This is a genomic window from Amycolatopsis sp. NPDC114478, from assembly GCF_055633805.1.
The window spans coordinates 91794-149464 of the sequence record NZ_JBVKDO010000022.1; the positions used below are offsets into that span (position 1 = coordinate 91794).

At 73.9% G+C, this 57671-nt stretch carries 17 protein-coding genes (1 of these 17 only partly in view); 4 read left to right on the forward strand and 13 right to left on the reverse strand.

Features of this window, described 5'->3' with window-relative positions:
• The 3 genes from ACZ7OH_RS41745 to ACZ7OH_RS41755 form a co-directional block, all read right to left on the reverse strand.
• A partial coding sequence (locus ACZ7OH_RS41745; RefSeq protein WP_470285949.1) for an SDR family NAD(P)-dependent oxidoreductase occupies positions 1–12589 on the reverse strand: 12589 nt, incomplete at its 3' end.
• A gap of 26 nt (positions 12590–12615) precedes the next feature.
• The gene (locus tag ACZ7OH_RS41750) at positions 12616–39360 is read right to left on the reverse strand and encodes a type I polyketide synthase (RefSeq protein ID WP_470285950.1); all 26745 of its coding nucleotides are present in this window, start codon (positions 39358–39360) and stop codon (positions 12616–12618) included.
• 135 nt (positions 39361–39495) lie between these two features.
• Positions 39496–40527 (reverse strand): GDP-mannose 4,6-dehydratase, encoded by a 1032-nt coding sequence (locus tag ACZ7OH_RS41755; protein WP_470285951.1) that lies wholly within the window; start codon positions 40525–40527, stop codon positions 39496–39498.
• A gap of 195 nt (positions 40528–40722) precedes the next feature.
• Between ACZ7OH_RS41755 and ACZ7OH_RS41760 the strand changes: the two genes are divergently transcribed.
• A complete protein-coding gene (locus tag ACZ7OH_RS41760; RefSeq protein WP_470285952.1) occupies positions 40723–41778 on the forward strand; it encodes a DegT/DnrJ/EryC1/StrS family aminotransferase in 1056 nt (351 codons plus the stop codon).
• A 104-nt stretch (positions 41779–41882) separates the two neighbouring features.
• On the opposite strand, the gene ACZ7OH_RS41765 is transcribed toward ACZ7OH_RS41760, so the two are convergent.
• The 10 genes from ACZ7OH_RS41765 to ACZ7OH_RS41810 all read right to left on the reverse strand — a co-directional run bounded on the left by ACZ7OH_RS41765 (position 41883) and on the right by ACZ7OH_RS41810 (position 54923).
• The gene (locus ACZ7OH_RS41765) at positions 41883–42167 is read right to left on the reverse strand and encodes an HPr family phosphocarrier protein (protein WP_470285953.1); all 285 of its coding nucleotides are present in this window, start codon (positions 42165–42167) and stop codon (positions 41883–41885) included.
• Complete coding sequence (gene ptsP / locus ACZ7OH_RS41770) at positions 42167–43858, reverse strand: phosphoenolpyruvate--protein phosphotransferase (protein WP_470285954.1); 1692 nt, start codon at positions 43856–43858, stop codon at positions 42167–42169. The genes ACZ7OH_RS41765 and ptsP overlap by 1 nt, the downstream gene beginning before the upstream one ends.
• Positions 43859–43891: 33 nt before the next feature.
• Positions 43892–44947: a zinc-dependent dehydrogenase gene (locus ACZ7OH_RS41775; RefSeq protein ID WP_470285955.1), complete on the reverse strand. Its 1056-nt coding sequence runs from the start codon at positions 44945–44947 to the stop codon at positions 43892–43894.
• Positions 44944–45399 carry a PTS mannitol transporter subunit IIA gene (locus tag ACZ7OH_RS41780; RefSeq protein WP_470285956.1) on the reverse strand — a complete coding sequence of 152 codons (456 nt, stop codon included), beginning with the start codon at positions 45397–45399 and terminating at the stop codon, positions 44944–44946. The genes ACZ7OH_RS41775 and ACZ7OH_RS41780 overlap by 4 nt, the downstream gene beginning before the upstream one ends.
• Positions 45389–45697 carry a PTS lactose transporter subunit IIB gene (locus ACZ7OH_RS41785; protein WP_470285957.1) on the reverse strand — a complete coding sequence of 103 codons (309 nt, stop codon included), beginning with the start codon at positions 45695–45697 and terminating at the stop codon, positions 45389–45391. The genes ACZ7OH_RS41780 and ACZ7OH_RS41785 overlap by 11 nt, the downstream gene beginning before the upstream one ends.
• Before the next feature lie 34 nt (positions 45698–45731).
• Positions 45732–46844, reverse strand: coding sequence for a mannitol-specific PTS transporter subunit IIC (gene mtlA / locus ACZ7OH_RS41790; RefSeq protein ID WP_470285958.1), 1113 nt, complete (start codon positions 46842–46844; stop codon positions 45732–45734).
• 70 nt (positions 46845–46914) lie between these two features.
• Positions 46915–47850, reverse strand: coding sequence for a 1-phosphofructokinase (gene pfkB / locus ACZ7OH_RS41795; RefSeq protein WP_470285959.1), 936 nt, complete (start codon positions 47848–47850; stop codon positions 46915–46917).
• Positions 47851–48176: 326 nt separating this feature from the next.
• Positions 48177–48869 (reverse strand): helix-turn-helix transcriptional regulator, encoded by a 693-nt coding sequence (locus ACZ7OH_RS41800; RefSeq protein WP_470285960.1) that lies wholly within the window; start codon positions 48867–48869, stop codon positions 48177–48179.
• A 465-nt stretch (positions 48870–49334) separates the two neighbouring features.
• Complete coding sequence (locus ACZ7OH_RS41805) at positions 49335–52145, reverse strand: AAA family ATPase (protein WP_470285961.1); 2811 nt, start codon at positions 52143–52145, stop codon at positions 49335–49337.
• A gap of 6 nt (positions 52146–52151) precedes the next feature.
• Positions 52152–54923, reverse strand: a complete 2772-nt coding sequence (locus ACZ7OH_RS41810) for an AAA family ATPase (protein ID WP_470285962.1) — start codon at positions 54921–54923, stop codon at positions 52152–52154.
• Positions 54924–55298: 375 nt separating this feature from the next.
• Between ACZ7OH_RS41810 and ACZ7OH_RS41815 the strand changes: the two genes are divergently transcribed.
• From ACZ7OH_RS41815 to ACZ7OH_RS41825, 3 genes are all read left to right on the forward strand, one after another.
• Positions 55299–56315: a DUF742 domain-containing protein gene (locus tag ACZ7OH_RS41815; protein ID WP_470285963.1), complete on the forward strand. Its 1017-nt coding sequence runs from the start codon at positions 55299–55301 to the stop codon at positions 56313–56315.
• A gap of 119 nt (positions 56316–56434) precedes the next feature.
• A complete protein-coding gene (locus ACZ7OH_RS41820) occupies positions 56435–57424 on the forward strand; it encodes an IS481 family transposase (protein ID WP_470285977.1) in 990 nt (329 codons plus the stop codon).
• 89 nt (positions 57425–57513) lie between these two features.
• Positions 57514–57671: the beginning of an O-methyltransferase gene (locus ACZ7OH_RS41825; RefSeq protein ID WP_470285964.1), read on the forward strand. Its footprint extends 508 nt past the window's final position; only the first 158 of its 666 coding nucleotides appear in the window; the start codon lies at positions 57514–57516; its stop codon lies off the right edge, out of view.

Genomic DNA, 57671 nt, shown 5'->3' on the forward strand with positions numbered 1-57671 from the left:
GGCCGCGCGCGGACACCAGGGTGCACGCGTCGGCCAGGGACAGCACCCCGGCGACGTGGGCGGCGGCGATCTCGCCGACCGAGTGCCCGGCGACGAAGTCGGGGCGCACGTCCCACGACTCCAGCAGCCGGACCAGGGCGACCTCGAGCGCGAACAGCGCGGGCTGCGCGTGGCCGGTCTGGGCCAGGGCGTCGGCGTCCTCGCCCCGGACGACGTCGCGCAGTGCGGGGTCGAAGAACGCGAGCACCTCGTCGAGAGCCTCGGCGAAGACCGGGTAGGTCTCGGCCAGTTCGCGGCCCATGCCGAGCCGCTGCGCGCCCTGGCCGGTGAACAGGAACGCCTGCACCGGCGGGCGGCCGGTTTCGGTGGACGCGTTCAGCGCCCGCAGCTCGCGGATCGCCGTTTCCGGTTCGGTGGCGACGATCGCGGCCCGGTGGGCGAAGCTCACACGGGTCGTGGCGGCGGCGAAGGCGACGTCGAGGAGTTCGCCGGGCGTTGCGAGCCGGGCGGCCAGCAGGGCGGCCTGGTCGCGCAGCGCGTCGGCGGTGCGGCCGGAGACGACGAGCGGCACCGGCGTCGCGGCTACCTCCTCGCGCGGGGTTTCCGGTCGGGGTTCGGGAGCTTCGAGGATGACGTGGGCGTTGGTGCCGCTGATCCCGAACGACGACACGCCCGCGCGGCGGACGCGGTCCACCGCGGGCCACTCGACAGCTTCGGCGACGACCTCGACCGCGCCGGCTTCCCAGTCCACGTGGGACGACGGTTCGCCGACGTGCAGCGACTTCGGGACGACGCCGTGCCGCATCGCCTCGATGACCTTGATCATCCCGGCGACGCCCGCGGCGGCCTGCGTGTGCCCGATGTTGGACTTGATCGAGCCCAGCAGCAGGGGCCGGGTCCGGTCCTGGCCGTAAGTGGCCAGGAGGGCCTGGGCTTCGATCGGGTCGCCGAGCTTCGTGCCGGTGCCGTGCGCCTCGACGACGTCGACGTCCGAAGTGGACAGTCCGGCGTTCGCGAGCGCGGCCCGGATCACGCGCTGCTGCGAGGGGCCGTTCGGGGCGGTGAGGCCGTTCGACGCGCCGTCCTGGTTGACCGCGGAACCGCGCACCACGGCGAGGATCCGGTGCCCCTGGCGCAGGGCGTCGGACTGCCGCTCGACCACGAGGAGGCCAGCGCCTTCGGACCAGCCGGTGCCGTCGGCGTCGTCGGAGAACGCCTTGCAGCGGCCGTCGGGGGCGAGGCCGCTCTGGCCGCTGAAGCCGATGAACCCGCCCGGGGTGGACATCACGGTGACGCCGCCGGCGAGCGCGAGGTCGCACTCCCCCGCGCGCAGCGCCTGCGCGGCCAGGTGCAGGGCGACCAGGGACGACGAGCACGCCGTGTCGATGGTCATGGCCGGGCCTTCGAGGCCCAGCACGTAGGACAGGCGCCCGGAGGCGACGCTCGCGGCCAGGCCGGTGCCGGTCTGCCCGCGCAGGTCGGCGTCGGTGGTCATGAGCAGGTCGGAGTAGGTCTGGCCGTTGGTGCCGACGAACACGCCGGTGCGCGAACCGCGCAGGCCGGTCGCGTCCAGCCCCGCGCGTTCGAACGCCTCCCACGACACTTCGAGCAGGAGCCGCTGCTGCGGGTCCATCGCGACGGCTTCGCGCGGCGAGATCCCGAAGAACGCGGCGTCGAAGTCCGCGGCGTCGTAAAGGAACCCGCCCGCCTGGGTGTCGCTGGCGGCGAGCGCGGCGGTGTCCCAGCCGCGGTCGGTGGGGAAGCCCGAAACGGCGTCGCCGCCCGAGGCGACCAGGTCCCAGAGCCCGTCGGGGCCCGTGACGCCGCCCGGGAAGCGGCAGGCCATGCCGACCACCACGACCGGGTCGTCCGACACCGGGCCGGTCACGGCGACGGGGGAACCGGTGGCGCCGGAGCCGACCAGCTCGGCCCGCAGGAACTCGGCGACCGCGCCGGGGGTCGGGTAGTCGAACACCAGCGTCGAAGGCAGCCGCAGCCCGGTGACGGCGACGAGCCGGTTGCGGAACTCCACCGCGGTCAGCGAGTCGAAGCCCAGCTCGCGGAACTCCCGGGTGGTCTCGACGTCTTCGGGGGCGTGGCCGAGGACGGTGCCGACCTCGGTCGCGACCTGGCCGACGAGCAGGCGCAGCTGCTCGGCCTGGCGCATCCCGGCCAGCTGCTCGCGCAGCGATCCGCGCACGTGCTCGGCGTCGCCACCCGCACGGCGGCGACCGGGCCGGGCGACCGGGCGCAGCAGCCACGGCAGCTCGCCCTGGGCACGCATGGCCGTCATGTCCACGCGCATCGGCACGACCACGGCGCTCGGCGAGCGCGTCGCCCGGTCGAACAGGCGGATGCCCTGCTCGACGGTCAACGGCGGGACTCCGCCGCGCGCCATCCGCTCGCGGTCGGCGTCGGTGAGGGTGCCGACCATGCCGGTTTCCCAGCCGCCCCAGGCCAGGGACAGCGCGGCGCGGCCTTCGGCGTGGCGGCGCTGGGCGAAGGCGTCGAGGAACGCGTTGGCGGCGGCGTAGTTGCCCTGCCCGGCCGAGCCGACCGTGCCGGCGACCGAGGAGAAGACGATGAACGCCGACAGGTCGTGGTCGCGGGTCAGCTCGTCGAGGTGGACGACCGCGTCGGCCTTGGGCCGCAGCACGGCGTCCAGCCGCGCGGGATCGAGCGACGCGACGACGCCGTCGTCGAGGACGCCGGCGGTGTGCACGACGGCCCGCAGCGGGTGCGCGTCGGAGATCCGGGCGAGGACGCCGGCGAGCTGGTCGCGGTCGGCGGCGTCGCAGGCCTCGATGGTGACGTCGACGCCGAGTTCCTCCCGCAGCTCGGCGGCGCCGGGGGCGTCGGGGCCGCGGCGGCTGGTGAGCACGAGGTGGCGGACGCCGTAGGTGGTGACGAAATGCCGGGCCAGCTCGCGGCCGAGGCCGCCGGTGCCGCCGGTGATGAGCACGGTGCCGTCGGGCTCCCAGCGCGGCGGCAGGGTCAGCACGATCTTGCCGATGTGCTTGGCCCGGCTCATGTGCCGGAACGCGGCCGGCGCCTGGCGCAGGTCCCAGCTGCGGATCGGCAGCGGTGTCAGGACCCCGTCCGCGAACAGGGCCAGCAGTTCGCCGAGCAGTTCGGCGGTGCGGTCCGGGCCGGCCTCGCCGAGGTCGAACGCGCGGTAGCGGATCCGCGGCAGCGCGGCGGCGTCGCGGATGTCGGTCTTGCCCATCTCGAGGAAGTGGCCGCCGTCGGCGAGCAGGTTCAGCGACGCGTCGGCGAACTCGCCGGTCAGGGCGTTGAGCACGACGTCGACGCCCGCGCCGCCGGTGACGCGGCGGAAGTCGGCGGCGAACTCGAGCGAGCGGGAGGAGGCGATGTGGTCGTCGGCGACGCCGAGTTCGCGCAGGACGTGCTGCTTGCCCGCGCTGGCCGTGGCGAAGACCTCGGCGCCGAGGTGATGGGCGAGCTGGATGGCGGCCATGCCGACGCCGCCGGCGCCCGCGTGGATGAGGATCTTCTGACCGGGCTTGAGGTCGGCGAGGTCGACCAGCGCGTAGCAGGCGGTCAGGAACACGAGCGGGACGGACGCGGCGGTGCGCGCGGACCAGTCGGCGGGGACCGGGGCGAGGTAGCGCGCGTCGGAGACGCTGTGGGTGCCGAACGAGCCGGGCAGCATGCCGAACACTCGCTCGCCGACGCGGGCCGGGTCGATGCCCGGACCAGTCGCCTCGATGACGCCGGCGCCTTCCGCGCCGAGGTTCCCGAGCTTGCCCGGGTACATGCCGAGCACGGACAGGACGTCGCGGAAATTCAGCCCGGCCGCTTCGAGGCGGACGCGGACGTGGCCCGCGGGCGGCTCGTCGAGCACGCCGGGGCACGCCTCGGCCCCGAGGTCGTCGATCCCCGCGGGACCGGCGGTGAGCCGCCACGCCGGTACCGCGGGGGGCAGGAGGTCGCCGTTGCCGGCGAGACGGCCGAGCCGCGCGACGCGCACACTCTCGCCGCGGACGGCGAACTGCGGTTCGCCGGAGAGCAGGAACCCGGCGCCGGGCAATGTCGCGCCGCCTTCGAGGTCGACGAGGACGAAGCGGTCGGGCTGCTCGGACTGCGCGGAGCGGACGAGGCCCCAAGCCGCGGCGGCGGCCGGGTCGGCGATCCGCTCCCCCGGGTCGACGGCGACGGCCTCGCGGCTTACGAACACGACCCGGCGGAGCCGTTCGTCGGCGAGCGCCGTCTGCAGCACGCTCAAGACCCGGCCGGTCACCTCGCGGACCGCGGCGAGCAGCGGGCCCGGGCCGGCGCCGATCGGGACCAGCAGGACGTCCGGGGCCAGGGCGAGGGCTTCGTCGAGGTCCGCGCACGGGCGGGCGACGGACGCCAGGAGCGGGTCGTCGCCGAGCAGGGCCCAGGTGCCGGCGGGCGCGTCCTTGGCCAGCGCGGCCGGCACCCACGTGGTCTGGAACAGGCAGTCGTCGTCGGCGTCGCGCTGGGCGGCTTCGCGCAGCTGGAGCGACTGGACCGTGAGCACCGGCGCGCCCGTCTCGTCGGTGACGGCGATCGACACGGACTCGCGGTCGATCGGGGTGATCCGGGCGCGGATGCGGGTCGCACCCGAGGCGTGCAGCGACACCCCGGACCAGGCGAACGGCAGGCCGCCCGCGATCGCGTCGAGCCGGCGCAGCGCGTGCAGAGCCGCGTCGAACAACGCCGGGTGCAGGCCGTAGTCGCCATCGGCCTCGCCGGGCAGCCCGGCTTCGACGAGCAGTGCGTCGCCGTCCAGCCAGGCGCGGGTCAGGCCCCGGAACATGGGCCCGTAGACGAGCCCGGTCGTGGCCAGCTCGTCGTACACCGCGGACACGTCGGCTTCGGCCGCACCGGCCGGGGGCCAGTCGCCGATGCTCGCGGGAGGGTGCTCGTCGACCGCGACGAACCCGGCCGCGTGCTGCACCCACCCGGCGTGCGGGCCGGTGCGCGAGGAGATGGTGAGGTCGCGGCGCCCGGCGTCGTCGGGGCCGCCGACGGCGATCTGCAGCAGCACCGGCTCGTCCGGACGCAGCCACAGCGGCGTCGCGATGGAAAGGCTCCGCACGGCCGAGCAGCCGACCTGGTCCGCCGCGCGGACGGCGAGGTCGAGGAACCCGGTGCCGGGGAACAGCACGTGCCCGCCGACGACGTGGTCGGCCAGCCACGGCTGCGCGTCCGTCGACAGCAGCCCGGACAGCACGACGCCGCCGGAGTCGGCGAGGTCGACGGCGAAGTCCAGCAACGGGTGCCCGGCCGGGGTGAGCCCGAGGCGCTCGACGGCGCCGCGGCCGGGCGTGACCTTCGGCCAGTAGTGCTGCCGCTGGAAGGCGTAGGTGGGCAGGGTGATCCGCCGGGCGCCGGTGAACCACGGCGTCCAGTCGACGTCGGCGCCCGCGACGTGCAGCCGGGCCAGCCCGGTGAGGACGGCCTCGGTTTCCGGGCGGTCCTTGCGCAGCAACGGCGTCACGACCGCGTCGGGCTCGTCGACCAGCGTCGAGAGGACGCCGTCGGGGCCGATCTCGACGAACGCCGTGACCGCGAAGTCCGCGAGGACGTCGGCGAAGCGGACGGCGTCGCGGACGTGGCGGACCCAGTACTCCGGGTCGGTGACGTCGCCCGCGGCGACCACCGGGATCTCCGGTTCGGCGAACGTCAGCCCGGTGACGACGGCGCGGAAGTCGTCGAGCATCGGGTCCATCAGGTGCGAGTGGAACGCATGGCTGACGGAGAGCCGCTTGCTCTTCGCGAACTGCGACGCCACCGCGAGCACCGCGTCCTCGGTGCCGGACAGCACGACCGCGCGCGGCCCGTTGACCGCGGCGATGTCGACGCCGTCGACCAATGCGGCCCGAGCGTCCTCTTCGGACGCTTCGACGGCGACCATCGCGCCGCCGGTGGGCAGCGCCTGCAGCAGGCGGCCGCGCGCGGACACCAGGGTGCACGCGTCGGCCAGGGACAGCACCCCGGCGACGTGGGCGGCGGCGATCTCGCCGACCGAGTGCCCGGCGACGCGGGCGGGCCGGACGCCGTGCGCCTCGGCCATCCGGGCGAGCGCGACTTCGACGGCGAACAGCGCAGGCTGCGCCCAGCCGGTTTCGGCGAGCAGGCTCGCGTCGTCGCCCCACAGGACGTCGCGCACGCCGGGGTCGAGGTGGGCGAGGACGTCGTCGAGGGCGTCGGCGAACGGCTTCGACGTCGCGTACAGCTCGCGGCCCATGCCGAGACGCTGGGAACCCTGGCCGGTGAACAGGAAACCCACCGTGGGCGTGTCCGCGGTGCCGCGCGCGACCTCGCGGACGCCGTCCGGCGTGGCCAGGAGCACGGCGCGGTGCGGGAAGCTCGCGCGGGTGGCGACGAGGGAGTAGCCGGCGTCGACCGGGTCGGGCCCGGCCTCGGTGAGGCGGGCGATCTGGGCGGTGAGAGCGTCTTCGCTCTTGCCGGAGACGACCCACGGCACCACCGGGAGCTCCCGCCGGGGCGCGGCTTCGGCCGTGCGCGGTTCGGGGGCTTCGAGGATGACGTGGGCGTTGGTGCCGCTGATCCCGAACGACGAGACACCGGCCCGCCGGACCCGGTCCACGGCCGGCCACCCGACGGGCTCGGCGACGACGTCGACCGCACCCGCTTCCCAGTCCACGTGGGACGACGGTTCGCCGACGTGCAGCGACTTCGGGACGACGCCGTGCCGCATCGCCTCGATGACCTTGATCACCCCGGCCACGCCCGCGGCGGCCTGCGTGTGCCCGATGTTGGACTTCACCGATCCCAGCAGCAGCGGCGTTTCGCGGTCCTGCCCGTAGGTCGCCAGCAGCGCCTGGGCTTCGATCGGGTCGCCCAGCGTCGTGCCGGTGCCGTGCGCCTCGACGACGTCCACGTCCGAAGTGGACAGTCCGGCGTCGGCCAGCGCCGCGCGGATGACCCGCTGCTGCGAAGGTCCGTTCGGCGCGGTCAGTCCGTTGGAGGCGCCGTCCTGGTTGACCGCGGATCCCTTGAGCACCGCGAGGAACTCGTGCCCGGCGCGGATCGCCTCGGACCGGCGCGCCAGCACCAGGACGCCGACACCTTCGGACCAGCCGGTGCCGTCGGCGTCGTCGGAGAACGCCTTGCAGCGGCCGTCGGGGGCAAGCCCGTTCTGCCCGCTGAACCCGACGAACCCGCCCGGCGTCGCCATCACCGTGACGCCACCGGCCAGCGCGAGGTCGCACTCTCCCGCGCGCAGCGACTGCGCGGCCAGGTGCATCGCGACCAGCGACGACGAACAGGCGGTGTCGATGGTCATCGCCGGGCCTTCGAGGCCGAGCACGTACGACAGGCGGCCGGACACGACGCTGCCGGCGATGCCGGTCCCGGTCTGCCCGCGCAGCTCGACGTCCGCGGTCAGGAACAGGTCGGAGTAGGTCTGGCCGTTGGTGCCGACGAACACGCCGGTCCGCGAGCCACGCAGACCGGTGGCGTCCAGGCCGGCGCGTTCGAACGCCTCCCAGGACACCTCGAGCAGGAGCCGCTGCTGCGGGTCCATGGCGACGGCCTCGCGCGGCGAGATGCCGAAGAACCCGGCGTCGAACTCGGCGGCGTCGTAGAGGAAACCGCCCGCGCGTGTGTCCGACGCGGCGAGCGCGGCGGCGTCCCAGCCGCGGTCGGTGGGGAAGCTCGACACGCCGCTGCGGCCGTCGGCCACCAGGTCCCAGAGGTCTTCGGGGCTCTCGACCCCGCCGGGGAACCGGCAGGCCATGCCGACGACGACGATCGGGTCGTCGTCGCGCCGCCCGGCCGTCACGGCGGCGGGGGTGACGGCGTCGCCGAACAGCTCGGCCAGCACGAGCCGGGCGACCGCGACCGGCGTCGGGTGGTCGAACACCAGCGTCGAGGGCAGCCGCAGCCCGGTGAGCGCCGCGAGCCGGTTGCGCAGCTCGACCGCGGTCAGCGAGTCGAAACCCAGGTCGGAGAACGACTTCCCGGCGCCGACGGCGGCCGCGTCCGGGTGGCCGAGGATGGTCGCGGCGCGGCCGCGGACGAGGTCGGTGACCCGGGCGAGCCGCTCGGCGTCGTCGAGGGCGCGCAGCTGCCCGGCGAGATCGGCGGCGGCTCCGGACGTCGCGGCCGAGCGGCGGATCCCGCCGACGAGCCCGCGCAGGAACGGCGGCAGCTCTTCGCGCAGGCGCAGCGCGGCGAGGTCGACGGCGACCGGCATGACCAGCGCGTGCGGCAACGTGAGAGCGGTGTCGAAGAGCGCGAGGCCCTGGTCGAGTTCGAGCGGCGGCATGCCGGAGCGGGCCATCCGCGCGCGGTCGGCGTCGTCGAGGGAGCCTGCCATGCCGACCGTCCACGAACCCCAGGCCAGCGACAGCCCGGGCAGGCCTGCGGCGCGGCGGTGGGCGGCGAGTGCGTCGAGGAAGCTGTTGGCGGCGGCGTACCCGGCCTGGCCGGCGCCACCCATGACGCCGGCGACCGAGGAGAACAGCACGAAGGCGTCGAGGTCGTGGGTCAGCTCGTGCAGGTGCCACGCGGCGGCGGCCTTGGCCGCCAGCACCGGGGCGAGCCGCTCGGGGGTGAGCGCGGTGACGACGCCGTCGTCGAGCACGCCGGCGGCGTGGACGACCGCGGTCAGCGGGTGCTCGGCCGGGATCGCGGCGAGCGCGGCGGCGAGGTCGGCACGGTCGGCGACATCGCAGGCGCGGATCTCGACGTCGATGCCGAGCTCCTCGCGCAGCTCCCGGGCGCCGGCGCCGCGGCGGCTGAGCAGCAGCAGGTGCCGGACGCCGTGCTCGCGCACGAGGTGCCGGGCGAACTCGGCACCGAGCCCGCCGGTGCCCCCGGTGATCAGGACGGTCCCGTCGGGATTCCAGCCCGAGATTTCACGTGAAAGCTCGGGGTCGACGCGGGCGAGGCGGGCGGCGCGGGCAGTGCCGCCGCGCAGGAGCAGCTGGGGTTCGTCGAGGGCGAGGGCGCGCTCGATGGCGTCGTCGGTGGTCTCGGCGTCCGCGTCGACCAGGACGAAGCGGCCCGGGTTCTCGGTCTGCGCGGCGCGGACCAGTCCCCAGACGGCCGCGCCGGCGAGGTCGTCGGCTTCGGTCACGAAGACCAGACGGCCGGCGTGCTCGCCGGCGAGCCAGTCCTGCACCAGTTCGAGGGCGCGGGTGGTCAGCGTGGTGAGACCGTCGAGGGGGTCGCCGTCGTGGGTCAGCCGGACGAGCGTGGCGTCGGTGGCGCCTTCGGGGGGCAGCACGACCGGCACCCAGCGCGGCTCGAACAGCGAGTCCACATCGGAGAGTGTGTGCACGGTTTCCGCGCGCACCGAACCGATCGACGCCACCGGCTCGCCCGAGGTGTCGGTGAGCGAGATGCCGTCGCGGACCCGGACCCGGACGCGGACCCGGGCGGCGCCCGCCGCGTGCAGGGACACGCGGCTCCAGTGCGTCGGGTAGCCGGTCAGCCCGGCCGCGTGCAGCGCATCTTCCAGGAGCCGCGGGTGCAGTCCGAAGCGCGCCGTCTCGGCTTCGTCCTCTCCGAAGGCGACTTCGGTGTAGTCGTCGCCGTCGGCGAAGTCTTCGTGGTGTGCGCCGGTGGCGAGGACGCCCTCGGCGCGGCGGGTCCAGCTGCCGGCGCCGGCCCGGGTGTGGACCTCGAGGCGGCGCCGGCCGGTCACGTCCGGTTCGCTCACCGACAGCTGAAGGTCGACGGCCTCGTCGGCGGCCAGCTCCAGCGGCGCGCCGAGGGTGAGCTCTTCGACCAGGTCGCAGCCGAGGTCGAGGCCCGCGCGGAGGGCGAGTTCGACGAAGCCGGTGCCGGGGAACGCGCCGTCGGCGAGCCACGGGTGCGTGCGCGCGGAGATGCGCCCGGTCAGCAGGAGGCCGTCGGATCCGGCCGGGGCGAGTGACGCGCCGAGCAGCGGGTGCGAAACCGGGTCCAGGCCCAGCCCGGCGGCATCGGCGGTCAGGTCCGCGACGGACGGCCAGTACCGCTCGCTCTGGAACGGGTACGTCGGCAGGGAAACGGTGCGGGCGCCGGTGCCGGCGAAGAACGTGGTCCAGTCGACGCGCACGCCGGCGGTGTGCAGCTTGGCCAGTGCTTCGGTGAGCACCGCGGTTTCGTCGGAGTCCCGGCGTGCCAGCGGAATCGCGGTGAGGTCCCCGATCAGCGGCGTGAGCGCGGCGTCCGGGCCCAGCTCGGCGAGCACCGAAGCGCCGGACTCGGCGAGGCGTGCGACGGCATCGGCGAACCGGACCGGCTCGCGGACGTGGCGCACCCAGTACTCGGCCGAGGTGACGTCCCCGGAGGCGATGAACGGCAGCACCGGCTCGGCGAACGTCAGCCCGCTCGCCACCACGCGGAAGTCGTCGAGCATGGGGTCCATCAACGGCGAGTGGAACGCGTGCGACACCGAAAGCCGGCGCGGGCGGTTGAAGTGTGCCGCCGCGGCGAGGACGGCGTCGTCGGTTCCGGACAGCACGACCGACCGGGGGCCGTTGACCGCGGCGATGGCGACGTCATCACTCAGGTACGGCCGGACGTCCTCCTCGCTCGCGCGGACGGCGACCATCGCGCCACCGGCGGGCAGCGCCTGCATCAACCGGGCCCGCGCGCCGACGAGCACACAGGCGTCGTCCAGCGACAGCACCCCGGAGACGTGAGCGGCGGCGATCTCGCCGACGGAGTGCCCGGCGACGAAGTCGGGCCGGATCCCCCACGACTCCAGGAGCCGGAACAGCGCGACCTCGATCGCGAACAACGCGGGCTGCGCGTTCCCGGTCTGGTCGAGCGCGCCGGGGTCACTTCCGCGCAGCACTTCGCGCACGCCCGGGTCGAGCCTCTCCAGGGACGCGGCCAGTGCGTCGGCGAAGACGGGGAACCGCGCGGCCAAAGCGCGGCCCATGCCGAGCCACTGCGCGCCCTGGCCGGTGAAGACATACGCGAGCGCGGGCGGCCGCTCGACCGAACCCGTGACGACTCCGGGTGCGTCACCGTCTTCCAGCCAAGCCGACAGCGCCGCGCGAGGATCCGGCCCCGAGACGCTCAGCCGCTCCTCGAACGCCGACCGGGTGGTGGCCAGCGACCAGGCGACGTCCAGGGGAGGGGCGTCGACGCCGACGATCCGGGCGACCTGCGCGCGCAACGCGGCCGGCGTGCGTCCGGACAGCAGCCACGGCGCCGGAACGTCCGCGCGCTCGGTGTCGGCCACCGGCACGGCGGGCGCCTGCTCGATCAGGACGTGGGCGTTGGTGCCGCTGACGCCGAACGACGAGACGCCGGCGCGGCGCGCCCGCTCCACCGACGGCCACGGCTGTGTCTCGGTGGCGAGCCGGACCGCGCCCGCCGTCCAGTCCACATGCGACGACGGCGTGCCCGCGTGCAACGTCTGCGGCACGACGCCGTGCCGGATCGCCTCGACCATCTTGATGATCCCGGCGACGCCGGCCGCGGCCTGAGTGTGGCCGATGTTCGACTTGACCGACCCGAGCAGCAGCGGCGTCTCGCGGTCCTGGCCGTAGGTGGCCAGCAAGGCTTGCGCCTCGATCGGGTCGCCGAGCTTCGTGCCGGTGCCGTGCGCCTCGACGACGTCGACGTCCGAAGTGGACAGTCCGCAGGCGGCGAGCGCGGCGCGGATCACGCGCTGCTGCGAAGGGCCGTTGGGCGCGGTGAAGCCGTTGGACGCGCCGTCGGAGTTCACCGCGGTGCCGCGGACCACGGCAAGCACGTCGTGGCCATGGCGCTGCGCGTCCGACAGCTTCTCCAGCACCAGCACGCCGACGCCCTCGGACCAGCCGGTGCCGTCGGCGTCGTCGGAGAACGCCTTGCAGCGGCCGTCGGCCGAAAGGCCGCCCTGGCGGCTGAACTCCATGATCGACCCGGGCGTCGACATCACGTTCACGCCCGCGGCCAACGCGAGGGTGCACTCCCCCGCGCGCAGCGCCTGCGCGGCCAGGTGCACGGCGACCAGCGACGACGAGCACGCCGTGTCAACGGTGACGACCGGGCCTTCGAGCCCGAGCGTGTAGGCGAGCCGGCCCGACAGCGCACTGGCCGCGATGCCGGTGCCGACCGAGCCGTCCGCGTCGGCCAGCGAGCGAACGGTCAGGTAGGCGTAGTCCTGCCCGTTCGTCCCGGCGAAGACGCCGGTCCGGCTGCCGCGCAACCCCCGCGGGTCGAGCCCGGCCCGCTCGATCGCCTCCCAGGACACCTCCAGCAGCAGGCGCTGCTGTGGGTCCAGCGACACCGCCTCGCGCGGCGAGATCCCGAAGAAGCCCGCGTCGAAGTCCGTGACGCCGTCGAGGAACCCGCCGGCCTGGCTGACTTCCATGCCCCGCTCGTCGACCCCCGCGCCGGTGACCGCGGCGAGGTCCCAGCCGCGGTCGGCCGGGAACGGACCGATCGCGTCACCGCCGGCCTCGACCAGCCGCCACAGCGCTTCGGGGCCGCGGACGCCGCCGGGGAACCGGCAGCCCATGGCCACGATGGCGATCGGCTCCGTGGCGGCGGCCCGCAGCTCCTGGTTCTGCCGCTTCAGCCGCTCGGACTCCTTCATCGCGGCACGGAGTGCTTCGACGACCCGGTCGCTCGGGGTGGACATGTGTCAGCTCCGTAGGTTCATCGGGGTCAGGTGGCCTCGCCGTCGAGCGCCGCGCGGACCAGGTCGTCGACCGACATGCCGTCGAAGTCGGCGGCCTCGTCCCCGGCCGGGTCGGGCCCGGCCAGGCGGCGCAAGGTGTCCAGCACGCCGCTTTCACGCAGGCGCGCCGGGGAAACGGCCGCGAGCAGGGCCCGCAGCTCGGTGTCCAGGTCCGCGGAATCCGCCGCCGGAGCGAGCTGCCGCACCAGGTCGGCGGCGAGCACGGCAGGCGACGGCTGGTCGAACACGAGCGTCGCGGGCAGGTCGAGCCCGGTCGCCGCGGCGAGCTGGTTACGCAGCTCGATCGCGCTCAGGGAGTCGAAGCCGAGCCCGGAGAACGGCCGCTCCGGGTCGACCGCGTGCGGGCCGGCGAACCCGAGCACCGCGGCGACCTGCGTGCGGACGACGTCCAGCGCGGCCTTCTCGCGATCGACCGGGGGCAGCTTGGCCAGCCGCTCCCGCAGCGCCGCCCCGGCGTCAGCCGCGGCCGGCGCTTCGGCGGTGAGCCGGTGGTACTCCGGCAGGTCGGTCAGCAGCGGGGCCGGCCGGGCCGCGGCGAAGGTGCGCAGGAACGTCGCGTGGTCGATGTCGGCGACCACCGGCGCCGCGTCGGCCGCGAGCACGACCTGCGCGAACGCGGTGAGCGCGAGCTCGGGCGGCACCGGCCGGGTGCCGGTGCGCTGGGCGCGGGCCGCCGCGTCGGCGGTCTCGGCCATCCCGGCTCGCCAAGCACCCCAGGCGATCGAGGTACCCGGCAGGCCGGCCGCGCGCCGGCTCTCGGCGACGGCGTCGAGCACGGCGTTCGCCGCGGCGTAGTTGGCCTGGCCGGCGTTGCCGACCGAGCTGGACGCCGAGGAGAACAGCGCGAAGACGTCGAGGTTCAGGTCGCGGGACACGCGGTCGAGCACCAGCGCCGACTCGGCCTTCGCCGCGAACACGGCGTCGAACCGGTCCGGGCCGTAGCCTTCGAGCACGCCGTCGTCGAGGACGCCGGCCGCGTGGATCACGGCGGTGACGTCCGCGGTGAGGAGCTCGCGCACGGCGGCCGGGTCGGTCAGGTCGCAGGCGACGATCGAGGCCTTCGGGCCCAGCTCGGCCAGCAGTGCGACGGCGTCCGGGGCGTCCGGGCCGCGGCGGCCGGTGAGCACGACCCGCGCGGCGCCTTCGGCGAGGACCCAGCGGGCGACGTGCTTGCCGAGCGCGCCGGTGCCGCCGGTGACGACGACGGTGCCGCGCGGCTCCCACGCCCGCGCCGACGGACCGGCCGGGGCACGCACGAGCCGCCGGGCGAACGTGCCCGCCGCCCGCACCGCGACCTGGTCTTCGGTCCCGCCGAGCACCGCGCCCAGCCGGGCGAAAGCGTGCTCGTCAAGTTCGGCGGGCAGGTCGGCGAGGCCGCCCCAGCGCTGTGGCTGCTCCAGCGCGGCGACCCGGCCCAGGCCCCAGAGCGCGGCCTGCGTGATCGAGGTGACCTGGTCCGACGGCACCGCGGTGACCGCGCCGCGGGTCAGGCACCACAGCCGGGCCGCGCTACCGGTGCCCGCGAGGGCCTGCAGCAACGCGGTCGTGGCCGCCGCGCCCGCGGTCGGCGTCGATTCGTCCAGGCCCAGCAGGGAAACAACACCGGTCACGTCGCCGAGCGCCGCGGTCAAGGCCTCGGGGCCGGCGGCCTCCACCAGCTCGGCGCCGAGCGCCTTGACCACGCCGGCGACCCACGGGTCTTCGGCGAAGCCTGCGGGCACGACGACCAGCCACGTCCCGTGCGGCACCGCACCCGGCGCCCCGCCGAGCGGCCTCCAGCCGACCCGGTACCGCAGCTCGTCCACAGTGGACTGCCGGGCGCGTCGGTTCTGCAGGTCCAGCAGCGCGGGCAGCACCGCGTCGAGCGCGGCGGGGTCGACGTCGATCTCCTTGGCGAGCACATCGGCGTCCAGGCCGCTCAGGAAATCCGGGGCGACGGTGACGGCCGGGGTGTCCGGCCAGAACCGCTCGTGGTGGAAGCGGTAGGTGGGCAGGTCGACCGGGCGGGCCCCGTCGAGCAGCCCGGCCCAGTTCACGAGTGTGCCGGCGACGTCGAGCCGGGCGAGGGCCGAGACGAGCGTCGGCTCGTCGTCGCGACCGGCGCGCAGGGAGGCGACCACGGTGGCCGACTCGCCGGTGAGCGACCGGGTGAGCGCGGCAAGGGTGCTGTCCGGGCCCAGTTCCAGGTACTTCGTGACCCCGAGCTCGCCGAGTGCCGAGACCGCGCCGGCGAACAGCACGGGCCGGCGGACGTGGTCGGCCCAGTACGCCGCCGTCCCCAGCTCGTCGCCGATCGGGGACGCGGTGACGGTGGACACGACCGGCAGCGCCGGCGGGGCGAACTGCACCCCCGCGGCGATCCGCCCGAACTCGTCCCTCATCGCGTTCATATGCGACGAGTGAAACGCGTGGCTGACCCTTAAAAGTCTAGACTTTCGGCCCCGGCCCGAGATGGCCTCGGCCACCTCGGCGACGGTGTCGGTGTCGCCGGAGACGACCACCGCCTCCGGTCCGTTGACCGCGGCGATCGACAGTGGACGGCCGCTGATCAGCTCTTCCGCCTCGGCTTCGGTGACCTGCAACGCGGCCATCGCGCCGCCCGGGAGCTGCTGCATGAGCCGGCCGCGCGCCGCGACCAGCCGGGCGGCGTCCGCAAGGGACAGCACGCCTGCCGCGTGGGCGGCGGCGAACTCGCCGATCGAGTGCCCGGCCAAGTAGTCGGGCTGCACGCCCCACGACTCGACGAGCCGGTAGAGCGCGACCTCCACCGCGAACACCGCGGGCTGCGACCACCGGGTCTGCGCGAGCACGTCGGCGTCGTCGCCGAAGACGACGTGCCGCAGCGACCCGGGCAGCTCGAGGTCCAGGTGCGCGCACACCTCGTCGAACGCGGCGGCGAACGCCGGGAACCGCTCGTAGAGGTCGCGGCCCATGCCCGGGTACTGCGAACCCTGGCCGGAGAACAGGAACGCGAGCTTCCCGGCCGCGGGCTTGCCCGCGTGCACCAGCGGCGACGCCGTCCCGGAGGTAAGCGCGCCGAGCCCGGTCAGCAGTTCTCCCCGGTCCCCCGCCACGACGACGGCGCGCGACTCGAACCAGGCGCGGGTCGTCGCCGCCGAGAACGCGACGTCCGTCAGAGCCAGTTCGGGGTGCGCGAGCAGGTGGTCCCGCAGGGCCCGAGCCTGCGCCCGCACTCCCTCCTCGGTCCGCGCGGACAGCCGGACCGGCACGGTCGCCGGGGCGACCGTCGGGCGCGACTCGGCCGGCGGCGCCTGCTCCAGCACCAGGTGCGCGTTCGTGCCGCTGGCGCCGAACGCGGAGATCCCGGCGCGGCGCGGGTGCCCCGTCTCCGGCCACGGCGTGCTCTCGGTGAGCAGCGCGACGCTGCCCGCCGACCAGTCGACGTGCTCGGACGGCTTGTCCACGTGCAGGGTCTTCGGCAGCAGCCCGTGCCGCATGGCCAGCACCATCTTGATCACCGCTGCGGCGCCGGCCGCGGCCTGGGTGTGGCCCAGGTTGGACTTCACCGAACCGAGCAGCAGCGGCCGCTGGCGCTCACGGCCGTAGGTGGCGAGCAACGCCTGCGCCTCGATCGGGTCGCCGAGCTTCGTGCCGGTGCCGTGCGCCTCGACAGCGTCCACTTCGGACGGTCCGAGCCCGGACACGGCCAGCGCGCGCTTGATCACGCGCTGCTGGGCCGGGCCGCTGGGCGCGGTGAGGCCGTTGGACGCGCCGTCGGAGTTGACCGCCGAACCCCGCACCACCGCGAGGATCTGGTGGCCGTGGCGGCGTGCGTCGGACTCGCGCTCCAGCACGATCATGCCGACGCCCTCGGACCAGCCGGTGCCGTCGGCGGCGTCGGCGAAGGCCTTGCAGCGCCCGTCCGGGGACAGCGCGCCCATCTCGCCGAACTCGACGAACCCGGTCGGGCTCGACATGACCATCACCCCGCCCGCGACGGCGAGCGAGCACTCGCCCGACCGCAGCGCCTGCGCGGCGAGGTGCAGCGCGACCAGCGACGACGAACAGGCCGTGTCGACGCTGACCGACGGGCCCTCCAGCCCGAGGGCGTAGGAGACGCGGCCGGACAGCAGGCTGGCCGCCTGCGCCGTGGCTTGGTGGCCCGGGGTGTCGGTGGGCGGGACGTAGTCGCCCGAACCGCCGCCGATGTAGACGCCGGTGTCGCCGCCGCGCAGCCCGGTGGCGTCGATGCCGGCGCGTTCGAACGCCTCCCACGCCACCTCGAGCACGAGCCGCTGCTGCGGGTCCATCACGATCGCCTCGCGTGGCGCGATCCCGAAGAAGCCGGGGTCGAACTCCGCGGCGTCGTGCAGGAAGCCGCCTTCCTTGGCGGCACTGCTGCCGGGACCGTCGCCGGTCAGGGCGGCCAGGTCCCAGCCGCGGTCGGCCGGGAAGCCGCCGACGACGTCCCGCTCGTCGACGACCGCGCGCCAGAGGTCTTCCGGCGAGCCGATGCCGCCGGGGTAGCGGCAGCTCATGCCGACGATGACGACCGGGTCGTCGCCGAGCACCGCCGGAGCGGCCTCGATGACGGCTTCTTCCGCGCCGAACAGCTCGGCGAGCAGGAACGCGGTCAGCTCGCGCGGGGTCGGGTGGTCGAACACCAGGGTCGCCGGCAGCCGCAGCCCGGTCTCGGTGCTCAGGGCCGTGCGCAGGTCCATCGCGGTGAGGGAGTCGAAGCCCAGCGCGGAGAACGCGCGGTCGGGTTCGATCCGGTCGGTGCCGGTGTGGCGCAGCACGGTCGCGGCCGCCGTCCGAACGAGGTCCAGGAGGACGTCGGAGCGCTCACCCGCAGGCACGCTGCGCAGGCCGGGCCCGGTCGCCGGGGCCGGGGTGTACAGCGACGACAGCAGCGGGCTCGGCCGCGGCGCCGTGAACGCCGGGCCGAAGCGGTCCCACCGGACGTCGGCCACGACCGTGGTGACGTCCGCCGACCGCACGGCGGCGAGCAACGCGGCCGTGGCGGCGGCCGGGTCGAGCACGGGCAGCCCGCTGTCCCGCAGGTGCGCCTCGTCCTCACCGCTGCCCGCCCACGCCGAGAAGGCGACGACGGTCGCCGGTGCGCCGCGGTCCCGGCGTTGCCGCGCGAAGGCCTCCAGCTCGGCCGATTCCGCGGCTTCGTCGCCGCGGCCGCGCACGCCCCAGACCCCGGCGATCGAGGTGAGCAGCACGAACGCCTCGAGGGGCCACTCGTCGAAACGCTTGGCCTCTTCGAGACTTCCGCCGTGGATCACCGCTTGCGGCGGGGACGTCAGCGCGGCCGGGTCGCGGACGACGTCGACGCCGTCCAGTTCGGCCAGCCGGTCCGCGACCGGGCTGTCGCCGGTCACGAGCACGGTTCCGCGCGGCACCCAGCGATCCCCGCCCGCGGTGGCGCGGGCCAGCCGGCGACCGTAGACGCCGGCCGCGCGGACGGCGATCTGGTCCTCTTCGCCGCCGAGCACCGCTCGGAGCCGGGCCGTCGTGCGCGAGTCCAGGTCGGCCGGGACGTCGACGAGCCCGCCCCAGCGCACCGGGTCGTGCAGGGCGGCGACGCGGCCGAAGCCCCACAGCGCGGCCGGCCCGTCGATGCGTTCCGCCGGGGTGACCGCGACCGCGCGGCGGGTCAGGCACCAGACCGGGACGTCGACCTCGGCCAGGAGTTCTCGCGTGCCTGCCACGGTTTCCCGCAGCGACACGACCAGGTCGGCCCCGGCCAGGTCTCGGCCCGCCCCGAGGGCGTCGGCAACCCGATCGGCCCACTCGGCGTCCGTACCGGGGACGACCACGATGTTCGCGGCCTTCGGCTCGCCGACCGTGACCGGCTGCCAGGTGACGCGGTAGCGCAGGTCATCGGCCGCGGCCGCTTCGGCCTGCTTGCGGCGCCAGACGGCGAGTGCGGGCAGGACCGCGTCGACCGCCGCCGGGTCGACGGCGAGCTGGTCCGCCAGGCCGGCCGTGTCGGCGCGGTCGACCGCGGCCCAGAAGGCGTCATCGGCCGGACCGCTCGTGATCACCTCGGGCCAGTACCGGGCGTGCTCGAACGGGTAGGTCGGCAGCTCGGCGCGGCGCGCGCCGGTACCGGCGAACCACGCGGCCCAGTCCGGGTTCACCCCCGCGGTGAACAGCGCGGCCAGCGCCGCCACCGCGCTGTCCTCTTCGGACCTCCCGCGGCGCGCCAGCGGAACGATCACGCGGTCGTCGGCCGGTTCGACCAGGGGGGTCAGCGCGGCGTCCGGCCCGACCTCGACGAACAGCGACACCTCGGCCAACCGGTCGAGCGCGTCCCCGAACCGCACGGTCTCCCGGACGTGCCGCACCCAGTACTCGGCGTCGGTGACGTCGCCGTCGGTGACCAGCGGCAGTACCGGCGCCGCGAACCGCAGCCCGGACACCACGGTCCGGAACTCCGCCAGCATCGGATCCATCAGCGGCGAGTGGAAGGCGTGGCTGACGGTCAGCCGCCGCCCGCCGCCGAACGTCTCGGCCACCGCGAGCACGGCGTCTTCGACACCGGACAGCACCACGGACTCCGGGCCGTTGACCGCGGCGATCGCGACGCCCTCGGTCAACCGGGCGCGGACGTCGGCCTCCGACGCCCGCAGTGCGACCATCGCGCCGCCCTCGGGCAGCTCCTGCATCAACCGGGCGCGGGCCGCGACGAGCGTGCAAGCGTCCTCGAGGGAGAACACCCCGGCCACGTGCGCCGCGGCGACCTCGCCGATCGAGTGCCCGGCGACGAAGTCCGGGCGGATGCCCCACGACTCCAGCAGCCGGAACGCCGCGACCTCGAACGCGAACAACGCGGGCTGCGCCCAGCCGGTGCGGTCCAGTTCGGCCGCGTCCTCACCCCACGCGACGTCGCCCAGCGGCAACCCGACGTGGGCGCAGACCTCGTCCCACGCGTCGGCGAACACCGGGTACCGCACAGACAGCTCGCGGCCCATGCCCAGGCGCTGGGCACCCTGGCCGGAGAACAGGAACGCGGTGACGCGCTCGCGGGCCACACCCCGGCTGACGACCGCACCGGACACGAGCACGGCGCGGTGGTCGAGCGCGGCCCGGCCGGTGGCCAGAGTGAAACCGGTGTCGAGCGCCTCTCCGTCCACAGTGGACATAAGCTCGTCCAGAGCGGTGCCGGAACGCGCGGACATCGGCCACGGCACCACCGCGGGGGCGGTCCCGGCCACGATGTCCCGTGCGGGCGGGGCCTCCAGGATGACGTGCGCGTTCGTCCCGCTGACCCCGAACGACGACACCGCCGCCCGACGAGGACGGGTCGTTTCCGGCCACGCCGTCGCCTCGGCGACGAGGTCGACCGACCCGGCCGTCCAGTCCACGTGGGAGGACGGTTCGCCGGCGTGCAGCGTCTTCGGCACCACGGCGTGGCCGAGGGACAGGACCATCTTGATCACGCCGGCGGCGCCGGCGGCGGCCTGGGTGTGGCCGAGGTTCGACTTCACCGAACCCAACAGCACCGGCGTCTCGCGATCCTGGCCGTAGGTGGCCAGCAGGGCCTGCGCCTCGATCGGGTCACCCAAAGTCGTACCGGTACCGTGCGCTTCGACGACATCGACGTCCGAAGTGGACAGACCGGCGTCGGCCAACGCGGCGCGAATGACCCGCTGCTGCGAAGGCCCGTTGGGCGCGGTGAGACCGTTCGACGCGCCGTCCTGGTTGATCGCCGAACCCCGCACCACGGCGAGGATCTCGTGGCCGTGGCGCAGCGCGTCGGACTGCCGCTCCACGACCAGCACCCCCGCGCCCTCCGACCACGCCGTGCCGTCGGCGTCGTCGGAGAACGCCTTGCACCGGCCGTCGGCGGCGAGGCCGCCCTGGGCGTCGAACTCGGTGAACGAGAACGGGCTCGTCATCACGGTGACCCCGCCGACCAGCGCCAGTGAGCACTCGCCGTCGGCCAGCGCGCGGGCCGCCCAGTGCAGGGCGACCAGCGACGACGAGCACGCCGTGTCGACCGTGACCGCCGGGCCTTCCAGCCCGAGCGTGTAGGACAACCGTCCGGAAAGGACGCTCGCCGTCGTGCCGGTCGCCATGTGCCCGGCGACGTCGGCGTCGGAGTTGAGCAGTAGCCCGGTGTAGTCCTGGCCATTGGTGCCGACGAACACGCCGGTGTCGGTGCCGCGCAGGCTCACCGGGTCGATCCCGGCGTGTTCCAGGGACTCCCACGACGTCTCCAGCAGCAGCCGCTGCTGCGGGTCCATCGCCAGCGCCTCACGCGGCGAGATGCCGAAGAACCCGGCGTCGAACCCGGCCGCGTCCGGCAGGAACCCGCCGTGGCCGTCGCCGAGCTTCGCCAGGTCCCAGCCGCGGTCGGCCGGGAACGGCCCGATCGCGTCACCACCGTCTTCGAGGAGCTGCCAGAACGTGCGCGGCGACGTGATGCCGCCGGGGAAGCGGCAGCCGATGCCGACGATCACGACCGGGTCGTCCGCGACGGCGCGGGAGGTGACCCGCACCGGCGCCGGGGCGTCGGAGCCGAGCAGCTCGCCGAGCAGGAACGTCGTCAGCGCGCGCGGCGTCGGGTGGTCGAACACCAGCGACGACGGCAGCGCGAGCCCGGTCGCCGCGCCGATCCCGTTGCGCAGCTCGACCGCGGTCAGCGAGTCGAACCCGAGGTCGGCGAACGCCGCGTCCGGCGACACCGCGCCCGCGTCGGTGTGCCCGAGGACCATCGCGACCTGTGTGCGCAGCAGGCCCAGCAGGTGCTTCTCGCGGTCAGCCGCCGGCAGCCCGGCGAGGGTGCCGCGCAGATCGCCGCGCTCCCCCGCTTCCCGCGCCTGGCTGAGCACTGCCTTCGCGCCCGGCAGGTCGGCCAGCAGCGGGAACGGCCGGCCGAGCGTGAACGCCGGCACGAACCGCGTGAAGTCGATGTCCGCGACCAGGACCGCGGTGTCCCCGGCGCCGACGGCGCGGCGCAGCGCCGCGACGGCCCGGTCCGGTGGCAGCAGGGCGAGCCCGCCGCGGCCGACGCGGTCCTGTATGTCGGCGTTGCCGCCGAGCATGCCGGCGCCCGCCCACGGGCCCCACGCGATCGACGTCGCCACCCGGCCGGCGGCCCGGCGACGCGCGGCGAGCGCGTCGAGATACGCGTTGGCGGCCGCGTAGTTGCCCTGCCCGGCCGCGCCGAACGTGCCGGCGGTCGAGGAGAACAACACGAACGCGTCGAGATCGAGGTCCGCGGTCAGCTCGTCGAGGTGCTCCGCGCCGCGGCACTTCGCCGCGAAGACGGTCTCGAACTGCTCGGCGGTCAGGGAGTCGGTGGTGCCGTCGTCGACCACACCGGCGGTGTGCACCACGGCGGTGAGGCCCGGGATCGCCTCGATGACCCGGGCGAGTGCGTCGCGATCGGCGACATCGCACGCCTCGACGGTCACGTCGACACCCAGTTCGCCGACCAGCTCGGCCGCGCCCGGAGCGTCCAAGCCTCGGCGGCTGACCAGCACGAGGCGCTCGGCGCCCGCGTCGGCGAGCCGTCGCGCGACCTCCGCACCGAGCCCGCCCGTGCCGCCCGTGATCAGCACCGTGCCCCGCGGGGTGTAGTCCGCGCTCCGCGCGGCCGGTGCGGTGGCGAGGCGGCGGGCGAACACCCCGGAGGGCCGGATGGCGACCTGGTCCTCGTCGCCGATCCCGCGCAGGACCGCGAAGAGGCGGCCGACCGCGCGGGCGTCGAGGACCTCGGGCAGGTCGATGAGCCCGCCCCAGCGGTGCGGCTGTTCCAGGCCCAGCACGCGGCCGAGGCCCCAGAGCGCCGCTGCGCGCGGGTCCGGCGCCGGGTCGGCCGCGCCGGTGCCGACGGCGCCACGGGTGGCCCACCACAGCGGGGCCCGGTCCCCGAGCGCTCGCGCGAAGAGCAAGGCCTCGGCGGGGTCGGTCAGCAGCGAAAGGACGTGGTCGAACTCGCCCGCTTCGGCCAGGTCTCCGCCCGGTTCGAAGCGGGTGCCGCCGACGGCTTCGACGACCGACTCGACCCACGGCGTCGGCGGGCCCACCACGAGCACCCGGGTCGGCGCGACGGGCTCGGCGCGCACCGGGCTCCAGACCACGTGGTGGCGCCAGGTGTCCACTTCGGACTCCTCGCGCACGCGCCGCCGCCACGCGGTGAGCGCGGGCAAGACGGTGCCCAGCGCTTCCTGGTCGACGTCCAGGGTCGCGGAGAGTGATTCGACGTCGGCTGCCGCGAGGTCGGCCCAGAAGCCGGTGTCGGCTTCCGCCGCCGCGGCGGCGGCCTCCGGCCAGTAGCGGGACCGCTGGAACGCGTAGGTGGGCAGGTCGAGCCGGCGGGCGCCGGTCCCGGCGAAGAACGCGGCCCAGTCCGGCCGGTAGCCGCGCGCGTGCAGGTCACCGAGCAAGGCCGCGACGGTCTCGTCCTCCGGCCGGCCCTTGCGCAGCATCGGCTTCGCGGCCGTCATCGCCGACAGCACCGCGTCCGGTCCCAGTTCGACGTAGGCGGTGACGCCGGCTTCGTCCAGGGTCGTGATCGCGTCGCCGAAGCGGACGGCCTCGCGGGCGTGGCGCACCCAGTAGTCCGGGCCGTCGACGGGGCCGGTGCCGTCGACCGTCGAGACGAACGACAGCTCCGGTGCCGAGAAGGTGAGCCCGGCGATCGCGGCACGGAACCCGTCGAGCATCGGGTCCATCAGCGCGGAGTGGAACGCGTGGGACACGGTGAGCCGCCGGGTTTTCTCGAACCGCTCCGCGAACGCCAGCACGGCGTCCTCGGGGCCGGAGACCACGACGGCGTCCGGGCCGTTGACCGCGGCGACGTCGACCCCGTCCGGCAGCTGCGCCCGGACGTCGGCCTCGCTCGCGCGGATCGCGACCATCGCGCCGCCGGCCGGGAGGGCCTGCATGAGCCGGCCGCGGGCCAGCACGAGCGTCGCGGCGTCGGCCAGGGTCAGCACGCCGGCGGCGTGCGCAGCGGCGATCTCGCCGACGGAGTGCCCGGCGACGTGGTCGGGCCGCACGTCCCACGACTCCAGCAAGCGGAACAGCGCGACCTCGATCGCGAACAGCGCGGGCTGGGCGTAGCGGGTTTCGTTCAGCAGCCCGGCTTCCGGGGTGCCCGGCTCGGCGAACAGCAGGGTCCGCAGCGGGTGCTCGAGCCCGGCGTCGAGGTGCGCGACGACCTCGTCGAGCGCCTCGGCGAACACCGGGAACCGCTCGGAGAGCTCCCGGCCGGCGCCGGGCCGCTGGCTGCCCTGCCCGGTGAACAAGAACGCCGTCGTGGGCCGCGTGGTCGACGTGCCGCGCAGGACGTGCGCCGCAGGCTCGTCCCCGGCGACGGCGGCGAGGCCGGTCCGGACGTCCTCGGGTGTCGAAGCCAGGATCACCGCGCGGTGGCTCAGGTCGGCGCGGGCGGTGGCGAGGGTGAAGGCGAGGTCGGCCGGCTCGCCCGGCGCCGCGAGCAGCCGGTCGGCCTGCGCGCGGAGGGCTTCCGGCGTCCGGGCGGACACGACCAGGGGCACGGTGCCGAGGACCACCGGCTCGGGCTCCTCGACCGGAGCCGGTTCGGGGGCCTGCTCCAGCACCGTGTGGACGTTCGTGCCGCTCAGGCCGAACGACGACACGGCGGCCCGGCGCGGCGCGCCGGTCTCCGGCCAGTCGGCCGCCTCGTCCAGGAGCCGGATGGCGCCACCGGACCAGTCGATGTGCGACGACGGCGTGGCGGCGTGCAGGGTCTTCGGCAGCACGCCGTGACGCATGGCCATGACGAGCTTGACGACGCCGGCGATGCCGGAGGCCATCTGCGTGTGGCCGAGGTTGGACTTGACCGAGCCGAGCAGCAGCGGCCGTTCGCGGTCGCGGCCGTAGGTGGCCTGCAAGGCCTGGACCTCGATCGGGTCACCGAGCGCGGTGCCGGTGCCGTGGCCCTCGATCGCGTCGATGTCCGAAGTGGACAGCCCGGCGCTCGCCAGTGCTTGGCGGATGACGCGTTGCTGCGACGGGCCGTTCGGCGCGGTCATGCCGTTCGACGCGCCGTCGGAGTTCATCGCCGAGCCGCGGACGACGGCGAGGATCTCGTGCCCGTTGCGCCGGGCGTCGGACAAGCGCTCGACGAGCACGAGCCCGACGCCTTCGGCGAGGCTCATGCCGTCGGCGTCGTCGGAGTAGGCCTTGCAGCGGCCGTCGGGCGCCATCGCGCGCTGGCGGCTGAAGCCGATCCACGGCGCGGGCGTCGCCATCACCGTGACGCCACCCGCGAGTGCGAGCGAGCTTTCCCCCGAGCGCAGCGACTGGCAGGCCAGGTGCAGCGCGACCAGCGAAGACGAGCACGCCGTGTCGAGCGTGACGGCCGGGCCCTCCAGGCCGAACAGGTAGGCGATCCGGCCGGACAGGACGCTCGACACCGCGCCGGTGATCATGTGGCCTTCGGAGCCCTCGGCCGCGTTGAGCACGGTCGAGCCGTAGTCCTGGTAGCTGGCACCGACGAACACGCCGGTCCGGCTCCCCCGCGCCGCGGCCGGGTCGACGCCCGCGCGTTCGAACGTCTCCCAGGCAACTTCCAGCAGCAGGCGCTGCTGCGGGTCCATCGACAGCGCCTCGCGCGGCGAGATGCCGAAGAACCCGGCGTCGAAGTCGGCGACGCCGTCGAGGAAGCCGCCGAGCGTCGAGTAGGTCTTGCCGCTGCGGTCGGGGTCGGCGTCGAACAGCCCGGCGGCGTCCCAGCCGCGGTCGGGCGGGAACGACGAGATCGCGTCGCCGCCGCCGGCGATCAGGTCCCACAGCGCTTCGGGCGACGTCACTCCGCCGGGGAACCGGCAGCTCATGCCGACGATTGCGATCGGCTCGTCGACGGCCGTGGCCGCGACGACGGTCTCGCCGGCCACCGGACCGTCCAGAGTGGACAGGATGAAGCCGGCCAGGGTGTCGGCGTTCGGGTAGTCGAACACGACGGTGCTGGGCAGGCTGAGCCCGGTCACGACCTCCAGGCGGTTGCGCAGGTCGACCGCGGTGAGCGAGTCGAAGCCGAGCTCGCGGAACGCGCGGTCGGCTTCGACGGCGCCGCCGCCGGAGTGGCCGAGCACGGCGGCCGCTTCGGCGCGCACGAGGTCGACGACGAGCCGGCGGCCGGCGTTCGCGGGCAGCGCCTGGACCCGGCCCGCGAACGCCGAGGCGTCCGCGGACTCGTCGGCGGCTTCGGCGAGCCGCCGGACGGCCGGCAGCTCGGAGAACAGCGGGCTGGGCCGCACCGACGTGAACACCGGGTGGTAGCGGTCCCAGTCGAGGTCGGCGATGAGCAGGGACGTCTCGTCGTCGGCCAGGGCGCGCTCGAGCCCGGCCAGCGCGAGCCGCGGCTCCATGAACCGCAGGCCGCTGCGCAGGATCCGGCCCGGGTCGACCCGGCCGAGTTCGCGGTCGTCCGCCCAGATGCCCCAGGCGATGGTGGTCGCGGGCACCCCACGGGCGCGGCGCTGCTCGGCCAGCGCGACGAGGTGGGCGTTGGCCGCGGAGTACGCGCCGTGGTCGCCACTGCCCCACAGCCCGGCGGTCGAGGAGTACATGACGAAGTGCTCGAGTTCGCCTTCGTCGAGGAGCTCGTCGAGGACGGAGTCGAGGTTGGTCGCGCCGGTGACCTTGGCGTCGAGGACCTCGGCGAACGCCGTCGGGTCGGTACCGGTGAGCGGTGCCAGCGCGATGTGGGCCGCGGTGTGCACGACAGTGGTGATCCGCCGTCCTTCGCCCTTGAGCCTGGTGATCAGCTCGGCGACGGCGTCCCGGTCGGTGACGTCGAGCGAGACCACCTCGGCCGATGTGCCCAGCTCGTCGAGCAGGGCTTGGGCGTTGGGCGCGTCCGGGCCGCGGCGGCCGGTGAGCACGAGGTGGTCGGTGCCTTCGGCCGCGAGCCGGCGGGCCAGGTGCGGGCCGAGCGTGCCGGTGCCGCCGGTGATGATGGCGGTGCCGTGCGCGCGCCAGGCCTTCGCGGGCCGGCTGCTCCCGACGGGCGCGGGCACGAGCCGGCGGGCGAAGACCCCGCCCGAGCGGACGGCGAGCTGGTCCTCGTCCCCCGCTCCGGCGAGCACGGCGACGAGCCGCCGGGCAGCGGCCGCGTCGAGGGTTTCGGGCAGGTCGACCAACCCGGCCCAGTGCGCCGGGTGCTCCAGCGCGGCGGACCAGCCGAGGCCGTGCACCTGCGCCTGGGCGGGGTCGCGGACCGGGTCGGCGGGTCCGGTGGAGACGGCGCCGCGGGTCAGCGCCCAGACGCGGGGCGCGGGCTCGATCCCGGCGACGGCCTGGACCAGCGAGAGCGTGCGCAGCAGGCCCCGGTCGAGGCCGGGGTGGTCGGTCGGCGCGTGGTCGGCGGCGAGCAGCGACACGATCCCGGTGACGCCGTCGAGGTCGCTGGGACCGGCATCGCCGAGTTCGCGCACGTCGGCGCCGTGCTCGCGCAGGACGTCGGCGACGTCCGCGCCGTCGCCGAGCACCAGCCACGTGCCCGACAGCGTCGACCCCGACGGGCGGACGGGCCGCCACACGATCCGGTAGCGCCAGGAGTCCACAGTGGACTCTTCGTCGCGGCGGGCGTGCCACGCCGACAGTGCGGGCAGCAGGTCTTCGAGCGCGGACTCCTGGCGGTCGTCGAGACCGAGCAGGCTGGTCAGGCCCGCGCGGTCGTCGCGCGTGATGGCCTGCCACAGCTCGTCGTCGGCCGGCGCGGCCCCGGCGGTCTCGGTCTCGTCGATCGCCCAGTAGTGCTCGTGCTGGAACGCGTAGGTGGGCAGGTCGGCGCGCCGGCCGCCGGTGAGGGTGTCGGCCCAGTCGACGGCAACCCCGCGGGTGTGGGCTTCGGCGAGGGACTTGAGGAACCGGTCGACGCCGCCGTCGTCGCGCCGGAGCGTGCCGAGCGCGGTCACCGGGACGCCGGCGGTCTCGGCCAGCTCGCCGATCGCCATGCCGAACACCGGGTGCGGGCTCGACTCGACGAACACCGAGTGCCCGTCGGCGACCGCGGCGGACAACGCGGCGGCGAACTCGACCGTGCCGCGCAGGTTGCGGCACCAGTAGCCGCCGGTCAGCTCGGTCGGTTCGACGAGGCCGCCGGTTACCGTCGAGTAGAACCGGACGCCGGTCTCGCGCGGCGCAACCGGGTCCAGCAGCTCGGCCAGCTCAGCGGCGATGCCGTCGACCTGCGGCGAGTGCGCGGCGAAGTCGACGCCGTCCAAGCGCCAGCGCATCAGGCCGGCCTTGGCCAGCCGGACCTCCAGCGCGGCCAGCGCCTCGGGTTCGCCGGACACGGTGACCGAGCGCGGCCCGTTCACCGCGGCGACGGCGACCCGGTCGGCCAGGTCGCCGATCAGCTCGCGCACCTCGTCGCCGCCCGCGACGACCGACAGCATCGCGCCGTGCCCGGACAGGCGATCGGCGATCAGCTTCGACCGCAGCGCGACGACCCGGGCGCCGTCCTCGAGGGACAGCGCACCCGCGACGCACGCGGCCGCGATCTCGCCCTGGGAGTGCCCGATCACCGCGACCGGCTCGACGCCGTGCGAGCGCCACAGCTCGGCCAGGGACACGAGCACGGCCCACAGCACGGGCTGGACGACGTCGACGCGGGTCAACGCGGCGTCGTCGTGGAGCACGTCCGCCAGCGACCAGTCGGTGAAGCCGTCGAGCGCGGCGGCGCACTCGGCCAGCCGGCCGGCGAACTGCGGGGACGTGGTCAGCAGTTCGCGGGCCATCCCCGGCCACTGCGAGTCCTGGCCGGGGAACACGAACACGGGCGCGCCGGACCGCTTGGCCGCGCCCTGCACGAGCGTCGGGTCGGCGGTGTTCCCGGCGAGCGCGGTCAGGCCGCGGCGCAGGTCGGCGAGGTCCTCGCCGACGACCACGGCCCGCTGCTCGAACACCGAGCGGTGGTGCGCGAGCGTCCAGCCGACGTCGACCGGGCGCTCCTCGCCCAGCGCGTCCAGCAGCCGAAGCGCCTGTGCCTTCAACGCGGGCGCGCTCTTGCCGGACAGCGGCCACACGACCGGGCCCGTGTGCTCGGGCACCGGGGCCGGTTCGAGCGCGGGCGCGGCCTCGATGATCGCGTGGGCGTTGGTGCCGCTGATGCCGAACGACGACACGCCGGCGCGGCGCGGGTGGCCCGTCTCCGGCCAGGCGGTCTCCTCGCCGAGCAGCTCGATCGCGCCGGCCGACCAGTCGATCTTGGTGGACGGCTTGGCGACGTGCAGGGTGCGCGGCAGCACGCCGTGGCGCATGGCGTGCACCATCTTGATCAGGCTCGCGACCCCGGCGGCCGACTGGGTGTGCCCGATGTTGGACTTGACCGAGCCGATCAGCAGCGGGCGGTCGCGGTCGCGGCCGTAGGTCGCCTGCAGCGCCTGGACCTCGATCGGGTCGCCGAGCGCGGTGCCGGTACCGTGCGCGTCCAGGGCATCGACCTCGGACGGCTCGAGCCCCGCGTTGGCCAGCGCCTGGCGGATGACACGTTGCTGCGACGGACCGTTCGGGGCGGTGAGGCCGTTGGACGCACCGTCGGAGTTGACGGCCGTGCCGCGGACGACGGCGAGGATCGGGTGACCGTGGCGCTGGGCCTCGGAAAGCCGTTCCAGCACGAGCATCCCGGCGCCTTCGGCCAGCGACATGCCGTCGCCTTCGTCGGAGAACGCCTTGCAGCGGCCGTCGAACGCGAGCGCGCGCTGCCGGCTGAACGCGACGAACGGGTCGGGCGAGGCCATCACCGTCACGCCGCCCGCGATGGCCAGCTCGGATTCGCCCGAGCGCAGTGACTGGCAGGCCAGGTGCAGCGCGACCAGCGACGACGAGCACGCCGTGTCGACGGTGACCGAGGGGCCTTCGAAGCCGAACAGGTACGACAACCGTCCGGAAAGGACACTCGGGATGGTGCCGGTGACGAGGTGGCCTTCGGTACCGTCACCGGTGGCGACGCCGTAGTCCTGGAAGCTCGAGCCGACGAACACGCCGGTCCGGCTCCCCCGCACGGCGGCCGGGTCGACGCCCGCGCGTTCGAAGGCCTCCCAGGACACTTCGAGCAGCAACCGCTGCTGCGGGTCCATCGAGAGCGCCTCGCGCGGCGAGATGCCGAAGAAGCCCGCGTCGAACTCGGCGGCGTTCTCGAGAAACCCGCCGAGCGTGGAGTACGTCTTGCCGCCGCGTTCGGGGTCGGGGTCGAACAGGCCGGCGGCGTCCCAGCCGCGGTCGCCGGGGAACGACGAGATCGCGTCCACGCCGCCGGTGACCAGGGTCCAGAGCTCTTCGGGCGTGGTGACGCCGCCCGGGAAGCGGCAGCCCATGCCGACGATGGCGATGGGCTCGTCGGTGGCGCCGGTCGCGGCGACGACCGCGTCGACGGTGCCCGAGCCGTCGATCTCGGTGCGGAGGAACGCGACCAGAGCGAGCGGAGTCGGGTGGTCGAAGACGAGCGTCGCGGGCAGGGCGAGGCCGGTGGCTTCGGCGAGGTGGCGGCGGAACTCGACGGCGGTGAGCGAGTCGAAGCCGAGGTCGCGGAAGGCGCGGTCTTCGGCGACCGCGTCCGCGGTGACGTGCCCGAGCACGGCGGCGGCCTCGGCGCGGACGAGATCCAGCAGCGCGCGGTCGCGTTCGTCCTCGGACATCCCGGCGAAGCGGGCGGCGAAGGCACTGACGACGGCACTCACCGGCTCGGCCCGGGTTTCGGTGAACTCCTCGAAGAGCCGGGTCGCGCGGGTGGCGGTGAAGACGGGCAGGAAGGTGTCCCAGGCGACATCGGCGACGACGACGGTGGTGTCGTCGCGCACCAGGGCGCGTTCCATCTCGGCGAGGGCCGCGTCGGTCGGCAGGAAGCCGAGGCCGCGCCGGCTCAGCTGCGCGGCCACCTGCTCGTCGGTGGCCATGCCCTCTTCGGCCCACGCGCCCCAGGCGATGGAGGTGGCCCGGCGGCCTTTGCTTCGCCGTGCTTCGGCGAGGGCGTCGAGGTAGGCGTTCCCGGCGGCGTACGCGGCCTGGCCACCACTGCCCCAGACGCCCGCGACGGAGCCGAAGAGCAGGAAGAAGTCGAGGTCGTGCCCGTCGAGAAGGGTGTCGAGGTGCGCGGCGCCGCGCGTCTTGGCGGCCAGGACGCGGGTGAGCTCGGCGAAGTCCGTGGTGTGCACGGGATCCATGGCCTGGGCGGTGCCCGCGGTGTGCACGACGCCGGTGACGTCGGGGTGCTGCTTGAGCAGCGCTTCGACGGCGCTTCGGTCCCCGATGTCGGCCTTCGCGATGGTGACGCGCGCGCCGGCTTCGGTGAGTTCGTGCCGGAGGGCTTCCGCGCCCGGGGCGTCGGACCCGCGCCGGCTGACGAGGACGAGGTGTTCGGCTCCGGCGTTCGCGAGCCACCGGGCGACCGACGCGCCGAGGGCGCCCGTGCCGCCGGTCACGAGGACGGTGCCGTCGGCCTGGAAGCGGCCGGGGGTTTCGGTGGGCCGGTAGCGCACGATCCTCCGGCCGAAGGCGCCCGGGGGCCGCAGGGCGACCTGGTCTTCGCCGGTGCCCGCCAGGACGGCCGCGAGCCGCCGTCCGGTGGCGAGGTCGAGGGTGGTGGGCAGGTCGACCAGGCCGCCCCAGAGGGCAGGCTGTTCGAGTGCGACGGTCCGGCCGAAGCCCCAGATCCGTGCGGTGGCGGGGTCGGGAGCGCCGTCGCCCGGAGCCGCGACGGCTCCGGCGGTGAGGCACCAGAGGCGCAGGCCGAGATCGGCGTCGCCGAGGGCTTGGACGAGCGTGAGGAGGTCTTCGAGGCCTCGGTCGCCCTCCGCGGGAAGGTGGAGGACACCGTCGGCCGGCCCGGCGGCGGTGAGCGCGGCAGCGAGGGCAGTGCGGTCGCTCGCCTCGGCCGCCGTGCCTTCGACGGCGGCCGAGGGCGCGCCGGCGGGAGCAGATTGGTCGGCCGCCGCGGCAGGTCCGGCGGTCGCGGGCTTCCCGGCCGAAGTGGCCGCGATCTCGGCCGTCACGACGCGGGTCACCGTCGCGCCGTGCGCCGCCAGGGCCGCCTCGACCTCAGCGCCTTCCTCCGCGCCGGAACTCACCAGCAGCCAGCGGCCGGTCAGAGCCGGAGCGTCCGCGGTCCGGAACGGGGTCCACTCCGCCCGGTACCGCCACGACTTCGCCGTCTCCTCGGCGGCCCGGCGGTCACGCCAACCGGTCAGCGCGGGAAGCAGCGTCTCCAGCGAGGTCCGCTGGTCCTCAGCCAGGTCCAGCAGCCCCGCCAGCTCCGACGCGTCGCCCCGGCCGATCGCCTCCCACAGCGGGCCGTCCGACTGCTCCGGGGTCCGCGGCACCTGCGCCGCCCAGTAGTGCTCGCGCTGGAACGGGTACGTCGGCAGCTCCACCGTCCGGCCGCCGCCAAGGTACGCACGCCAGTCCACCGCGCAACCGCGCGTGTGCAGCGTCGCCAGCGCGGCGACCGCCGACTCCGCCTCCGGGCGGTCCTTGCGCAGCAGCGGCACCGTGCCCGGCCGGTCCAGCAGGGCCGACAGCGTGCCGTCCGGGCCGAGTTCCAGATACGTCGCCGCCGCGTCTTCGACCGTCTCCGTGAAGCGGACCGTCGTGCGGACGTGCTCGACCCAATACTCCGGCGAACACACGTCGCCGCGGGACGCGAACGACACGGTGGGCGGTGAGAAGGTCAGCGTGGAAACCACCGAGCGGAACTCGTCCAGCATCGGGTCCATCAGGTGCGAGTGGAACGCGTGCGACACCGAAAGCCGCGTCGTCTTGCCGAAGCGCGCCGCGACCTCGAGCACCGCGGACTCGATGCCCGAGAGCACCACCGACTCCGGCCCGTTCACCGCCGCCAGGTCGACGCCATCCACCAGCGCCGCACGAACGTCCTCTTCGGACGCGCGCACCGCGACCATCGCCCCGCCCGAAGGCAGGGCCTCCATCAGCCGGGCCCGCGCGGACACCAGCGCGCACGCGTCGGTCAGCGACAGCACACCGGAAACGTGGGCGGCCGCGATCTCGCCGACCGAATGCCCGGCGACGAGGTCCGGGCGCACCCCCCACGACTCCAGGAGCCGGAACGCCGCCACGCCGAACGCGAACAGCACCGGCTGCGCGTTCCCGGTCCGCTCCAGCGCCGCCGGGTCCGAGCCCCACACGACGTCGCGCAGCCCCGGGTCGCAGCGGTCGAGCACGTCGGCGAAGACCGACGCGAACACCGGGAACCGCTCGGCCAGCTCGCGGCCCATGCCGAGCCGCTGCGCACCCTGGCCCGGGAAGACGAACGCGAGGCCGCCGCCGGTGACGACGCCGCTCACCACACCGGGGGCCGGGCCGCCGGCGGCCAACGCGGCCAGCGCCGACGCCGCGTCCGAGCCGAGCACCACAGCCCGGTGCTCGAACGCCGTCCGCGTCGTGGCCAGCGACCACGCCAGGTCGCCGCGCGGGAAGTCCAGCCGGGCCAGGTTCGCGGCCTGGGCGCGCAGCCCCTCCGCAGTCCGCGCCGAGAGGAGCAGCGGAGCGTCCGGGAGGGTCTCAACCTCGGCCACCGGAATCTCGGGAGCCGCTTCGAGCACGACGTGCGCGTTCGTCCCGCTGATGCCGAACGACGACACACCCGCGCGCCGCGGCCGATCCGAGGCGGGCCACGGCGTCGCCGAAGACGCGAGCGTCACCGCACCGGCCGTCCAGTCCACATGGGACGACGGCGTCCCCGCGTGGAGCGAGCCCGGCACCGTGCCGTGCTCCATCGCGAGCACCATCTTGATGATCCCGGCAACGCCGGCCGCGGCCTGTGTGTGCCCGATGTTCGACTTCACCGAACCCAGCAGCAGCGGCGCCGAACGGTCCTGCCCGTACGTCGCCAGCAACGCCTGCGCTTCGATCGGATCGCCCAGCGTCGTGCCGGTACCGTGCCCTTCGACGACGTCGACGTCCGAAGTGGACAGACCGGACACGGCCAGCGCGGACCGGATCACGCGCTGCTGCGACGGGCCGTTCGGGGCGGTGAGGCCGTTGGACGCGCCGTCGGAGTTGATCGCCGAGCCGCGGACGACCGCGAGCACGCGGTGCCCGTGGCGGCGCGCGTCCGACTGCCGTTCCAGCACCAGCACGCCGACACCTTCGGCCCAGCCGACGCCATCCGCGTCGTCCGCGTAGGACCGGCACCGGCCGTCCGGGGAAAGCCCGCGCTGCCGGGAAAACTCGACGAACGAGTTCGGTGTGGACATCACCGTGACGCCACCGGCCAGCGCCAGCGAGCACTCCCCCGACCGCAGCGCGTGCGCCGCCCAGTGCAACGCCACCAGCGACGACGAACAGGCCGTGTCGACGGTGACCGCCGGGCCCTCCAGGCCGAGCGCGTAGGCGACCCGGCCAGACACGACGCTCGACGCCGTCCCGCTGCCCTGGAAGCCTTCGAAGTCGCCGCCGGCCAGCACCAGACCGTAGTCGTTGTACATCACGCCGGCGAACACGCCGGTCGCGCTGCCGCGCAGGGTGCGCGGGTCGATACCGGCGCGCTCGATCGCGGTCCAGGACGCTTCCAGCAGCAGGCGCTGCTGCGGGTCGGTGGCCTCGGCCTCGCGCGGGCTCATGCCGAAGAACGCAGCGTCGAACTCGCCCGCGTCGTGCAGGAAGCCGCCTTCGCGGGTGTAGGACGTGCCCGTGTGGTCGGGGTCGGGGTGGTACAGCGCGCCGAGGTCCCAGCCGCGGTTGACCGGGAACGGCGAGGTCGTGTCGCGACCCTCGGCCACGGCCGCCCAGAGGTCTTCCGGCGAGGCGATGCCGCCCGGGAACCGGCAGCTCATGCCGACGATGACGATCGGGTCGTCGTCGCCGACCGCGGTCCGGGTGACGACCGGGCCCGCCGCGTCGGCGCCGAGCAGCCGATCGCGGAGGTGGTCGGCCAGCGCGGCCGGGGTCGGGTAGTCGAACGCCGTGGTGGCGGACAGCCGCAGGCCGGTCGCGGCGTCGAGGCGGTTGCGCAGTTCGACGGCGGTCAGCGAGTCGAAGCCCAGTTCCGCGAACGACCGCTCCGGGTCGACGGCCGCGGCGCCCGCGTGCCCGAGCACGGCGGCGACCTCGCGGCGCACCAGGTCGGTCACCCGCGCGACACGCCCCGCATCGTCCAAAGTGGACAGCTGCTGCGCCAGCCGGCCGCCGCCCCCGGCGGCCCGCACGGCACGCCGGCCGCCGACCAGCGACCGCAGCAGCGCCGGCGGTTCCGGCTGGGCGGAGAGCACCGGCAGGTCGAACCGCACCGGCACGACGGCCGGCTCGTCGGCCGCCAGCGCGGCGTCGAACAGGGCGAGGCCCTCGGCCTGGGTCAGCGCCGGGATGCCGAGCCGGGCGAACCGGCCGCCTGCGCCGCCCGCCATGCCGTCGCCGCCCCACGGGCCCCACGCCAGCGACACCGCGGGCAGCCCCGCGTCGCGGCGCTCCTGTGCGAGCGCGTCGAGGAACGCGTTCGCGGCGGCGTAGTTGGCCTGCCCGGCCGCGCCGAGCGTGCCCGCCAGGGACGAGAACAGCACGAAGGCGTCGAGCTCGAGGTCGCGGGTCAGCTCGTGCAGGTGCCAGGCCGCGTCGGCCTTGGGCGCCAGCACCTTCGCGAGCCGGTCGGCGTCGAGGGCGTCGACGAGCCCGTCGTCGAGGACGCCGGCGGCGTGCACGACGGCGGTCAGGGGGTGCGCGGCCGGGATCCCGGCCAGCAGCGCGGCCAGTGCGTCGCGGTCGCTCGCGTCGCAGGCGGCGACCGTGACGTCCGCGCCGAGTCCGGCCAGGTCGGTGACCAGGCCTTCGGGCGCGGCACCGCGGCGGCTCGCCAGCAGCAGGTGCCGGACGCCGTGTTCGCGCACGAGGTGCGCGGCCAGGACCCGGCCCAGCTCGCCGGTGCCGCCGGTGATCAGGACTGTCCCGTCCGGGTTCCACTCCCGCGGCTCACCGGTCGTCGTGCGCACCAGCCGCGGCGCCAGGACACCACCGTCGCGGACCAGGAGCCGGGGCTCGCCGGTCGACAGCGCGGTTTCCAGTGCTTCGGGAGACACCACCTCGGCCGACTCGACCAGCACGAACCGGCCCGGGTGTTCCTGCTGCGCGGCGAGCACGAGCCCGCGCACGGCGGCGGCGGGCAGCCCGGCCGGGACGACGAGCGCCAGCCGTCGCGCGTCCTCGGTCAGCTGCGCGCGCACCGATTCCAGGGCCTCGCCCGCGAGCGCGCGGGCGGCTTCGGGTGCGGCTCCGTCCGGAATGGACAGCGTGACGACATCGGCGTCGGCGTCCGTGACGCCGGTGACCGGTTCGGTCCAGTCCACCCGGTAGACCCCGCCACCAGTGACCGGAGCCTCGGTCACGATCGGGCGCACGGTCAACGACCCGGCGGTCGCGACGAGGTCGCCTTCCGACGTGATCAGCGACAGCGTCAGGGTCTCGTCGCCGGTCTTGCGCAGCGCGACGCGCAGCGCGGTCGCGCCGACCGCGCGCACGGCGACGTCCTGCCACGAGAACGGCACGCCCCCCGGGCCGGCGAACAACGCCGCGGCGTGCAGCGCCGCGTCGAACAGCGCGGGGTGCAGGTCGAAGGTCTCGGCCTCGACGTCGTCGGGCAGCGCGACCTCGGCGAACACGTCGTCGCCGAGCTGCCAGGCCGCGCGCAGGCCCTGGAACGCCGGACCGTACTCACGCTCGTTGTAGAAGCCGGTCAAATCGACGGCGGTGGCGTCGGCGGGCGGCCACGCGCCCGGGAGCCAGGGCGTGGGTTCGATCCGCTCGGCCAGCCGGCCGACGGCGTGCGAGGTCCAGCTGACCTCACCGTCGGGGCGGGAGTGCACGGCCACGGGGCGGCGGCCCCGCTCGTCCGGGGCACCGACCCACACCTGCACGACGACGCGTTCCCCCGCCGCGCCGAGCACGAGCGGTCGGGTCAGCGTCAGGTCTTCGACGTCCGGACAGCCCGTCTCGGCGCCGGCGCGCACGGCCAGCTCCAGCAGCGCGGTCCCGGGCACGACGACGGCGCCGCCGACGCGGTGGTCGGCGAGCCAGGCGTGGGTGCCCGCGTCGAGCCGGCCGGTCAGCAGCAGGCCGCCGGCGTCGGCGACCTCGACCACGGTGCCCAGCAGCGGATGGTCGACGCTGCGCAGGCCGGCCGCCCGCAGGTCACCGCGGCCGCGGCCGGTGTCGCGCGGCCAGAACCGCTGCCGCTGGAAGGCATAGGTGGGCAGCTCGGTGCGTGCGGCGCCGGTCCCGGCGAAGAACGCGGTCCAGTCGACGGTGACGCCGTCACCGTGCAGCCGGCCGAGCGCCTCGGCGACCGACGTGGTCTCGTCGCGATCCTTGCGCAGCACCGGCACGGCGAGCGCACCGGGCACGTCGGCCATCGGCGTCAAGGCGGCTTCGGGGCCGACCTCGACGAACCGGTTGACGCCCGACCCGGCCAGGCGCGCGAGGACGTCGCCGAAGCGCACGGCGTCACGGACGTGCCGCACCCAGAACTCCGGATCGGTGACGTCGCCCGCGGTCACGAGCGGCAGCGACGGCTCAGCGAAGGTCAGACCGCCGACCACCTCGCGGAACGCGGGCAGCATCGGCTCCATGAGATGCGAGTGGAACGCGTGGGACGCACGCAGCCGCGTGGTGCGCTCGAAGCGGCCGGCGACCGCGAGGACGGCGTCCTCCGCCCCGGACACCACCACGGCCGCCGGGCCGTTGACGGCGGCGATGTCCACTCCGGACACCAACACCGCGCGAACATCCTCTTCTGACGCGCGGACGGCGACCATCGCACCACCGGTGGGCAGCTCGCCCATCAGGCGGGCGCGCGCCGAGACCAGCGCGCAGACGTCGTCGAGGGACAGCACCCCGGCGCAGTGCGCGGCGGCGATCTCGCCGGCGGAGTGCCCGGCGAGCGCGTCGGGCCGGATGCCCCACGACTCCAGCAGCCGGAAGAGCGCGACCTCGACGGCGAAGATCGCCGGCTGGGCCTGCGCGGTGTCCGCGAGCCGCTCGGCGTCCCCGCCCCAGACGACGTCCCGCAGGCCGGGTTCGAGGCGGTCGAGGACTTCGTCGAACGCCGTCGCGAACACCGGGAACGCGGCGTGCAGCGCCCGGCCCATCCCGAGGTGCTGGGACCCCTGGCCGGTGAACAGGAACGCGGTCTTCCCCTTGACTCGCGGCGAAGCCAGACCGCTCAGGTCCCGCAGCGCGTCCGCGACCGCGGCCGAGCCGGCGCCGACCACAGTGGACCGGACGTCGAACGCGGTCCGCGCGGTGGCCGTGGAGAAGGCGATGTCGGCGAGCGGGGTTCCGCTGTCGACCAGGTCGGCGAGCCGGGCGGCCTGTGCGCGTACAGCGTCTTCGGACTTGCCCGACACGAGGATCGGCACCGGCCGCGCGACACGCTCCGACCCCGGCTCCTCGACGGCCGGGGCTTGCTCGAGGATCACGTGCGCGTTCGTACCGCTCAGCCCGAACGACGAGACCCCGGCGCGGCGCGGTTCACCGCTCTCCGGCCACGGCGTCGCCGCCGTCGCCAGCTCGACGCGGCCGGCCGTCCAGTCCACGTGGGACGACGGCCTGTCGACGTGCAGGGTCGGCGGCACCACGCCGTGGCGCATCGCCAGCACGACCTTGATCACGCCGGCGACACCCGCGGCGGCCTGGGTGTGCCCGAAGTTGGACTTCACCGAACCGAGCAGCAGCGCGCGGTCGCGGTCCTGCCCGTAGGTCGCCATCAGCGCCTGGGCCTCGACCGGGTCGCCCAGCGTGGTGCCGGTGCCGTGCGCCTCGACGACGTCGACCTGCCCCGGGAGGAGCCGCGAGGTCTTCAGCGCTTCCCGGATGACACGCTGCTGCGACGGCCCGTTCGGGGCGGTGAGGCCGTTGGTGGCGCCGTCCTGGTTGACCGCGCTGCCGCGGACCACCGCGAGCACCGGGTGGCCGTGGCGGCGCGCGTCGGACAGCCGCTCCAGCACCAGGACGCCCGCGCCCTCGGCCCAGCCGGTGCCGGCGGCGGAGTCGGCGAACGAGCGGCAGCGGCCGTCCGGGGAGAGCCCGCCCTGCCTGCTGAACTCGACGAACGTCGTCGGCGCGGACATCACGGTGACGCCACCGGCCAGCGCCAGCTCCGACTCCCCCGAGCGCAGCGACTGCGCGGCCAGGTGGATGGAGACCAGCGAAGACGAGCACGCCGTGTCCACGGTGACGGCCGGCCCGACCAGCCCGAGGACGTAGGCCAGGCGGCCGGACAGCACGCTGTTCGTGTTGCCGGTCAGCAGGAAGCCCTCGGACGGGCCCGCCGCGCCGGTCAGGTACTCCTGCGCCATCGCGCCGACGAACACGCCGGTGCGGGTGCCCTTCAGCGCCGAGGGCACGATGCCCGCGCGTTCGATCGCCTCCCACGCGGTCTCGAGCAGGACCCGTTGCTGCGGATCCATTTCGGCCGCTTCCCGCGGCGAGATGCCGAAGAAGCCGGCGTCGAACTCGGCCGCGTCGAGCAGGAAGCCGCCGGACATCGCCGCCTCGCCACCGTCCGCGGCGAGCGCCCCGAGGTCCCAGCCGCGATCGGCCGGCAGCCCGGTGACGCCGTCGCGCCCGGAACTCAGCAGTTCCCAGAAGTCCTCGGGCCCGGCGACGCCGCCGGGGTAGCGGCAGCCGAGCCCGACGATCGCGATCGGCTCGGTCGCGCGGCTCTCCAGCTCCTCCAGCTTCTGCTGGGTGCGCACAAGGTCCGCGCTCGCCCGCTTGAGGTAGCTGCGCAGCTTCTGTTCGTTGTCCATGAATCAGCAACCCATCCCGACGCGACGGCGAATGGTGCACCCCGGTGACGGCTGCTGCCCCGGCAACCCGACGCCCGGCGGAAGACCGCCCGGGACGCGAATGTCTGTTGTCCCCTGCGGGGAAAAGCGGTGCGGCTACCAGACGGCGGCGGTCAGCGCCTCGCCGAGGTCCAGCTCGCGGCTGGTCTGGTTCAGGTCGGACTCGACCATCATCCGCATCAGTTCCTCGAACGTCACGGTCGGCTTCCAGCCCAGTTCGGTGCGGGCACGGGACGCGTCGGCGCACAGCACCTCGACCTCCGCCGGGCGCACCAGCGTCGGATCGATCACGACGTAGTCGCGCCAGTCCAGGCCCGCCGCGGCGAACGCGATCTCGGCCGCTTCGCGGACCGTGTGCATCCGGCCGGTGCCGATGACGTAGTCGACGGCGTCGTCCTGCTGCAGCATGAGGTGCATCGCGCGGACGTAGTCACCGGCGAAGCCCCAGTCGCGGACCGCGTCGAGGTTGCCCAGCCGCAGCTCGTCCTGCACACCGAGCTTGATCCGGGCGACGGCGCTGGAGATCTTGCGGGTGACGAACTCCATGCCGCGCCGCGGCGACTCGTGGTTGAACAGGATCCCGGAGACTCCGTACATCCCGTAGGACTCGCGGTAGTTGCGGGTGAGGAAGTGGCCGTAGGCCTTCGCGACGCCGTACGGGCTGCGCGGGTGCAGGATCGTCCGCTCGTTCTGCGGCGTCTCCGCGGCCTTGCCGAACATCTCCGACGACGACGCCTGGTAGAAGCGGATCTGCCCGCTCGGCGCCGACCGGGACTTGTCGAGCCCGCACACCATCCGGATCGCCTCGAGCACGCGCATCGCGCCCATGCCGTTGACGTCCGACGTGAGCTCGGCCTGCTGCCACGACATCGGCACAAAGGAGATCGCGCCGAGGTTGTAGACCTCGTCCGGTTGCACCAGGTCCACCGCCGCGACCAGGCTCGCCTGGTCCAGCAGGTCGCCGTTGACGAAGCTCAGCTCGGTGGCCAGCCTGCTGATCCGCAGCTTGCGCGGATTGGCCTGACCGCGCACCAGGCCCCACACCTGGTAGCCCAGGCCCAGCAGGTACTCGGCAAGGTAGGAGCCGTCCTGCCCCGTGATGCCCGTGATCAATGCTCGTTTCGTCATGCTTCTCCCACGTCCACCGGCCGGCCTTGCCCACGGCTACCCGAGACTGCCGCTGATCGAGGTCCATTGGACGCCCCGCCGACTCTGGAAAACATTGGACAATCGCGGGTTCCGGCGGCCATGACTGGTGATTTCCAGTTCCGGTTCGGCTCATCCTGGCACTTTCCGGCATCCGGCGAAGCGAGCGAGGAACCGATGACCTTCCAGTACCCCGTGTCCCAGCCGTACTTGACCGGCCGGGAAAGCGACTACGTCACCGAAGCGGTGAGCACGGGCTGGATCTCCGCACAGGGGCCGTTCGTCCGGCGCTTCGAAGCGGCGTTCGCCGAGTGGAACGGCCAGGCGCACGGCGTCGCGTGTTCGTCCGGCACCGCCGCGCTCACCCTCGCGCTGCGTGCCCTGGGCATCGGTCCCGGCGACGAGGTCCTGGTACCGGAGTGCACGTTCATCGCGTCGGCGTGGGCCGTCACGTACATCGGGGCTACGCCGGTCTTCGTCGACTGCCGCGAGGACCTCACGATCGACCCCGTGCGGGCCGAAGAGGCGATCACGCCGCGCACCAAGGCGATCATGCCGGTCCACGTGCACGGCCGCCGCTGCGACATGGACGCGGTCATGGAGCTGGCGTTCGAGTACAACCTGCGCGTCGTCGAGGACTCGGCCGAGGCGCACGGCGTCCGCCCGGTCGGCGACGTCGCGTGCTTCTCGCTGTACGCCAACAAGATCGTGACGGCCGGCGAGGGCGGCATCTGCCTGACCGACGACGCGCGGCTGGCCGCCCAGATGGCCCACCTGCGCGGCTTCGCGACCGGCAAGGCCCACGACTTCGTGCACAAGAACCTGGCGTACAACTTCCGGATGACGAACCTGCAGGCGGCAGTCGCACTGGCCCAGGTGGAGCGGATCGACGAGATCCTCGAGCTGCGTTCGCAGATCGAGAAGCGCTACGACGAGCGCCTCGACTTCCCCGGCATCACGCGCATGCCTGCCCGCGACGTCCTGTGGATGTACGACGTCCTGGCCGAGGACCGCGACGAGCTGAAGGCCCACCTGGCGGCGGCGGGCATCGAGACCCGGGTGTTCTTCCCGCCGATGAGCCGCCAGCCGATGTATCTGGACCCGTCGTGGCCGGACCTGAACGCCGCCCGCTACGCCGCGACGGGCTTGTGCCTGCCGACGCACACCGGACTGTCCGAAGCGGACCAGGACTTCATCGCGTCCCGGGTCCGGGAGTTCTACGGCGTCCACTGAGGCGCCCGGAACGCGGAAAACCGCCCACCGGCAGCGGTGGGCGGTTTCACGTGTGGGGTTCGGTGGAGCGCCGGGCCTGGGGTCACCCGGCGCCCCACCGAAGACTAGCTCGCCGGCTGCTCCGCCGAGTCGAGGTCGCGGGCCAGCAGGTCCGCGATCACCGTCAGCGCTTCCTCCGCGCCTCCGCCCTCGGCCGTCAGCAGCACCTCTTCGCCGCCGCGGACGCCCAGGGCCATCACGCCCAGGATGCTCGTCGCGTCGACCAGCCGGCTCTCGTCGCGGCCGATCTTCACCGGTACCGGCTGGCGCGTGGCCAGCTCCACGAGCAGCTTCACCGGTCGTGCGTGCAGCCCGACGGGCGAGCCGATCACCACTTTCCTACTGGACATCAGGAACTTCCCTCTCGTGAATGCCGGTCGACCGTCCGGGCCGAGAACTCTTCGGCGATCTTGCGCGCCGTCGGCACGTCCGGCGCCGTCAGCACCTCGCCGGCCAGGATTTCGCACTGCTCCAATGTGTGGTCCTTCAACGCGGCCCGGACCGCCGGGACCGCGGACACCGACATCGAGAGGCTGGTGATGCCCAGCCCCGCGAACACCGGCGCCAACCCGGGATCGCTCGCCGCTTCCCCGCAGATGCCGGCGGTCTTGCCGGCTTCCTTCGCCGCCGCGGCGACGTTGGCCACCAGCGCCAGGAGCGCCGGCTGCCACGGGTCCAGCAGCTCCCCCAGCTCGCCGAGCATGCGGTCGGCGGCGTAGGTGTACTGCGACAGGTCGTTGGTGCCGATGCTGACGAAGTCGACCTCCGCCAGGATGTCCCGCGCTCGGATGGCCGCGGCGGGCACCTCGATCATCACGCCGATCTTGCCGATCCCGTGCTCGCGGGCCAGCTCGCGGAACGCCGCCGCCTCCGCCGGGGTGGCGATCATCGGCGCCATCACCCGCACGTCCGCGTCGTGGTCGGCCGCGGCCAGGCTGATCGCCTCCAGCTGGGCGTTGAGCAGACCCGGGTTGCGGACGCCGACGCGGTACCCGCGCACGCCGAGAGCCGGGTTCGGCTCGTCCTCGGTGTTGGCGAACGGGATGTACTTGTCGGCGCCGGCGTCGAGCGTGCGGATGACGACCGGGCGGCCGCCGAACCCGCGCAGCACTTCGCCGTACGCCGCCCGCTGCTCCTCGACCGTCGGCGCTTCCGTGCGGTCCAGGAACAGGAACTCGGTGCGGAACAGCCCGACCCCTTCGGCGTCGGCCGCGGCGTCCGACTCCACCCCGCCGGCGCTGCCGACGTTGAGCAGGAGCTTGACCGGGTGACCGTCCGCCGTGGCGCCGGGACCGCTGTGCGCCGCGAGCTTTTCCTTCAGCGCCGCGGCTTCCGCCTCGATCCGCGCGACGTACTCGTCGTCCGGGTCGACCGCGACCGTGCCGCGGGTCCCGTCGACCGCGATCGTCGTGCCGTCCGCCAGCCCCGCGGCGCCGGCGCAGCCGACCACCGCGGGGATGCCCAGCGCCCGGGCGACGATCGCGGTGTGGCTGGTCGGGCCGCCCTTCTCCGTGACGATGCCGAGCACCTTCGCCGGGTCGAGCAGCACCGTGTCGGCCGGCGCGATGTCCTGGCCGACGAGCACGAACGCCCCGTCGACCGCCGGGATGCCCGGCGGCGCCAGGCCCAGCGCCGCCGCGATCGCCCGATCGCGGATGTCGATCAGGTCGGCCGCCCGCTCGCCGAGGTAACCGCCGATGGTCTCCAGCGCGGCCACGTGCTTGCCGAACGCGTCGCGGATCGCCCACGCCGCGGGACGGCCGTTGGCCACCCCGTCGGCGATGCCGGTCCGCAGGGTCGGGTCCTGTGCCATCATGATCTGGGTGTCCATGATGGACTTCGATTCGCCCGACACCGAAGCCGCGCGCTTCTCGAGGTCCGCCACCGCCGCGTCGAGCGCCTCGCCCGCCGCCGCCAGCTCCGCTTCCGGAGCCGACGGCGCGTCCCAGTGTTCGGGCAGCACCGGGGGCGGCGTCAGCCGCACCACCGGGCCGGCGGCCGCGCCCGGGCTCGCCGGGTTGCCACGCAGTTCGTCAACCACCGTTGGTCGCCTCCTAGGATCCGTGCCCACCGCTCACGCGGTGGCGGTGCCCGGCTCGATCGTCACCTTGATCGCCTCGCCGCTGCTGACGATGTCGATCGCCTTCAGCACGTCCGAGAGCGGCAGGTGGTGGGTGATCAGGTCGGCGACGGGCACCTTGCCGGAGGAGATCAGTTCGAGCGCCTGGCGGTTGTGCTCCGGGCTGGACCCGTTGGCGCCGTAGATGGTCAGCTCGCGGTAGTGCACCAGGTTCGAGTCGCACGCGATGATCGGGTTGTCCTTCGGCAGGCCGCCGAAGAAGCTGATCCGGCCGCGGCGCGCGGTCATCTTGAGCGCGTCCTCCTGGGCCTTGCCCGCCGCCGCGGCCGTGATGACCACGTCGGCGCCCTCGCCCTCGGTGAGCTCGAGGATCTTCTCGACGACGTCGACCTCGCTGCCGCAGATCGCGGCGTCCGGCTTGACGAGGTCGGCGGCCAGGTCCAGCCGGCCGCGGTTGAGCTCGACCAGGTAGACCGCGGCCGCGCCCTTCGCGCGGGCCAGCCGCACGTGCAGGCAGCCGATCGGACCGGCGCCGACGACCACGACGACGTCGCCCTCGCCGACCCGCGCGAAGTTCTGTCCGTTGAGGACACACGCGAGCGGCTCGGCGACCGAGGCCTCCGGGTAGCTGACGCCGTCCGGGATCCGGTTGACGCCGTCGACCTTGAGGACCTGCTTCGGCACGATCATGTACTCGGCGAAGCCGCCGTCGAAGTGGTAGCCCATCGACAGCTGGTTCTCGCACACCTGCTGCAGCCCCTTGCGGCACTGCTTGCACTCGCCGCACGGGATGGCCGCGATGACCTGGACGCGGTCACCCGGCGCCCAGCCCGAGGTGTTCGCGCCGGTCTCGACGACCTCGCCGGCGATCTCGTGCCCGATCACCCGGGGCGGGTCGATGTGGTGGTGACCGTGCCGGAAGATCTTCAGGTCGGTACCGCACGTCGACGTGTTGTGCACCCGGATCTTGATCTCGTCCGGGCCGGGGCTGGGCTCGTCCGCGTCTTCGACCCGCAGGTCACCCGGCGCGTAGAAACGTGCCACCTTCATCGGGAATACTCCTCGTCCACTTCGTTCAACAGTCGCAGGATCGTGTCGGCGTCCGGGGCCTCGCGCAGTTCCCTGACCTGGTCGGCGTCCATCAGGATCCGGGCCAGCGAGGACAGGATCACGACCTGTTCCGAGCCCTTGGCCGCGATGCCGACGCAGAGCCGGACGTCGTCGCCGTTCCAGTCGACCCCGGCGGGGAACTGGACGATCGCCAGCGCCGTGCGCTTCACGAACTTGCGGGACTCGTCGGTGCCGTGCGGGATCGCGACGCCCTCGCCGAGGTAGGTCGAGACGGACTTCTCGCGCTCGTGCATCGCGTCGACGTACTCCGGCTCCACCGCCCCCAGCTCGAGGAGCTTCTTCCCGACCTGCGCGATCGCGTCGGCCTGGTCGGCGGCAGTGGCGCCGATGAGCACGGACTCCGGGCCCAGGATGGCGGCGTCAGTCGGCAAGGGAGCCGCCGTCCCGGATCGCCTGCTCGACGCGGTCGAACACCGGGTCGCCGAGGAAGCTCTGGAAGCCGAGGATCACGGCGTTGGCGTTGGCCTTGCGGGCCCGGCTGACCAGGGTGGTCTGGCACAGCACGACCTGCGCGTCGCCGGGGATCTCGTTGACCGGCGTGTGCTCGACCTTGACCGAGTACGGCTTCAGCCGCTTGGCCAGCTGGGAGGCGACCATCACGCTGCTGCCCATGCCGGCGTCGCAGGCGATGATGACCTTCTTGACTTCCTTGCCCTCGATGCTGCTCATTCCCGTGCTTCCTTCCTTCGATCGACGGTGATCGTCACGCCACGGCCCCGCCGGTGGCGATGGCGGCCTCACGTTCTTCCTTGCGGGCGTCCCGGCCGAACTTCAGCAGTACGGCGGCGACGATGAACGACACGATCGCGGCCACGAGCACACCGGAGACGACGCCGAGGTAGCCACCCTTCGGGGTGACGGCCAGAACCGCGATGATGCTGCCCGGGGACGGCGTGGCGGTCAGGCCGGCGCCGAAGACGCTGAACGTCGCGACACCCGCCGCGCCGCCGGCGATGGCGGCCAGGATCAACCGCGGGGTCGCCAGGATGTACGGGAAGTAGATCTCGTGGATGCCACCGAGGAACTGGATGACGATCGCGCCCGGCGCCGTGGCCCGCGCGCTGCGGGCACCGAAGAAGGTCAGCGCCAGCAGGATGCCGAGGCCGGGGCCGGGGTTCGGCTCGATCAGGAACTGGATGGCCTTGCCGTTGCGCAGCGCGTCGGCGACGCCCAGCGGGCTCAGCACGCCGTGGTTGATCGCGTTGTTGAGGAACAGCACCTTGGCCGGCTCGACGATGATCGAGACCAGCGGCAGCAGGTGCGCGTCGATCAGGGTCTGCACGCCGTTGCCGAGGCCCTTGGTGATGCCCTGCACGACCGGGCCGATGCCCAGCATGCCCAGCACCGCCATCGTGCCGCCGATGATGCCGGCGCTGAAGTTGTCGACGAGCATCTTGAAGCCCGGCGCGGTCTTGCTGCCGACCTTCTCGTCCCACAGCTTGATCAGGAAGCCGCCCAGCGGACCCACGATCATCGCGCCGAGGAACATCGGGATGGACGCGCCGACCGCGATGCCGACCGTGGCCACCGCGCCGACGACGGCGCCGCGCTGGCCGTGGACGATCCGGCCGCCGGTGTAACCGATCAGCACCGGCAGCAGGAAGTTGATCATCGGGTCGACGAGCTCGGCGATGTGCGCGTTGGGCGTCCACCCGCTCGGGATGAACAGCGCGGTGATCAAGCCCCAGGCGATGAACGCGCCGATGTTGGGCATGACCATGGCGGCGAGGTGACCGCCGAATCGCTGGATGCTGACGCGTACGCGTTCCGCCCTCGCCGGAGTTGCTTCCTCTTCGCGCTCCGCAGTGGTAGTCATCGTTGGCTTCCTTCTCTGAAAAGGGTTTGAGGGGTTCGCCATCCAGCGATGGCAATGAATGGGACCGGAGCTATTCCCGCACCTTTTCGTCCCATTCCGGACGCGGGTCCACCCGCACTCGACGTGCCCCCACGTCTTCGGGACCCGGCATCGTGCTCCCGGGCAGCGACACGGCGGCCGCTCCCCAGGCGACGGCCGTGGCCAGCGCCTGCGGGCCACTCCCCCCTGCCGCCAGGAAACCGGCGAGCATCGCGTCACCGGCACCGACCGAACTGCGCGGTTCGGCTGACGCGTTGGCGCACCAGACTCCCGCGTCCTCCACCAGCACGGCACCTTTGCTGCCGAGACTGGCCAGTACCTTCCCCGCGCCGAGGGCGCGGAGCTCTTGGGCGGCGTCGACGACGTCGCGCACCGTGCCCAGCTGCCGGCCGACCGCTTCCTCGAGCTCGTCGAGGTTCGGTTTGACCAGGGCCGGGCCCGCCTTGACCGCGGCGCGGAAAGCCGGGCCGCTCGTGTCGATGACGACCTTGGCGCCGGTCGGCGCCAGGCGCGCGATCAGGTCGGCGTAGAAGTCGTCACCGGCGCCGGGCGGCAGGCTTCCCGCCGCCACGACCCATTCGGCGTCGTCCACATTGGACATCAGCGTGTCGCACAGAGTTTCCAGCTCCAAGCCGGAGAGGTGCGGGCCGCTCTCGTTCACCTTGGTGACGGTCGCGTCCGGCTCGACCACGCTGATGTTGCTGCGCACGGGTTCGGCGGTCCGCACGCGGACGACGTCGATGTTGTAGTCGTGCAGCAGGCCGATCAGGTGGTCGCCGTCGGCGCCGCCGGCCGGGACGACCGCCCGGGCCTTGAGTCCGTTGCGCACCAGCGCCCGTGCGACGTTGATGCCCTTGCCGCCCGGCTGGACGCGCGCACCCGTCGCCCGGTGCAGCTCGCCCCGGATGAGCCGGTCGACCTCGACCGTCCGGTCGACACTCGGGTTCGCCGTCAGCGTCACGAACACTTCAGCACACCTCCACCGGGACTCTCGTTGGTTTGGTTGATATTGCCTGCGTTCATCTTCGTTTGCAAGACCCAACTTCACCAGAAGTTCAACCGTTACCGTTGAGAGATCGTGATCTTTCCGGCGTGTACTGGCAAAACATCCAGTACGGCCCGTGGCCGGAAACCAACACAAAGCCATATCGCCAACCAGGACGTCAGGCTGAGGTGCCCGTTCGATCCGTTCGACTCGCCGCGGCGGCGACCGCGGCCGAAGACGAAGCGTGCCGGGCGCTCCCCCCGATTCGCGGAGGAGCGCCCGGCACGCCGGTACGGCCACGGCCACCGTCACCGCACGAAGTCCGGCAGCGCGCGGGGAGGCCACGACCCGACCCCGAAGATGCCCATGGAGTAGGCCTTCGAGATGAGAGCGGGCCGGTTCTTCACCTTCATCTTCCGCAGCAGCGTCGTCACGTGGTACTCGACACCGCCGCGGCTCATGTGGAGGTTCGCCGCGAGCTGGATCGTGGAGACCCCGGAAGCGACACCCTCGAGGATCCGGGCGTCGATATCGGACAGCACCTTCTTCTTGCTGCAGGCCACCTCGTTGGCGCGGTCGGCCTTGTCGGGGCGGAACACCACGGTCAGGCTGTCGAGGCGGTCGCCGAGGCTGTGCACTGTCGAGCCGATGAACTCACCGGACAGCGTCGTACCGTTCTCCCGCATCACCAGGATGCGTTCGACGAACCGGCGGCGCTCACCGCGGGCCAGCAGCCGCAGCTGGTTCTCGACCTTGCCCCGCACGCTGGGGTGCAGCAGGTCGCACAGGCCCGTTCCGGTCACCGCGTCCGAGGTGCGCTCGAACAACCGGAAGAACTCCATGCTCGCCGAGACGACACGCAGGCGGTGGTCGAGGTTCACCATGCACATTTCCGGGGTGACGGCCCGGAGTGCGGGCTTGCGCGGTGCCGTCCGGACACTCCGGTCCATCGGCACGACAAGGCCGGCACCCGTAGTCAGATCCGCAACGTCCGCGCTCATGACGGCATTCCTTTCTTCGGCTGGAAGCTGAAGCCCCGGGGCGAGAAGGCCAAACGGCTTCCGACTTTCCAAGCCGCTTCCGAGGTGATGCAGATCATGCTAGGTGCGCTTGACTATCTCGGGCAATACAATCCGGCTATCCGGGCTTAACACTGTGGTGCGTGTGCGGTGGAGGTACGGAGGTACGGAGGGCGGGGTCGTGCGGTGCGGTACCGAACCCGCGGGCCGGCCCGACGGGCCCGATTTTCGGTCCCTGACCAGGGAAATCGCGGGGAGAGATCGGTCCGAACCACCACACCGCACACCCCGCCGCCCTCCGAACCCCGCACGGGGGGGGGGCCGCACTGCCGGGGTGCGGTGGCCGGTGCGGGGCCGCGACCGCACCGGCCCCGCAGCGACCGGAACGCGCGTCACGGGTCGGTTCCGGGGCATTCCCCGGCACCGCAAGGGTCTGGCGTGGGCTTGTCAGCTCTCCCGGTCGAGTGCGCCGAGGTGCTCGAGGAGCTCCGAGCGACCGCTCACCTCGAGCTTGCGGTACGTGCCGGTGAGGTTCTTCTCGACCGCGCGCCGGGTGACGCCGAGCGAATCGGCGATCCGCTGGTTCGTCCAGCCCCGCACCACGAGCCGCGCGACCGCGGCCTCGGTCTTGGTGAGATTGCCCAGCCGGTCGCCGGAAAACCGCAGCACCGGGCCGTTCAGCTCGGTCTCGCCGCTGCCTTCCAACCAGGACGCGCCGATTCCCTTGGCCAGCTCACGGCCTTCCGCGAGCGAGTCTTCCGCGTGCGGCAGCCCGGCGTCGAGCATGCGGGTACCCAGGATGACCGCCGTCCGCGCGCGCTCGACGACGTTCTCCGACTCCCGCAGGATGCCGGCGGCCTCCTGCAGCAGCGCGATGCCGTCGGCGCCGCCGGTCAGCATGCCCTGCAGGCGCAGGGAACGCCCGACACTCAGCGGGGTGCCCCAGCGCTGCGCGTACTGGTCCTCTTCGGACGCATACGCCTGCGCGGCGGGCAGGTCACCGAGCCGCTGGCTCACCAGGGCCGCCCAGATCCGCCACGGGTACTGCGGGGTGTTGACCCACCCCTCACGGTCCAGCCGGCGTCCGCAGTCCAGAAACCGGCCCAGCGCCGTGGCCGGATCGCCGCGGACCAGGTCGATCATCCCCCGGGTCAGCCGCCGGGCGGCGAACACGCGGTGGTCGGAACTGTCCATCGGGGCGGCGAGCAGCCGCTCGCCGAGCTCCGGATCCTGCGTTTCCAAGGCGATCTGGGCCAGCGCGGTGGCCGACAACGCGAGCGCGTCGGGCCAGGCCTCGTGCTCGCCGCCTTCCAGCACGCCGAGCGCGATCCGCCGGGCCTTGACCAGGTTTCCCTGGCCCACCTTGACCTCCGCCGTCTCGGCCGCGATCAGCGGCGCGGTGCCCGGCCAGTGCTCCTGGGCCGACTGCGCGGCCACCGCCAGCGCGGGTTCGAGCACCGCGGCGTGGTCGGCGAGCACCGTGATGGAGACGAGCAGCGGCAGGGACGTGTAGGCGTGGCGCGGGTCCAGCGGCTCTTCGCTGATCAGTCGCTTGAGGACGGTCTCGACGTCGTCGACCGCGACACTGCCCGACAACACCGCCGAGTGCAGCAGTACCACCGCGAGCTCCCGGCCCGCCGGTGAGTCGAGGTACTCGCCGTCCTCCAGTTCGGTCAGCCGGGCCAGTGCGGCCGCGCCGCCGCCCGGCTCCCCGATCCCCGGGTACCAGGACCGTGCCTCCGCGCAGAGCGCGAGCGGCGCCGGATCGCCGGCCCGCAGCACGGGTTCGACGGCCTCGCGGACCGCGCCGCCGAGGACCGGCGCGGACGCCGCCAGCGCGGGCGGGATCCACAGCGCGGCTTCCGCCCGCTGCGGACCGGCCGGCAGCAGCGCCAGCGCCTGGGACAGGTGCCGCGCCGCGGCGACGAGGTCGAAACCCCGTTCCGCGGCGGCGAGTTCGACGAGCAGCCGGCCGCGTTCTTCGCTGTCGGGCGCGGTGTTCAGCAAGGCACGGCGCAGGTAGCGCGCCGCCAGCTCGCCCGCGCCGCGTTCGAGCACGGTCGCCGCGGCCGAGCTGAGGATCCGCAGTTCCCACGGCGCTTCCGCGGTGCCGACCTTCATCAGCTTTTCGGCCACCCGCTCCGCCGGCCTGCCGTGCTCGTACAGCAGCCTGGCCGCGCGCCGGTAGAGGGTTTCCCGTAGTTCCACCGGCATCGCGGTCTCGATGCCCTCGCGCATGCTGGTGGTGACGAAAGTGATCCGCCCGTCCTCGCGGTCGGCCAGGCGCAGCCGCTCCAGGTCCCGCACCGCCGACGAGTACTCGAGGTCGTCGATGCCGGCTAGATCGGTGGCGAGCGCGGGTTCGGCGAGGTCGCCCAGCACCGCGACCGCGCGGGCCAGCGCGAGCACCGCGGGCGGTTGCGAGCCCAGGGACATCAGGACGCGGTTGTCGAGCACCCGCACCGCTTCGGCTTCCGCGGCCGCCGTCTGCGCGGCGATCGGCCGCAGTCCTTCGGCGACCAGTCCGGTGAGGACGGTCGCGACGTCGGCCGGGTTGCCGCCGGAGACGTCGTGCAGCATCGCGGTGAACGGCTCTTCGGCGGCCTCGCCGAACGCGACCTCGGCCATGGAGGCCACCGCGCGCGGCGAAAGCGCGGGGGGAACGACGATCCGCGCCGCCGCGGTCACCAGCTCGTGCACCAGCGGGTACTTCGGTGCCTCGCATTCGTCGGCCAGCGCCAGCGCCAGCAGGATCCGCGACCCGCCCAGCCGCTTGGCCAGGTACCCGAGCAGCCGCAGTGATCCCTGGTCCGCCCACTGCAGGTCGTCGACGATCACGACGACCAGGTCGTCGTGGGACATCGCGTGCACGACCGTGTGCAGTCCATAGAGGACGGCCTCGGTCGGCAGGTAGTGCTCGTGGCCGTCGGTGATGAGCCGTTCCTCGGTCAGGGCGCGCAGGATCTGCTCGGACGCGCCCTGGAACCAGCGGTCCCGCTCCTCTTCGCCGGCCGCGACGAGCACCGGCCGGCACAGCTGCTGGGCGATGCCGAACGCGAAGTCTTCTTCCAGTCTGGTGGCGTCCGCGCGCAGCACCCGGGCGCCCGCGTCGATCGCGGCCGTCGTGGTGTCCCGCAGCAGCGCGGACTTTCCGCTGCCCGCCGGGCCGCTGATCAGCAGCAGGGATCCGTCGCCGCCCGCGGCCGCGTTGAGGGCGGTCGCGATGGCGGCCCGTTCGACGTCACGTTCCAGAAGCACCGGTCATCAACTCACTGCGGGCCCGGGGCTCATCAGCTCGGCGAGCTGCCCCCGGCCGGTCACGGTCAGTTTCCGGTAGATCCGGGTCAGGCGCAGTTCGACCAGCCGGCTGCTCAGCTGCAGCGTCCGGGCGATCTCGGGGTTGGTCCGGCCCGCGGCGGCGAGCGCCGCGATCCGGGCCTCCTGTTCGGACAGTGCGCCGGCAGGATCGCCCGGGACCAGCCGGGTCCCGGAGCCGGCGCCGCCGCGGGCCAGCCGCCCGGAGACCTCGCGGATCTTGTCCGCGAGGCCGGCGGGCAGCAGTTGCGGCCGCAGGGTCGCCACGCGGCCGAGCAGCGCGGCGGCCTCGGCCGGGTCACCGTCGTCGAGCCGCGCGGCGGCCAGCTCGGTGACGGCGGTCAGGAAGTCCACCCGCCGGGCGGTGCCCTCCAGCAGGAGGACGGCCCGCTCGAGGTGCTCGCGGCGCTCCGCGCCGGTGAAGACGTCGGCCAGGTACAGGCTCGTGGCGCCGCGCGCGCCCGGCACACCCCAGGTTTCGGCGCGGGCCAACGTTTCCCGGGCCTGCTCGGCGGCGTCGCCGCCGGTCCGGGCGAGCGCGAGCGCCGCGCCGGTGCGCCACGGGAGGTCGACGGGATTGCCCGCGCGCCGGCCCGCCGTCCCGCGCCCGGCGGCGAGGAACGCCTCGAGCGCCGCCTGCGGGTCACCCGTCGTCAAGGACACGAAACCCTTTTGCAGCAACAGGTATCCGGCGGCCCCGCCGTCTTCGGCGCCGAAGGGGATGGCGGCGCCGGCCCAGTGCCGCGCTTCGTCGAGCCGGGCCGCGGCCAGCGCCGCCTCCGCGCGCACCGCCCACAAACCCGGCAGCGCCCGCGGGTGCCACGCCGGTTCCGGCAGCCGTCTCAGCGCGGTGGCCAGGTCGGCCTCGGCCTGCGCGCGGTTGCCGCGGCGCAGTTCGCAGCGCGCTCGCAGCAGGAGAGCGTTCGCCGCGGCCGCACGCGCACCGGCGTGGACCGCGTCCTGGTGGATGTCGGTGAGGCCGAGCACGGCCTCCGAAAGGTCGTCGGTGCACAGCAGCACCCAGGCCGCCCGCAGGCGCAGGGTGTAGGGCAAGTTCGCCCGCGGCCCGAGCGCGATCCGGGCCAGCTCCCGCGCGCGGCCGGGCCGGCGCCCGTCCCGGGTGAGCTCGACCGCGGCCGACACCGCGTGCACCGGGTCGGCGTCCGGCGCCGGCGGGACCTCGAAGCCGGGCACCGGGGCGACCGGGCCCGCCGGGCAGTCGTCCTGCGCGAGCCGGCCGAGCGCGGCCAGCGCCGACGTCCCGGTGGCGAACGCGCTGCGCCGACGGCAGGTCGCGGCGATCACGCGGTGTGCGGTGCGGCTGTCCCCGCGCGCGAGCAGGTGGTCGGCCGCTTCGAGCAGCACCGCGCCGGAAACCTCGGGGCCGGTGTCGAGCAGCACGCGCTGCAGCCGCTGATCGCTCAGCTCCGGCTCTTCGGCCACTTCGGCCAAGGCGAGGCCCAGCATGAGCTTCCGGCGTTCGGCCGGGCTGACCGGTTCCCGGAGCGCGCGGCCGAGCAGCCGCGCCGCGCCCGCGTCGTCGCCGAGGGCCTGACGCTGTTCCGCGGTCCGGCGCAGGGTCGCGACCGCCCAGGCGGCGCCGATCGGCCGCACGCCGGCGAGCAGTTCGGCCAGCTGCTCGTCCGGGACCGCGGCGCGGTAGGCGAGCTCGGCGCACCGGGTCGCGAGCTCGCCACGCTCGGTGACGCTGAGGGTGCCGAGCACGGCGTCCGCGGTGGCGTCGTCGGCAATGCCCGTCGGCGCGTCTTCGGCCACCAGGCCGAACCCGACGAGCTCGCGCAGCGCGTCGCCGACGCGGCCGGTGAGCGGGCCGCACAGCGTGGCCACGAGGTCGAAGTCGAGCAGCCCGCGACCGACCGCGATGGCGCGCACCAGCTTCAGCGCGTCGGCGGACAGCGCCGCGATCGACACGGCCAGCCCGGCGGCGCGGACCTCGGTCAGGTGGGTGGTGACGGCGGGCAGGTGCCGGGCCACCGGCTCGCGACCGGCCGCGACGAGCCGTTCGAGCACCGGCACCACCAGCGAGGGGCGGCCGCCGGTGGCTTCGTGCAGTCCGGCGGTGAACCGCGGATCGGGCCGGCACCCGGGGAATCGGGCGGCGACCAGCTCGCGCAGGCCGTCTTCGGTGAGCAGCCGGACGACCGCGGTGTCGCCACCGGGGACGACCGGGCGCTCGCCGCCGGCGAGCTCGGAGCGGACGAGCAGCATCGGCGCCTGCTGCAGCCGGTGCTCCATCGCCTCGAGCCAGGCCTTCGAGCCGGGATCGGCCCACTGGATGTCGTCGACGGCGATCAGCAGCGGCCCGCGGCTCGCGACGCCCACGAAGTCGCCGCACAACGTAGGGATCGAACGTTCGGCCGATGCCCGGCCGCAGGAGCGGGAGCCGCCGTCGAGGCGGCAGTCGGCGTCGGCGATGTCGGCGAACAGCCGGTTGATGACCCCGCGGTGCACGGCCGACTCGCCGGGCGAGCAGGACGCGAAGGCGGTGACCACCCCCGCGCCCCTGGCCTCCCTGACGGCGGCCCCGAGCAGCGCGGAGCGGCCCGCGCCGCGCGGACCGGCGACGGTCACGCAGCCGGACCGGCCGGTGAGCAGCCCGCGGATCCCGCTGCGCAGCAGGGCGATTTCGTCCTCGCGTTCGACGAGGGTGCGGTCGGCCCGGCGGCGTGAGCGGTCGTCCCCCTCCCCCAGCCACGGCACGGTCAGCACCCGCGCGGCGACGGGCCGGCCGGCTACTCGTTCGGCAGGGCCGGCGGGCTGGACAGGAGCGATCGGCAACGCCGATCGGACTGTTCCTGATCCGGGCACCACCATCACCCTCCGCACCGCCGCGGCTTCCGTCTGTCACTCGTTTCTGATTCACCAACGGGTGACGTGACCCTCAGACTAAGACGCCCAATGTTGGTTTCACAAGTCCAGCCCCTTCGTTTCGTTGGTACTTGACCCCACCCGTCAGTCCACTACCCACGAAGAGCCAGAAAACCCTACATTCGGGCAAGCTTGCTTGACATGTGGCCCGGGGTGTCGGCGAGGGTGGCTCACCAGCCCCGTTCGACAGGTTTCGAGGCCCCGAACATGAAAACCTCTTCAAATCGGCGTGCCGCGAAGATCGAGACGCCCCAGCTTGCCTTCGGCGGCTGGGGTGACTACGGGGTGTGGGCCGAGCATGGGTTCACACCCAAACCCAAGTCCGACCCGGGCAAGCCTCCCGAGGAGGAGCCGGAGACCTCCGGTCCCGAGCGTGAGGTGCGCGCCGAGACCCCGGCTCCGGGGCGGGGCCGGGGTCGTCGGACGCCGGGAGCCGCTCCCGCCCGTGCACGCGGGCCTCGCGACACCGCGGCTTCCGCAAGCGGGCGCGGCACCGCCGGCGACGAGAGCACGGGCACCGAGCGTCGCCGCCGGACCCGCGACAACGACGCCGCCACCCGTACCGGCGACGAGACCGCAGCCGCCGCTCGCACCGCGCACGGCCGCGGCACGGCCGCCGACGAGAGCACACTCGCCGAGCGTGGCCGCTGGACACCCCACGAGACCGCGCCGTCCGCGCGCCCGCGGAACGGTCGCCGACGCGAAGCCGTGAACGGCCGGCCTCCCCGCGAGGGCGACGGGACCGGCGACCCGCGGCGGGGCGAACCGGACCGCGCCGGCCGCGCCCCACGCACTCCGGTGACCGGTCTCCCGCGCCCCGTCGCGGCCGGGAACAGCCGCACCCCCGGCGAACCGCCCCGGAAACCACTCGAGCGAGCACAGCCGGGCACGGAGGACACCCCGTACACCCGCGACACGGTCTGGCCGCCGCAGCGGGAGCGCAACGTCCTGCCGCCGGAGGTCATCGTCACCTCCACCGGTCGCCACCGCGCCGCCGGCCCGCTCGACCTCGACCTGGCCGCCGTCTGCCGGATCTGCCAGATCCCGACCTCGATCGCCGAGGTCTCGGCCTACCTGATGCGCTCGCTCGACGCGACCCGCGCCCTGGTCCAGCACGGCATCAACACCGGCCTCCTGGTCGCGGAGGCGGCTGAACTCGGCGTCGCCGGGCGGCCACCGCTGGCGCTGCTGCACCGCGTCCACCAGGGTTTGCTGCGTCTCTAGGTGTACTGCCCGGGGTGGTTGCGATCGTGGCGACACGTGATCGGATGATCTTGGTGTGAGGGAGGGCCTCCGGGTTCGGTGTGGATTGCGACATCTGCACCGGCTACCAGGAGGCCCTCGTGTCCCACCGTAATGCCCCCTTGTCTGAAACCGGCAGGCTCCGACTGGCCCGGTGCGTCGTCGAGGACCGATGGCCGCTGCGCCGTGCCGCAGAGCGGTTCCAGGTCGCGGTCACCACCGCGAAACGCTGGGCCGATCGCTACCGCGCCGACGGCGTCGCCGGTATGACCGACCGCTCCTCACGGCCCTGGACCTGCCCACACCAGACACCCACCCGACTCGAGCGGCGGATCATCAAGGTCCGGGTAATCCGCCGGTGGGGACCGGCCCGCATCGCGTATCTGCTCGGGCTGAACCCGTCCACGGTGCACCGGGTCCTGGCCCGGTACCGATGTTCCCGGCTGACTCATCTCGACCGGGCCACCGCCCGGCCGGTCCGCCGTTACGAGCACGACGCCCCCGGTGACCTGGTGCATGTCGACATCAAGAAGCTGGGCAACATCCCCGACGGTGGAGGGCATCGGGTCACCGACCGTGCCACCGGTCTGCAGAACAGGAAAGCCACCACCGCAACTCGCTACCGCTACGGCAAACCCAAGATCGGGTCCAGCTATCTGCACAACGCGGTGGATGATCACTCCCGGCTGGCCTACAGCGAAATCCTGCCTGATGAAACCAAGGAAACCGCGGTCGCGTTCTGGTCACGAGCCCACGCGTTCTTCGCCGCTGCCGGGATCACCGTCGCGCGGGTGCTGACCGACAACGGGTCCTGCTACAAGTCCTATCTCTGGCGCGACACGCTGCGCGAGGCGGGCATCGTCCACAAACGCACGCGTCCTTACCGGCCGCAGACCAACGGGAAGGTCGAGCGGTTCAATCGCACCCTCCTCGAGGAGTGGGCCTATGCACGCCCTTACCGCTCAGAAGGGGAGCGCCGCGAGGCTTATCCGGGGTGGTTGCACACCTACAATCATCACCGCGGCCACACCGCACTCGGCGGCAAACCACCCGCCACCCGCGTCCCCAACCTCACCGGGCACTACATCTAGGCGCCGACGGCTCCGCAGCCCCGCGAGCCGGTGCGAACGGCCGCGTGACACTAGACACTTCCAGGTAGCGGCGAACCTACGCTTCCGCCATGGCGACCCAACTTTTGGCGTCCTCCGACGTGATGAGCTACGTCAGCGAGCACTCGCAAGCCGAGGACGAGATCCTGCGCGAACTGCGCGACGAGACGGCGGCGCTGCCCATGGGGGCGGCGATGCAGGTGTCCGCGGAAGAAGGCCGGCTGCTCGC

Bases quoted from the DNA above. Each gene is read 5' to 3' on its own strand.
- ACZ7OH_RS41760 (WP_470285952.1), top strand. From the start codon at position 40,723: ATGACCTTCCAGTACCCCGTGTCCCAGCCGTACTTGACCGGCCGGGAA.
- ACZ7OH_RS41755 (WP_470285951.1), bottom strand. From the start codon at position 40,527: ATGACGAAACGAGCATTGATCACGGGCATCACGGGGCAGGACGGCTCC.
- ACZ7OH_RS41750 (WP_470285950.1), bottom strand. From the start codon at position 39,360: ATGGACAACGAACAGAAGCTGCGCAGCTACCTCAAGCGGGCGAGCGCG.
- ACZ7OH_RS41815 (WP_470285963.1), top strand. From the start codon at position 55,299: ATGAAAACCTCTTCAAATCGGCGTGCCGCGAAGATCGAGACGCCCCAG.
- ACZ7OH_RS41775 (WP_470285955.1), bottom strand. From the start codon at position 44,947: ATGAAGGTGGCACGTTTCTACGCGCCGGGTGACCTGCGGGTCGAAGAC.
- mtlA (WP_470285958.1), bottom strand. From the start codon at position 46,844: ATGACTACCACTGCGGAGCGCGAAGAGGAAGCAACTCCGGCGAGGGCG.
- ACZ7OH_RS41765 (WP_470285953.1), bottom strand. From the start codon at position 42,167: ATGTCCAGTAGGAAAGTGGTGATCGGCTCGCCCGTCGGGCTGCACGCA.
- ACZ7OH_RS41800 (WP_470285960.1), bottom strand. From the start codon at position 48,869: ATGAGCGCGGACGTTGCGGATCTGACTACGGGTGCCGGCCTTGTCGTG.
- ACZ7OH_RS41785 (WP_470285957.1), bottom strand. From the start codon at position 45,697: ATGAGCAGCATCGAGGGCAAGGAAGTCAAGAAGGTCATCATCGCCTGC.